Below are 54,945 nucleotides of genomic sequence, written 5' to 3'. Positions count from 1 at the left end.
CGCGACCTACCCCGCCGACGTCGCGGACGTCGTGATGCACCAGCTCCTGGGCTGGCGGTCCATGCACAGCCAGGGCCGGGCGCTGTTCTCCCTGATGATGCGCCACCTCGGGGACGACATCGACACCTACGACCTGCGCGAGGCCGAGTTCTCCTGCAACTCGATCGTCGCCTTCAACTTCGGTGACGGGCACCTGCACAACGAGCACCTGATCGCCGCGATCCAGCGGCGCTGCAACTTCGCGCCCGGCGAGTTCGTCGTCGCCTGGATCGAGTCCCAGCCGATCCACAAGGGCACCCAGGAGTACAAGGTGATCGACGCGGCCCTCGGCGTGATCGAACGCGGCACCTACAGGGTCGCCGACGCCGTCGCCGAGCAGCCCTGGTTGCCCAACGGGCCCATCCCGTTCGACGTGCAGTGGACAATGGACCGCGAGGGCGCCCACCGGGCGGCCGCACAGCGGGAGGTCACAGCGTGAGTACGGCGGTCGTGGTCGGTAGCGGACCCAACGGGCTCGCTGCCGCCGTCCACCTCGCCCGCAGCGGCGTGGACGTCCAGGTTCTCGAGGCAGCCGACGAGATCGGTGGCGGCACCCGCTCCGGCGAGCTCACCGTCCCCGGCCTGGTCCACGACCACTGCTCCGCCTTCCACCCCATGGGTGCCGGCTCCCCCTACCTGCAGACCCTCGGCCTCGATCGCTACGGGCTGCGGTGGCGGTGGCCGGAGATCGACTGCGCCCATCCGCTCGACGGGGGCGAGGCCGCCCTGCTGCACCGCTCCCTCGACGTCACCGCGGCCGGCCTCAGCGAGGACGGCCCGCGGTGGCGGCGGATGTTCGCCGACCTCGCATCCGGGTTCGACGGGCTCGCCGCGGACCTGATGCGGCCGGTGCTCAACGTCCCGCGGCACCCGCTGCGGCTGGCGGCGTTCGGACCGCGGGCACTGCTGCCCGCCACGGCCTCGGCCCGCTGGTTCCGCACCCCCAAGGGACGTGCCCTGTTCGGCGGGGTCGCCGCCCACGCCTATCACCGGCTGGACCGGCCCGCCACGTCCGCCGTGGGTCTGATGATCACCGCCGCCGGCCATCGCTACGGGTGGCCGGTGGCGGAGGGCGGCTCCGCCGCGATCGCGCGGGCGTTGACCGCGCAGCTCGCGGAGCACGGCGGCAAGGTGCACACCGGGGTCCGGGTCCGCCGTGCCGCGGACCTGCAGCCCGCGGACGTCGTGCTCCTCGACGTCGCCCCCGAGGCCGCCCTCGGCATCCTGGGCGACGCGGTACCGGCGCGGATCGCCAAGGCCTACCGCAGGTTCCGCCACGCGCCCGGCGCCTTCAAGGTCGACTTCGCGATCGACGGTCCCGTTCCGTGGGCCGATCCGAACTGCGGGAAGGCCGGCACCGTCCACCTCGGCGGCGAGTTCGCCGAGATCGCCCGGGCCGAACGGGACGTCGCGACGGGACGCATGCCGGAGCGGCCGTTCGTGCTGCTCGGCCAGCAGTACGTCGCCGACCCGACCCGCTCCCACGGCTCCGTGCATCCGCTCTACGCGTACGCCCACGTCCCGGCCGGCTACACCGGCGACGCGACGGACGCGATCGTCGCCCAGATCGAGCGGTTCGCCCCGGGGTTCCGGGACCGCATCGTCGCCACCGTGGTCACCGCGCCCGCCGACCTCGCGCGACAGAACCCCAACCAGGTCGGCGGTGACATCATCGGCGGCGCCAACGCCGACCTGCAGGTGGTGTTCCGGCCGCGAATTGCGCTGGACCCCTACAGCACCGGGGTGCCCGGGGTCTACCTGTGCTCGGCCTCGACCCCGCCCGGGGCGGGCGCGCACGGGATGTGCGGCTACAACGCCGCGGAGTCGGCGCTGCGGCACCTGCGGAGCGCCGGCCGTGGCTGAGCCGGTGGTCTCGGGGCGGTCGACGGGTGCACCGTCGGCCGCCGACGAGGTTCAGCGCGTCGTCGCCGAGGTCGCGCGCCGGTTCGACGCTCGCCAGCGGGAGATCAGCCGTTCCATGACCGCGATGATGGCGCGGGAGATCGCTCACCTCGACGAGGATCCGCATCTCGTCGAGCTGCTCGAGGCGAGTGTGCACGGCAACATCGCGACGATCATCCACGTGCTCACCAACGAGATCCCCGCCGAACACCTCCAACCCACCACGGCGGCAGTGGAATATGCGTTGCGGCTCGCGCAGCGCGACGTGCCGTCGCACTCGCTCGTCCGTGCGTACCACATGGGACAGAACGACCTCATGCGGCTGTGCTTCGACGAGGTGCGGTCGATGAACCTCCCGCCGCAGGTGACACTCGACGTCATCGAGCACATCTCCGCGGTGGTCTACCGGTACATCGACTGGATCACCCTGTACGTGTTCGACGCGTACGAGAAGGAACGGCGCCGGTGGTCGGCGGTGCGCGGCAACGTGCACTCCGCCCTCATCCACGGCCTCGTCGACGGATCCGAAACCGACGTCGCGGCGTTCGAGGCGGAGACCCGGTACCGGCTCGACCGCTGTCATGTCGGGGTGATCGTCTGGACGACAACCGAATCCGCGGACGGCGCGATCAATCCCCTGGACCGGCTGGTGCGCGCGGTGGCGGTGCACCTCGGGTCGGATGCCCCGCCGATCCTCACCGCCATCGACCGGCGCACGGTGTGGGCGTGGCTGCCGTTCGATCGGCACCGGCCGACGATCGACACGGTAGCACTCGATTCCGTCGTCCGATCCCATCCTGCCGGCCGCCTCGCTCTGGGCCTGCCCGGTTCCGGCCTCGCCGGTTTCCGGCGCTCGCACGAACAGGCCGAGGCCGCGTATTCGATTGCGGTGGCGCAGGCCACGTGCACCCGACGGGTCATCGGGTTCGGGGATCGCGGCGTCGCGGTGGTGTCGCTGCTCGCCCGCAACCTCGACGCCGCGCGGGCGTGGGTGGGCGAGATCCTCGGCCCGCTCGCCGACGACACCGAGCAGGCCGCGATGCTGCGGGTCACGCTCGGCACCTACTTCGCCACCGGTGAGAGCCACCTGCACACCGCCGAACGGCTGAACCTGCACCGCAACACCGTCAAGTACCGGATCAACAAGGCCCTCGCCGACCCGACCCGCGCGCCCGCGGTGCACGACAAGCTGGACATCGCGCTGGCGTTGCAGGCGTGCGAGTTTCTCGGGGAGGCGGTGTTGCGCTGACGCGCCGGGTATCCCGATTGTGACAACATCGGCACGGTCGGTCGATTCCAGGAGGCACCGTATGAGCATGCCCGGCGTGAAGGCACTCGTCTTCGACGTATTCGGCAGTGTGGTGGATTGGCGCACCAGCATCGCGCGCGCGGCGGCACCGTTCCTGGCTCGTCACGGGAGCAGTGTCGAACCGGCGGAATTCGCGGATGCCTGGCGCGCGCGCTACCAACCGGCCATGCAGGCGGTACGCGAGGGCAGGCGGCCCTTCGTGCGTCTCGACGTGCTGCACCGGGAGAACCTGGACGACGCCCTGCGCCGCTTCGGCATCGACCCGGCGGGCATACCGGGGCACGAACTCGATCAGCTCAACCGTGCGTGGCACGAACTGGATCCGTGGCCGGACGCCGTCGAGGGGCTCACGCGGCTGAAGCAGCGCTTCGTCGTCGCGCCGCTGTCGAACGGCAATGTCAGCATGATGGTCGATATCGCCAAGCGCGCGGGTCTGCCCTGGGACGCCATCCTCGGTGCGGAGGTCGCCCAGGCCTACAAACCCATGCCCGAGGCCTATCTGCGCACGGCCGACATCCTGGGCCTGGAGCCGGGTGAGGTGTGCATGTGCGCCGCTCACAACGAGGACCTGGCGGCCGCGCGCGCCTGCGGCCTGAAGACCGCGTTCTTCGCGCGACCCACCGAACACGGCCCGGCCCAGACCACGGACCTGCACGCCGAACACGGCTGGGACGTGATCGCCGACGACCTCGTCGACCTCGCGCGCTCCCTGGGCGCCTGACGGCGCCGGTGCGTCCTTTGGGCGGTGGGAGCCGCCCAAAGGACGCACCGGCCGCGTAGCGGCCCTATGCCCCGATCAGACCACCGGACTTCCAGGCCGCGACGACGGCCGGGCGCGGCTGGGCGGTGCCACCGTCGGGCCAGTGCGACGACGGGGCGTCCCACGTGGCGTCGTCGGTCTCGCCCGGGTGCTGCACGCACACCACGACGCGGTTCTCCTGCACGATCGGCCCGCACGTCTCCGCGCCGACGGGGACGGTGAGGAACTGCCGGGTCTCGCCCCGGCGCGGACCGTCGAGCACGACGCTGAACAGTCCGTCGTTGGACTTCAGCGCGTTGCCGTCGGTGGAGATCCACAGGTTGCCGTGCGGGTCGAACGCCAGGTTGTCCGGGCACGAGATCGGGCTGACCGTAGCCTTGTCGAAGCCGCCGAAGTAGGTGTCGGCGGCCTCCGGGTCGCCGCAGACCAGCAGCAGGTTCCACGTGAACGACGTGCCCGCGTGGTCGTCGTCGATCTCGAGCACCTGCCCGTTCTTGTTGTTGTTGCGGGGGTTCGCCACGTCGGCCGCGGCCTTGCCCTCCTCGCCGCGCTTGGAGTTGTTGGTCAGCGCCACGTAGATCTTGCCGGTCACCGGGTTCGGTTCGAAGTCCTCGGGCCGGTCCATCTTGGTGGCCCCGACCTTGTCCCCGGCCAGGCGGGTGAACACGGCGACCTCCTCGGCGGTCATGCCGTCGACCAGGGACTCGCCGCGGCCGTCCTCGGCGGTGCGCAGCAGCGGGATCCACTCCCCCGTGCCGGTGAACGTGCCGGAGGTGGGAAGCGCACCGCTGCCGTCGATCTCATCCGGCGAATCGCCGGTCAGCTTGGCCACGTACAGGGTTCCGGCGTCGAGCAGCGTCATGTTGTGCCGCATCGCGGCCTGCGACGTGCCGCTCTGCATCGTGCGGGAGGAGACGAACTTGTACATGTAGTCGAAGCGTTCGTCGTCGCCGCTGTAGGAGACGACGGTGCCGTCGCCGGTGACGTGGATCGTCGCGGCCTCGTGCTTGAACCGGCCGAGCGCGGTGTGCTTGACCGGCACGGACGTCGCGTCCCACGGGTTCACCTCGACGACCCAGCCGAACCGGTTGACCTCGTTGGGGGTAGCGACGATGTCGAAACGCGGGTCGAAGCGCTCCCACAGCCGTTCCGAGGCGCCGCCCTCGAGGCCGTACCGGGCCAGTCGCTCGGCGGCCACGGGATCGGTGACGTTCTCGGCGTTCGCGAAGTACTGGTTGAAGTTCTCCTCGCCGGAGAGCACGGTGCCCCACGGGGTGAGGCCGCCGGCGCAGTTGTTCAGGGTGCCCAGGACGCGGGTTCCGGTCGGGTCGGCGGCGGTCTTGACCAGGTCGCTTCCGGCGGCGGGACCGGTGAGGGCGAACTCGGTCAGGCCGGTGATCCGGCGGTTGTACGGGCCGAATTCGGGTGTGAGGCGCCCGGATCCGGCCTCGCCCTTGACCTGCACGACGGACAGCCCGTGGTTGGCCCAGCCGATGCGCACCTGCTCCTCGGTGGGGTTCTCGGCGTCGTAGCCGGCGAACATGAACGGCTCGGACGTGTATTCGTGGTTGACCACCAGCAGGTAGGTGTTCGGCACGCCGTCGACGGGCAGCAGCCCGGCGAAGTCGTTGTTGTAACCGAACTGCTTCTCCTGCGCGGCCGCGGTCTGGTTACCGATGTCGAAGGCCGGCGCGTCGGGCAGCACCGGGTCACCCCAGCGGATCACGACGGCCTGGTCGTAGCCCTCGGGAACGGTCACGGCGTCGTCGGTGTTCGGCGCGACGGCGGTGAAGTCGGTGCCGGTGGGCACGGGGCCGAGGTCCGCCGAGCCCGACGTCGTGGCGCCGGTGCTGCCCGCGTCGTCGGAACACGCGGCGAGCACGCCGCCCGCACCGACCGCGAGAACCGCCATCGCCCCGCCGCGCAGCACGCCGCGCCGGGACAGGGCGGTGCGCACGATGTCGCCGAAGTATTCGCCCCCGGAGGTGTTGGGCACCGCGTGGGAACACGCGTTGCCGCACTTGTAGCGGCAGGTGACGGCGGCGCGCGACGATGTGCCGTCGTGCGTGACGATCAGCGGCAGGGGCTTCGGACTCACAGGTACTCCCTCGTCGAATCGGTTCAACGCGGGCACCGTAGGAGACCGAAACCAGGTAAAGGGAACGAGAAGGTGAACGGGCGGTGAGCCCGCTGCCTCGGCACATCCGCGCCCCGCCCGGTCAGCCGCGACCTCGGATTGCTGTCGCGACTGACCGGGAATCGTGCGGATGCGGAACCCCCACCGAGGAGCGATCAGTCGTCGGCGATTCCGGTTCCGCTGAGCGCGGGGACGGTCTGCTCGGGGCGGCGCAGCGACAGTGCGGCCGTCTTGAACTGGGCCAGCTTGTCGACGACGGTCTGCCCCTCGGGGGTGTGGCCCCAGATGCTGATGCCGCGGTGCGTGGTCGGCTCCCAGGTGGATTCGTCGACCACGATGGGGTTCCAGCCGACCTCCCACTCGAACCCGGACGGTGTGCGAGCGTAGTAGGACAGCTCGCGATCGTTTGTATGCTGGCCGACGCCGAGGGCCATGTCGAAACCGAGTTCCTTGACACGCTGGTAGGACCGGGTCATGTCGTCGAGCTCGGTGACCTGGATGTTCAGGTGCTGGATCCGGGTGCGGACCGGGTCGACGGGAAGACCGCGCACCGCGGCGATCGCCACCGAGTGGTGGCGTTCGTTGACGCGCAGGAAGCGGATCTTGAGTTTGGCACCGCTGATGGTTTCGTCGATGTAGTCGGACAGCCGGGCGTCGAAGACGGTGCCGTAGTAGCCGTGCAGCGTGTGCGGCTGGGTCGAGGTGATCGCGACGTGTCCCATTCCCGATGCGCCGGTGACGAATCCGGCGTTGCTCATCGCCAGCGGCGTGGTGGTGGTGCGGGCGCGGGTGAAGATCTCCTGGTCGATGTCCTTCGGCCCGGGGAAGCGCAGCAGGCGTTCGACGCCGCGCAGGGCCGCGTCCTCGTCGGTGCCTTCGGTGACCGGGACGCCGCGGTCGCGCACCCGGGAGACGATCCGGTCGAACGATCCGTGATCGTCGATCTCCCAGCCCAGGGCGGTGACGTCCTCCGCGTCGCCGCGTTGCAGCAGGAACCGGCATTCGTGGTCGTCGAGCCGAAATCGCATGGCCTGGGCGGAAAGCCGGTCGGCGTGCAGGCCGATCGCGTCGCGGCCGAAGCGGTGCCAGTCGGCGAACTTGTTCGTCTCGATGACGACGTAACCGAGGTGGACGGAGCCGAACAGCGAGTCCGTGGTGGTCATCGGGCGCTCCCGGTGAGGAAGGCCGTGGTGACGGCGTTGAAGAAGTCGGCGCGTTCCCACTGCACCCAGTGGCCGGTGTTCGCGGCGAGCAACAGGTCGCAGTTGGGCATGGTGTTAGCCAGCATGCGGCCACCACTCGGACGGTTGACCTTGTCGTCGGCGCCCCAGATCACCAGCGTGGGGGTGGCGAGCCGGCGCAGTCGCCGGTCGCGGGTGAAGTCCATGCCCCACAGCGTGCGCAGGGCGCCGGGCCCGGAGGGACGGCGAAGCGGCGGATCGGCCACCACGGCCGGATCGATGCTCGACCGGTAGCGTTCGTCGATCACCTCGTCGGGTACGGTGGCCCCGTCGAAGACCAGGTACTTGCGAATGAAGCTTTCGAGCTTGTCGCGTGAGGGACCGTCGCCGGTGTAGTACGACAGCAGCGATTGCAGGCCGGGAGTGGGCAGCGCGCGCGTGGTGCCGATGCCACCGGGGCCCATGAGCACCATCTTCTCGACCCGTTCCGGGGTGTCGAGAGCCAGGCGGAGGGCGCAGGCACCGCCGTAGGAGTTGCCGACCAGGTGGGCACGGCCGAGGTTCAGGGCGTCGAGCAGTCCGCGGATGTTGTCGGCGAGGTAGCCGAACGGATCGGACCGGTCGACACCCTTGCTCGAGCGCCCGTATCCGGGCAGGTCCGGCACGATCACCCGGAACTTCCGGGCGAGTTCGTCGATGTTGCGGGAATAGTTGGACACCCCGGAGGCGCCGGGCCCGCCGCCGTGCAGCAGCAGTACCGCCGGCCCTTCTCCGGTTTCGGCGAAGAAGATGTCCTTGCCGGCGACGGTTACGGTGCGTTCGGTCAGCGCTGTGCGGGTCATGCGAGGGTCTCCGTTTCCTCGGAAAGGCGAATGGATGGGGCTGCTTTCATTCCCGGCGGGGGCGGCGCCAGGTTGGTGTCGGGTCCGGCGGCGGCGTAGACGACCCCGTCCGGCCGCAGGGCCAGGACAGTGGCACCCTTGGCGCGCATCCACCGGATCAGGGTGCCGTTCGTGTCGACGACGGTGTCGGCGGCCGGGGCGGCGCCGGGACCGGCCAGGCGCACGGTCGGTACGCCGGCGGTGCGCCAGCCGGGCCACGAGTCCGGCGCGCCGACATGCAGGATCGTCCATCGCCCACCGAGCACGTCGTCGAGGCGTTCGAGGCTGCCCTTCTCGTCCAGCACCCACGGCTGCGGTACGAGCCATCCCACCGCCGCCGACGTGACCGCCTTCGGGCCGGCCAGCAGACCTCGGAGATAGAAGGCGTCCGGGATCCACCGATTGTCCCGTAGCCATTCGGGAATCCCCGGTACCCGCATGGCAATCCGGAAGAACCGATCACGCACGGCCGCGAGTACAGGGTGCCGCTGGGTGATGAGCCGGCCCACCTTGACTGCGCGGTCGGTCACCTCCCGCACATGGGGCAGGCGTTCCAGTTGATAGCTGTCGAGGATCGATTCGGGCAGGGTGCCGTCGAGCACTGCGGCGAGTTTCCAGCACAGGTTTGCCACGTCGCGCACCCCGGCGGACATGCCCTGGCCGATCCACGGCGGCATCGCGTGGGCGGCGTCGCCGGCGAGGAAGACCCGGCCGACGCGCCAACGGTCGGCGAAGCGCACGTGGTGGCTGTAGACGACTGCGCGGAGAATCTTCACCTGCGTGTCGGTGACGCCCTGGTTGTTGAGCACGCGCCAGATCGCTGCGTCGGTGACCAGTTCGTTCTCGTCCTCGTCGTCGCGGACCGGGAATTCCCACCGGTGGTGTCCGAGCGGTGTGGGGCAGTCCACGGTCGGACGGTCGGGGTTGCAGTGGAACCGGAGCCGATCGTGGCCCGGCCACTCCTGCAGCACCTTCGTATCGATGACCACCCACCGTTCGGCATAGGTCCGGCCCTCGTAGCCGATCCCGAGCTGAGCACGCGTGGGGCTCGCGCCACCGTCGGCGGCGATCACGTAAGACGCACGAACCCGTTCGAAGACGTCGTCCCGTAGGTCGGCCAGCATCAGCTCGACCCCGGTCGCGTCCTGGAGGACCCGCAGGCACTCGTGCTCGAGCAGGACATCCACGTTGGGGAATCGTTCGACCCCGCCGCGCAGCACCTTCTCGAGTGCGGGCTGGTAGATGAACTGCTGAGGCGGGTGACCGGATCCGTGGGACACCGGTGCGATCTCCGTGAACGGTGCGCCGTTCGCGTCGACGAAGGTAGCGGCGTTGCCGGCGAGCATGTCCTCCTGCAGGCGGTCCGCCAGGCCGACCTGCTGCCATATTCGCAGCACCTCCTCGTCGGTGGAGATTGCCCTCGCCCTGCCGTAGATATCCGGATTGCGCTCGATCACAAGCACTTTCAATCCGATCTGGCCGAGGATGTTCGCGGCGGTCACACCGGTGGGGCCGTAGCCGATGACGGCGACGTCGTAGTGCGGGATGTCGGTCACGTCGAGACCTCTCGTCGAGCGGGGAAGGGTGTCGATCGGCGGGGTGGAATCCGGCCGCCGAAGATCAGGGATTGTTCCTGTAGTGGTCACTACAGTAAGCTGGCGTGCAGTGTGAGTCAATACACACCGTCACAACTCGAGGAGCGCTCGTGGACGAGCAGAAGAGGACCCGGCAGCGCCGCGCGAACGGCGAGGAGTCCCGTCGCCGGATTCTGGACGCCGCCGTGGAGGTCGCCGCCGAGCGCGGCTACGAGGGCACCAGCATTGCGCTGGTGAGCAAGACGTGCGGCCTGCCCGCGAGCTCGATCTACTGGCATTTCAAGGACAAGGACGAGCTGATCGCCGCGGTGATCGAACGCAGCTTCGACACCTGGCTGTCCGGGTGGACCGTTCCGGACGGCGACAACCCACGCGAGCGCATCGCGGCCCTGGCGATGCAGGTCGCGAAGACGCTGGTGGATTCACCGGACTTCCTGCGGCTGGGACTGATGCTCACCCTCGAGCGGCGCCCGGTCGAACCGAGCGCCCGCACGATGTTCCTGCAGGTGCGCGAGCAAGCACGCCTTCGCCTCGTCGACGCAATCCGCGACCTCGCGCCCGGCCTGTCGGACGGCTCGGTCGCCCTACTGACCACGTACGCGATGGCCGGCGCCGACGGTCTGTTCATCGCCAAGGAGATCGGCGGCGACAGCGTCGATCTCGTCGCCCTGTTCGAACTACACGCCCATTCGCTCTACGACGCGGCGCAGCGGTTGAGCACTTCCGAAGGAGGCTGACCTCGCGCACCGCCGGTGCGTCCTTTGGGCGGCTGGGGCAACCCAAAGGACGCACCGGCCGCGGAGCGGCCTACAGCACCTGCGACAGGAACTGCTGCAGTCGTTCGGTCTTCGGGGCGTCGAACAGTTCGTCGGGTGGACCGGTTTCCACGACCGCGCCGTGGTCCATGAACACCACCGTGTCCGACACCGAGCGGGCGAAGCCCATCTCGTGGGTGACGACCACCATCGTCATGCCGCCGGACGCGAGATCGGCCATCAGGGCGAGCACCCCCTTGACCAGCTCCGGGTCGAGCGCCGAGGTGGCCTCGTCGAAGAACATCACCTGCGGGGCCATCGCGAGGGCGCGGGCGATCGCGACGCGCTGCTGCTGCCCGCCGGACAGGTTGCCGGGACGGGAGTCGGCCTTGTGCTTCAGGCCGACGAGATCGAGTTGTTCGAGGGCGAGCGCGCGGGCTTGCTCCTTCGACAGCCCCTTGAGCTTGCGGGGGCCGAGCGCGATGTTCTCGGCCACCGTCTTGTGCGGGAAGAGGTTGAAGTGCTGGAACACCATCCCGATCCGCTGCCGCAGCTCGTCGGGGTTGTCCTTCAGCACCGAGCGGTCGTCGAGGAGGATGTCGCCGGCGTCGGGTTCGTGTAGCCGGTTGAGCACGCGCAGCAGGGTCGACTTGCCCGAGCCGGACGGGCCGATGACGGTGACTGTCTTGCCGGCGTCGACGTGGATGTCCACGCCGCGCAGCACCTTGTTGGCGCCGAAGGCCAGGTGCAGCCCGGTCCCGGTGAGGGACACGCTGTCCCGGATGGTGGTCGGCATCGGTCAGCCCCTCTCCACGACGAGTTCCTGCTCGAGCGGGTCGAGGGTGGCCTCGGGCCGGCCGGTGCGCAGGCGGTGGTCGATGTAGTTCACGAGATGAGTCAACGGCACGGTGAGGATCAGGTAGAACAGGCCCGCCGCGACGAGCGGCGAGAGGTTGCCGGTCTGCGCGTTCAGGTCGCGGCCGACGGCGAACAGTTCGCGCTGGGTGGCCAGCAGACCGAGGAAGTAGATGAGCGACGAGTCCTTGATGAGCGAGATGAACTGGTTCATCAGCGCGGGCAGCACGCGCCGCACGCCCTGCGGGATCACCACCAGTGTCAGCGCCCGGCGGTAGCTGAAGCCCAGGGCCCGTGCCGCCTCCATCTGCCCCGGTTCGACCGACTGGATGCCGGAGCGGAAGATCTCCCCGATGTATGCGGCCGCGAGCAGCGCCAGCGCCGCCGCGCCCAGCCAGTACGGGTTGTTGCCCGTGGCGCCCTGCACCACCGGGCCCAGGCCGAGGCCGACGAGCAGGATGATCACCACCGCGGGCAGGCCGCGGAAGATGTCGGTGTAGACGCGGGCGGGCCAGCGCAGCCAGCGGGTGCGCGATATCCCCGCCATGGCGAGCAGCATGCCGAGGACCGTGCCGGCGAGCCCGGAGGTCAGCGCCAGGATCAGGGTGTTCGGCAGACCGGTCTTCAACAGCTCCGGGAAGGCGTGCCGGTACAGCTCCCACGAGAAGAACGTCTCGCGCAGCTGTTCGAGCGTGGACTTCGGGGCCGTGGCCGCCGGTTCCTCGCCGCTGCCGGTGTTTTCGGCGGCCAGCGCCGCGAAGTCCGGCAGGTCGGGTTCCGGCGCGGCCTTGCTGCCAGGCTTCCAGCCCTCGGGCAGTTCCCGGGGGACCCATTCGGTGTAGAGCTCGGCCCAGGTGCCGTCGGCGATCACGGCGTCGAGCCCGGAGTTGAGCGCGTCGATCAGCGGCTGGTTCTCCCGGGACACGGCCCAGCCGACGTAGTTGTTGAGGCTGAACGTGTTCTGCACGATCGACGTCGGATCGCCCGGCGCGATCGCGCCCTCGGCCTGCTGCGACGGCGCCACCCACGCGTCGATCTGGCCGGTCTTCAGGTTCGCGTACGCGGTGTTGTAGTCCGGGAACTTCACCGGATCGAGACCGAGGGTGTTGACGACGTAGTCGTCCTGGACGGTTCCCTGCACGACCCCGATGCGGGTGGACGCGTTCAGGTCGCCGAAGCCGCGGATGGGACTGCCGTTCTGCACGACCAGCGAGAAGTAGCCGAAGTCGTAGCCGTTGGTGAAGCCGACCAGCCGGCGACGTTCGTCCGTGGTGGTGATCGACGACGAGCCGACGTCGAAGCGCCGGCCGGCCACCTGGGCGAGCAGGCCCGCGAACTCGGTGCCGACGAACTCCACGCGGAGACCGAGTTTCTCGGCGATGGCCTTCAGCAGTTCGTTGTCGTAGCCGGTGAACTCGCCCTGGGAGTTCACGCAGATGCTGGGTGGCGCGTCGGAGAGCGTGCCTACGGTGAGCACTCCGGGGGTGATGAGGTTCAGCGCGGAAACGTCGATCGACTCGAGCGGCACCACGCCCGGGGTGGTGTAGCGGTCCTCCGCGGCGGCGGCCGACGTGTCGAGATTGGTCGGTGCGGCGGAGGCCCCGCCGACTCCGGGCGGGGAACACAGGTCCTGGGGAGCCGACGGTCGACCACCGCCCGAGGAGCAGGCCGTCGCAGTCAGCGCCAGGAGCACCGCCAGGAGCAGCGCCGCCACGGTGCTCCGTCTCGCCATCACGGATTCGGGCATGGTGGGAGCCTAATCCGAATCGAGCCGTCCGACGGGCGTGCCGGGGCGGGTCAGCCGCCGGTGGGTTCGATCGCGACCGTGGAGGCCCGCAGTCGCTCCCTGCAGTGACTGCACGTCAGTGCGGGTGTGAAGGTGTGGCCGCAGTGACGGTGACGCAGGACGATCGCCGGTCCCTCCGGTGCGCGGAACCAGCGCAGCCCCCAGTCGATCATGCAGGCGACCACGGGGAAGAACGCCCGCCCCTTGTCGGTGAGGTGGTAGGTCACCCACGCCGGGCGGTCGGGATTGGGCAGTTCCTGCAGGACGCCCAGTTCGGTGAAGCGCCGGAGCCGGTCGGCCACCACCGTCGGAGGTGCACCCATGCGCTCGGCGAACTGCCCGTAGCGGGTGGCGCCCAGGAACGCCGCCCCGAGCAGCGCCGCCGACCACCGGTCGCCGAGCAGTTCCATCGTGTGCGGCAGGATCTCCGGCGAGCGAGCCCGGCCGGACCGTCGGCGACCGGTCGCGGCCGGCACGCTGCGCGGCCACTGTCCGCTGGGGCCGAGCTGCGCCTCCACGTCGGGTGCGCCGGCGGGCCGGTCGCAGTGGCCGCAGACGAGCACCGGTGTGAACCGGGCGCCGCAGACCGCGTGCCGCCTGGCCGGGAGCTGTCCTCGGTGATCGGGCGCCCACTGCTGCTCCCACGCCCACATGGTGAGCAGAACCGGCCACACGCCGTGGCCGCGGACCGTCAACCGGTACTCGTGTCGAGCCGGGCGCTCCTGGTACTGCACCCGCTCGAGGAGTTCCGCATCGGTGAGGCGGGCCAGGCGCGCGGTCAGCACCGCGTTGGAGATCTCCCCCCGCTCGATCCAGTCCCGGTATCGGCGGTCGCCCTGCAACGCGTACCGCAGAATCCACAGGTTCCACTCGTCGCCGAGGATGCCGAGGGTGACCGCGATCGCGTTGTCACCGCCCGGCTCGAGTTCGGTGACCGTGCCGGAACCTGCCATCGACAGCTGATCATAGGTTCAGGACGTCGCCTGCCCGGTCCGCGTCCCGCCACCCCGGGAGGTCCGAACCCGCCGCCCAGGTCGAGTGGGTGCCGCTCGAGACCCGTTCGGGGAGTCCGATCCGCGCGAGCGGTCCGTCCCCCGGTTGCCGCGCGTCGAAGACCAGGCATTCGGACCGGTCCCGGTTCATGTCGGTGGTGATCGTGATCAGGTAGCCGTCGTCCTCGGCGGCCGACCCGGTGCGGGGCGCCATCACGGTCTCGCTGCCGAAGACGCCCTCGCCGAACGAGTAGTGCTCCTCCGCCCCGGTCTGCACGTCGTGTTTGACGAGGCCGTCGAAGAGGAACCAGCCCGGCACCCCCGTCGCGGCGTAGGTGTAGCGGTGGCGGACGCCGCCGTGATGCGGATTGATCATCCCGAATTCGGTGACGGACTCGGACAGCCGCTCCTCGGTGAGCGAGCCGGTGCGCAGGTTCAGCCGCCAGCGGTGCAGGTGGGTGCCCATGCGGTCGAGCGCCAGCGAACGGAACAGCCGCCGGTAGATCGGTCCGGTGCCGTCGTCCGGCGGTTCCGGTGTCTCCTGATGGAATCCCTCGAGCACGATCTCGTCGCCGTCTTCGTAGGCGTTGGTCCAGTGCAGCACGTAGGTCGGGTCGGCGTCGAACCAGGTGATCTGGTCCGGACGGCCGCGCCGGGGAATCACGCCGAGCCGCATCGGCAGGTCGGGGTGGTAGCGCGGCACGTACTTGCCGCGCGCGAGGGCCTCAGGGATCCAGAACAGGGGGCAGTCGTTGAGGATCGCGTAGTTCTCGGTGAACGCCATGTCGTGGGGCAGGCGGGGCCCGGGCAGGGGGATGTCGACGTAGTGCACCAGCCGATCGTCGGCGTCGACCACGCCGTAGTGCAGGTACGGGGCGTCGGTGCCGTAGTTGAAGAACAGCAGCTCGCCGGTGCGGGCGTCGGCCTTGGGATGCGCGGAAACGCCCCAGTCGGAGGGGAATCGGCCGTCCCACGTCGCCTTGCCGAGGGTCTCGAGCGTGGTCGGGTCGAGGCGGTAGAGGTCCCCGCACTGCCAGAAACTGGTCAGGGCGACGCCACGATGCACGGTGACGTCCGTACTGGAGGCATCCTTCATGCGGCCGCGGGCGCCCCAGCCGTCCTGGCGGATCGAGTTCTGCGGCCGTTCGGCGATGCCCGCCCACAACGGGCCACCGGCCTCCTGTTCGGCCAGGAAGCCCTCGGTCTTCACGAATCTGTTGCGGTAGAAAGCTTTTCCGTCGCGAAATCCGACGACGTGAATCATGCCGTCCCCGTCGAAGGGATGATAGAGACCTTCGAGTGCCGGGTGCGCCGGGTTCTCGGTGTTGCGCAGGTACACGCCGTCGAGGTCGGCCGGCAGGTCGCCGATCACCTCGAGGTCGTCGGCGCGACGCTCCGTGTGCTGCGGGCGCCACGGACCGGTGCGGTACGGGTGGTCGTCGTCCGCGGGCAGGGTGGACAGTGCCCGTCCCAGAATCTCGAGTTCCATGGATGTCCTTTCAGCCGACGACGAAACTGACCGTGGTGGTCGTACTTCCGCCGATGTTCAGGGTCGCGGCTCGCGTGGCGCCGGGGACCTGGTATTCGCCGGCGCGGCCGGTGATCTGGCGGTGGCAGTCCAGCAGCATCCGGACTCCGGTGGCGCCGACCGGATGCCCGCCGCCGAGAAGCCCCCCGCTGGGGTTCATGGGGATGCGGCCGCCGATCTCGAGGTCGCCGTTCTCGATCGCCTGCCAGCTCCGGCCGGGGGCGGTGATCCCGAAGTGGTCGACGGCCAGGTACTCGCTGACGGTGAAGCAGTCATGTGTTTCGATCAGGTCGAGGTCCCGGACGCCGCCGATGCCGCTCCGCTCGAACGCGTCGACGATCGTGGCGCGCACGTGCGGCATGACGAGGGGATCGTCGCCGTCGCGGGCGAGCTTGCCGGACAAGGACAGTCCGACCGTGCGGTGGCCCCAGCCGAGGATGCGGGTCATATCGTCGACGGTGCGTGGGTGCCGGCTCAGGTAGCGGTTGCTCAGCAGCACCACGCCCGCGGCGCCGTCCGTCAGCGGACTGCAGTCGGTCCTGCGGAGGCGTCCCTCGACCACCGGATTGGCGGTCTCGTCCGGGCCGAAACTGCCGGGTCCGTAGGTCCGGTTGCGGGTCTGCGCATTCGGATTGGCGCGCGCGTTGCGGATGTTCAGTTCCGCGATCGCCCTCAGGTGCTCGTCGTCGAGGCCGTAGCGGCGGTCGTACTCGTCGGCGATCTTGTCGAACATGTACGGCCACATGTACTTCGCGTCGGCGCCTTCCTGTCCCACCCAGGCCGCGGCGTTCATGACCCGGGTGCCGGCGTCGCCGGGGACGCACCGTTCGAGTTCGACGCCGAGCACGAGGGCGCAGTCGTAGCGCCCGGCCTCGAGATCGGCCATCGCGGCGAGCACGGCAAGGGAGCCGGACGCGCAGGCCCCCTCGTGCCGGGTGGCCGGGATCCCCCACAGTTCGGGCAGCACGGAGGCCGGCATGCCGCCGAGGTGTCCCTGACCGGTGTAGAGCTGTCCGAAGGCATTGCCGACGTGGATCACCCCGACGTCGGCGACGTCGATGCGGGCGTCGCGCAGCGTTTCCGTCACCGTCTCCGCGACGAGGTCCGCGATGTTCCGGTCCTCCCGGGTCAGGTTCCGCGCAAAGTCGGACTGGTATCCACCGGCGATCCACACGCCTTCAGGGTTCACGCCGCTCACCGCCTTCCGCGGGGGTCGACCATACGTCGTTGCAACTACAATAAACAGAGTGACCAGGCGGACGCAACGACAATGTGCGCGCGGGCAGCCGAGAACCGGACCGCCCGGTTGCCGCGTCCCCGGCCCTGGGGCCGCCCGGTCAGGCCAGCCCGGACAGCGGCGGTGCGGAGTTCTCGTCCCGCCACCCGATCGCCTCGAGGAGGCCGGCCGGGTCGTAGTCGGGACCGCCGACACCGACGGTGAACAGGGTGACGCCCGCGTCGACGAAGGCGGCCGCGTGTTCGGTTCCGGGCCACGGCACGGACCGCTCGACCTCGTTCGGTGAGCGGCCGGCGTCGGCGCAACGCGCCGCGAGGATCTCCGCCTTCTCCTTGTGGGTGTCGAGGTCCCCGAAGCTGTGCCAGATGTCGGCGTACTGCGCCACCAGTGGGATGGTCTTGCGGGGTCCGCCGCCGCCGATGAGCAGCGGGATGTGCCGGGTCGGCTGCGGATTGAGCTTCGCGAGCCGCGCGGTGATCCGGGGCAGGTACTCGCCGAGCAGTTTCAGCCGGGAACCCTTGGTGCCGAAGTCGTAGCCGTACTCGACGTAGTCCTTCTCGAACCAGCCCGCGCCGATGCCGAGGATGAGCCGGCCGCCGCTGATGTGGTCGACGGTGCGGGCCATGTCGGCGAGCAGATCGGGATTGCGGTAGCCGCCGCCGGTGACGAGCGCTCCGATCTCGACGCGCTCGGTCTGTTCCGCCCACGCGCCGAGCATCGTCCAGCATTCGAAGTGGGCGCCCTCCGGGTCCCCGGAGAGGGGATAGAAGTGGTCCCAGTTGAAGACGATGTCGGCGCCGGCGTCCTCGGCGCGGAGCACGGTGTCGCGGATCTTCCCGTAGTCGGGCTGATGCTGGGGCTGGAGTTGAAGACCGATGCGAATGGGACGGTGCATGAGTCAACGGTAGGGCCGTCGCGCCGGTCCCGCAGCCGATCCGTGTGGGCGTCCCGGTGGTGCGGCGGACGGATCGGGCGCACAGTGAAGGAATGCGCATCACCGAGCCTGCCGCACCACCGACCGGACTGCGCCGCCGATTCCTGCGCGCTCCGATCCACCTCTACCGGATCGGGCTGGGACGGATGCTGGGCCGCCGGTTCCTGCTGCTGCACCACGTCGGCCGGCGCAGCGGACGGCCGCGGCAGACGGTGCTCGAGGTGGTGAACCATGAGGACACGTCCGGCGGATTCGTCGTGGCCGTCGGCTTCGGGAAGCAGACCGACTGGTACCGCAACCTGCGGGCGCATCCCGCGGCGCGGATCGAGTCGGGCCGCGAACGGGTCGCGGTGGCCGCGGAGTTCCTCGATCCGGAGGAGGCGGCGGAGTTCATGGCGCGGTACGGGCGCCGGCACCCTAAGGTCGCGCCGCGGTTGTGCGCGGCGATGGGCTTCGACGTCGACGGCAGCGAGGCCGACTACCGGGCGGCGGGCCGGCATCTGCGGTTCGTGCGTTTGCGCCGTACCTGAGACCGGTCAGCGGTCCGCGCCGGTGAGGCTCGCGAACCGCTGCGCCAGGCCCTGCAGGAACGACTCGAGCGCCAGCTCGAAGCCGTCGCGGTCGATCTCGTCCGCGTGCTCGCGCAGCCGGTGTGCCTGGGACAGATGGGGATAGCGCTCCCGGTAGATGGTGAGGTCGTCGAGGAAGCCGCCCGAGAACGAGGCGATGGCCGAGCCGACGACGATGTACTTGATCGACGCGCCGATCAGGGTCGCGGTCCGTGGCGGCCACCCGGCCCGGGTCAGACCGCCGTGCACGGCGTTGGCCTGATCGAGGGCGACCTCGCGCCGGCCCGGGCTGCGCGCGAGGAACGGTACGAGGTTCGGGTGCTCGGCGAGGGCGGCACGGTAGGACCTCGCCCAGCCGCGCAGCGCCTCCTGCCAGTCGTCGGTGTCGAACCCGCTGACGTCGACGGACTCGCCGACCTGGTCGGCAATGTCGTCGAGCAGCTCGTCCTTGTTCGAATAGTGGCTGTACAGGGATGGCGCGCTGACATGGAGCTCGGCGGCGATCTTGCGCATGGACAGTTCGTCGAGTCCGTGCGCGTCGACGAGGCGCAGGGCGGTCTCGCGGATGAGCGGGCGGCTGAGCAGCGGGGTACGAGGTCGTGCCATCGGCGCTCCTTCCTCGGCGTCGGTCCGGGGGCGGTCCTGGGGTCGGCCTGGACAACCTAACAGTGTCAAGTTACAGTACCGGTGTACGCAGCACCAGGGTGAACGAGCCCCCATCCCAGCGCGAATCATGCAGCGTGAAAACGGGATCGGGCCGTGGTCCCATGCTGCGCTCGCACAGGCACAACCGTGACGGAAGGCCCCCATGAACCTGAAGCTCACCGACGAAGAGCTCGCGTTCCGCGACGAACTGCGCACGTTCTTCACCACCGAGTTCCCCGCCGAGCTCCGAGAGAAAGTGGCTGCCGGCCGGCACCTGGACCGCGACGAGGTCGTCCGGAGTCAGCAGATCCTCAACGCCAAGGGTCTGGCGGTGCCGAACTGGCCCGTCGAGTGGGGCGGCAAGGACTGGACCCCCGTGCAGCGAAACATCTGGCTCAACGAGATGCAGCTCGCCTCGGTGCCCGATCCGCTGCCGTTCAACGCGTCCATGATCGGTCCCGTGATCGCGCAGTTCGGCTCGCAGGAGATGAAGGAGCGCTTCCTGCCCGCCACCGCGAACCTCGACATCTGGTGGTGCCAGGGATTTTCGGAGCCCGAGGCCGGCTCCGACCTGGCCTCCCTCAAGACCCGCGCGGTGCGCGACGGCGACGACTACATCGTCAACGGCCAGAAGACGTGGACCACCCTCGCCCAGCACGCCGACTGGATCTTCTGCCTGGTGCGCACCGACCCGGATGCGCCGAAGAAGCAGGCCGGCATCTCGATGCTGCTCATCGACATGACCACGCCCGGCGTGACCGTCCGCCCGATCAAGCTCGTCGACGGCAGCTACGAGGTCAACGAGGTCTTCTTCGAGAACGTGCGGGTCCCCGCCGAGAACCTGGTCGGCGAGGAGAACGCGGGCTGGAGCTACGCGAAGTTCCTGCTCGGCAACGAACGCACCGGCATCGCCCGCGTCGGCGCCACCAAGGTGCGGCTCGCCCGCGCCAAGCAGCTCGCCGCGCAGACCCGGACCGGATCCGGCACCCTGCTCGACGATCCGCTGTTCGCCGCGCGCCTCGCCGAGCTCGAGAACGAACTGCTCACGCTCGAGCTCACGCAGCTGCGGGTGGTCGCCGGGTCCGCCGACGGCAAGCCCAATCCGGCGTCGTCGCTGCTGAAACTGCGCGGCTCGGAGCTGCAGCAGGCGGTCACCGAACTGCTCACCGACATCGCCGGACCCGACTCGCTGCCCGTCGGCGCCGCGGGCATCGACTCGCCGGAGTGGGCGCAGCACACCGCCCCGACCTACCTGAACTACCGCAAGGTGTCCATCTACGGCGGGTCGAGCGAGGTGCAGCGCTCGATCATTGCCTCCTCCATCCTCGGATTGTGAGCCACTGTCATGAACTTCGAACTCGATACCGAACAGGACCTGCTCCGCAAGACCGTCCGCGACGTGCTCTCGGGCACCTACGACACCGAGACCCGTAACAAGGTCGCCGACACCGACCGCGGCTGGAGCGACGAGGTGTGGCGCCAGCTCGCCGAACTCGGCGTGCTCGGCCTGCCGTTCGCCGAGGAGCACGGCGGAATGGGCGCCGGACCGGTGGAGATCATGGCCGTCATGGGCGAGATCGGCCGAGCGCTGGCTCCCGAACCGCTGCTGAACGCGGTGTTCCTGCCGGGCGGCCTCGTCGCCGAGGTCGGCACCGACGAGCAGCGCGCGGACCTCCTGCCGCGGCTGTCCGAGGGCGCGCTGCTGCTCGCGTTCGCCCACGACGAGCCCGGCAGCCGGTGGCCCGCCACCGAGGTCGCCACGAGCGCCGCCCGCACCGGCGACACCTGGGCCCTCACCGGCCGCAAAAACCCTGTGCTGCACGGAGATTGCGCCGAGACATTCGTCGTGTCCGCCCGCCTTCCCGACGGCGGTGTCGGGCTGTTCCTCGTCGACGCCGACGCGGCCGGCGTCACCCGCACCGCGTACCGCACCCACGACGAGCGCCGCGCCGCGCAACTCGTCCTCGACTCGGCCGCCGCCGTGCCGCTCGGCGAGGCCGTGGACGCCACGGCGGCGATCACCGCCGCCCAGGTACGGGCCCAGGCGGCCCTGTGCGCGGAGGCGGTCGGTGCGCTGGCCGAGACCCTGCGCCTGACGACCGATTACCTCAAGCAGCGCAAGCAGTTCGGTGCCCCCCTCGCCCGCTTCCAGGCCCTGACTCACCGCGCGGCCGACATGTACGTGCTGCTCGAACTGGCGTCGAGCATGAGCCTGTACGCCACCATGGCCCTCGCCGACGGCATCGTCGACCCGACCATCGCGTCGCGGGCCAAGCTGCAGGTGGGCCGGTCGGCACGGAAGGTCGGGCAGGAGGCGATCCAGATGCACGGCGGCATCGGCATCACCGCCGAATACCCGGTCGGCCACTACGTGAGCCGGCTGACCGCGATCGAGCACACGCTCGGCACCGTGGAGGATCACGTGCGGATCCTCGCCGGGGCCGTCGCGGACCACGACCGCATCGAGGTCGCCGGCATGTGAGCGGCGCGGGCTCACTCCCGGGGCAGCAGCGTCCCCAGCGGTCCGAGGTCGATGTTGAGATCCTCGGGGGTGAGCCCGAAGTGGTCACGCAACTCCCCCATGCGTTCCTCGAGCAGCATGAGGGTGGTGCCGATGCGCTCGATCTGCTCGTCGCTCAGGTCCCCCTCGTCCACGCGCCGCAGCGCCTGCCGCTCCATCAGCTGCCGCAGCAGCTCCACGAGGGTGAGGACGAGCGTGACCAGCCCACGCTCGACCGACTCGGGATCCGAGTCGATACGCGGTGAAATGCCGTCGAATTCACTCATCCGGCGCCTCCAGGGCGTCGCGGGGGACGGGCGGTTCGATCCCGGTGGCCGACAGCGTACTGATGGACGAGATCAGGGCACGCAGCGAGATCTGCACCAGGTCGACGTCCGCGATGGACAGCTTGATGTCGCCGGTGATGACGACCCCGCCGGCGAGCACCCGGTCCAGCAGGTCGATGAGGGCGATGCGGCGCTCGCCGTCGGCGCTCTCGCTGACGTGATTCATGTGGAGGTCCGCTCCACACCGGCGAACGAATACGGCGGCCACGGCCCGGTCAGCTCGAGCCGGATCCCGGGATACTCCTTGCCGAGTTCCTCGACCGTCGCCGCGAACTCGTCCGCGCGGTCGTCGTCCACCAGGTAGGTGCCGTTGAGCACCATCCAGTCCCGCCGGCCGCTCAGCGCCGGATCCGTCGCGGCCTGACGCCGGCCCGCGGCGGCCTGCCGCACCAACCGGGAGTGGATCTCGTCGGCGCGGGCCGTGGCGTTGCGCTCGACGGACTCCTGCGCGGACAGCTGGGCGCGGCGACGGAGCAGATAGGCGGTGCCGGATCCCTTGGTGCTGCCCGCGATCTGCGCCTCCGCCACCGCGTCGGCGAGGGCCTGCCGGTCGCCGTACGCCTTGACACCCCACTCCGTGCGGCCGGTCACCAGGGCCAGCGCCGACTCGAAGTCCGCACGCCGCTCGTCCAGCAGTTCGCGCACGCGGGCGTCGTCGAGATAGACGGTGGCCAGGCGCAGCGGAATCGCCGCACCCCGTCGCACGAGGGCGGACACCACGGCGTCGTGCGCCCGGGCCGTCGCCTCGAGCCACTGCAGGTCCTCGAGGTTGTGCCGCAACGGCTCCTCCCCGAACACCTCGAGCGGTACCGAACCCACGACGGCGGCGTGGCCCCCGGCGGTCACGGCGCGCACCGCTTCCCCTGCGACGCCGGTGAGCCCGCCGAGGTCCTCCTCGGCGAGCCCGTCGTCCGTCACGGCGTACAACCACACTCCGGTTCCGTCAGTCACGATCCTCCTCTTCCACGCGAGCGCTCTCGACGGCTTCGCGGCGGCCCTGCCCGGACTCGAGTTCGGCGATCCGCTCGCGCAGCCGCCGGTTCTCGAGTTCCAGCTTGTCGTCCTCCCGATCGATCTCGCGGTTGCGGGCCTTGCTGCTGAGCCACGGATCCGACTCCCACCAGTCGATGCCCACGGCCTTGGCCGTCTCGAGCGAGGCGATCACCAACCGCAGCTTGATGGTGAGCAACTCGATGTCGAGCAGATTCACCTGGATGTCGCCGGCGATCACCAGCCCCTTGTCGAGCACCCGCTCGAGGATGTCGCCGAGGTTCGTCGACTGGTGACCGCCCCCGTACGGCTGCGGCGACGAGCTGCCGCCCCCCACCGTCATTTCCGGTCCCTTCCGCCGATGTCGCTGCTGCCGCGGCCGTAGCGCTTGGTCCGGCGGTATGCCAGCAGGTTTCCGTCCAGGTCGATCTCCACCTCGTAGAGGGCCAGCATGTCCGCCGACGACGGGATGCGCCGATCCTCGAGCACCTCGACCTCCACGGTCCAGCCGTGATCGGCCGGCTCCACCGAAGTGGCCCCCTGGGGCTCCTTCGAGGTCAGCTCCACGAGGTGCTCGAGGGCGGCCGCGGCGGCCTCGCCTGCCGTCAGGGGCGGCGGCTGGCCCGCGTCCTCGTCGTGGACGTCGTCGGAATCCTCGGGCGTCGCCTTGCCGCTCACAGGTTCTCACTCCCCCCGGCGGCGGGTGTCGTGCCGCCGCCAGGCCGGATCATGCGATCCAGGACCGCCTGCTGCGCCTCCTCCTTCTCCTCCTCCGACAGTCGACCGGCCGCCGCCGCCTCGTCGATCTCCTCGAGTTCCCTCCGGATGGTCGCCGGGTCGTGGAGTGTCTGCTCGACCTGGTCCTGGATGACTTCGCCGAGCCAGAGCACGCCTTTGACCGGCGCGAGCGGCAACAAGAGGATGGACGAGATCAGTCCCATGCGTCAGCCCTCCGGTTCCCGCTTCATCACGAAGTCGTACGCCGCCATCGGGCCCAGCAGCGTCATCTCGACCCGGCCGCCCCACTCGTGCGCGAGCGAACCCACCGCCTCCTCGAGCTCGCCCTGACGGTCGAGCTCGACGAGGACGGCGACGTGGGCCGCGTCCTCCTCGTGGGTGGGTTGGCGCTCGTTGACCATCGGTTCGAGGGCTTCGAGGGCGTCGATCACCCGGCGGGTGTCCTCGGCGCGTTTGGTCTCGATCGCCTGGCTGATGATCTCCCCGAGGGCCATGCGGGCGTCGCGGGTGGCGTCCTCCGACTTGTCGCGGATCTCGTCGCGCAGCCGGGCGGCCTCGGAGTTCTCGTCGAGTACCTCGCGCAGGACGGCATTCTCGACGTAACGGCCCTTGATCACGAACTGCGCACGCCCCTCGAGTTCGTCCAGAGCTGCCTTCAGCTCGTCGTGGTTCTCCTCGAGCAGCTCCCTCTCCACCGCCTCCGCATCCGTCATCACCGCTCCGAATCGCAGCGGCAGCACGGGTGCGACGGCCGCGGAACCGTCCAACAGTTCCGCGTGCGCCTTCAGATCGTCGGGCGTGCCGAGCGGCCGGTCGACCGAGATCTCGCTGACCAGCGCGGCGATGTCGCCGTGGCGCACCACCGCAACGTCGCTCTGGGGCTTCCCCACGCCCTTCGCGTGCTCCTCGGGCTCCACGTCGGCCGGCACGATGCCGTACACGTACATCGCGGTGCTCTGCCCGCCTTCGCTCTCGGGTGCCTCTGCGGCCTGATCGGTGGACATCAATCCCCCCTTCTCTTCGGTCGGCTGGCCGTCTGCCGCTTGTCCTCCACGTCGCCGAGGAAGTCCATGACCTTCTCGCCCGCGGCCTCGAGCGCGCCCTTGGTCTTGTGCTTCGCACCGCCCTCGGTGATGTCACCGACGAGGTCGGGCAGGCCCTTCGGTTCGTTCTGCGAGATCTCGAGCCGGTTCACCGCTTCGGCGAACCGCAGGTAGGTGTCGACACTGGCCACCACGATGCGTGCGTCGATGGTCAGCAGTTCGATGCCTACCAGCGACACCCGCACGAACGCGTCGATGACGAGTCCCTTGTCCAGGATGGTGTCGATGACATCGGCCAGGCCCGACGAGTTCGGACGGGCCATGGTGCCGCCGCCACCTCCGCCGCCCCCGCCGCCGGCGGGTTGGATGGTCATGCGCGTGCTCCTCGCCTGGCACCCTTGCGGGTGCTTGTGCCCGCGCGCCGTCGACGTGAGGGTGCCGGTTCCTCCTCGGGCTCCTCGTCTTCCTCCTCCGGCTCCTCGTCTTCCTCGTCCTGCAGGCCTTCGTCTTCCTCGTCCTGATCCTCGGGGAGCTCCTCCTCGTCCTCTTCTTCGGAGAGCTCGTCTTCGGGGAGTTCGTCCTCGGTCTCGTCCTCGTCCTCGGGAAGTTCGTCCTCCGCGCCTTCGTCCCCGACGTCCTGCTCCTGGTCCTCCTGCTCCTGTTCTTCCTCCTCGCGCCGGGCGGTCTCGTCGTCCTTGACGACCTCGCTGTCGCGGATCTCGCCGTGCCAGCCCTGGATGTCCTCGGCGTGCAGGACGGCCTCGGTCATCACATGGCGTTCGAAGTGCTTGAGCTCCAGCCGTGCTCGTCGTCCCACGGCCCGCCACAGGTTGGCCGTCCTCTCGAACAGCCCCTTGGGGTGGTACTCGAGCACCATGATGACGCGGGTCAGATTGTCGGTGATCTCGTGGAAGGTCACCGCGCCGTCGATGTAGCCCTTGGCTCCCTTCGAGCGCCACACGATCCGGTCGAAGGGAACCTGCTCGAGGATCGTCGACTCCCAGTTGCGCCGGGACCAGAAAACCTTGCCGGTCCACTGCAGCTTCTCGTCCGAGGCCTGCTCGACCTGCTCGACCTTCTTCATGAACTTCGGCCAGTCCGCGAACAGGGTCCACTGGTCGTAGGCGAGCCGGATCGGGACGCCGACGTCGATCTGCTCGACGATGTTGGTGAGCTTGATCTTCTTGCCGCCGCCGCCCTTACCCTTGCCGCCTCCGCCGAGGGATTCCTTCACATCCTCGAACTTGTCCTTGGCGGTCTGCTTGATGTTCTCCAAGCCGCTGCTCATGGCGGACTTGACCGACGACTCGCCCTCCGCGGACTTCTGGCCGCCGGTCAGGGCGCTCATCAGGTTGCCGCCCCCGCCCTCGGCATAGTCGTTGAGGCGCCCGGCAGTCCCGGTCACCTTGTCGGAGACCGTCGACAGGGCACGCTCGGCAAACGTCCCGGCCAGACCCTGCAGTGACTTCTGCAGGTGCTTGGTGGGTGAGAGGTCCTGCACCGCCTTGCCGGCGCTTCCGGCCGCCCCGGTGGCCGTCTTACCGGCCTGTCCCGCGGTGCCGGCGGCGGTCTTGCCGGCCTTGCCGACGGTCTCCGTGGCGGTCTTGCCCAGCCGGCGGGTGGCGTCTCCGAGTGATCGCGTCATCGGACTCACTTCCTCGTGCGCCGGACCGGAGCGCGTCCGGTGGCGGGTGTCTCAGCACGGGTGCTGCGTCGCCGGGGCTTCGACGGCTCCTCGCCCTCGTCGCCGGACTCCTCCGGTTCCTGTGGCTTCGACTTGGCCCGGGATGCCTTGGGACGGCTCGCGGATTCCGAGGTGCGCCGTCGGGCGGCCGGTCGCCGCCGCGCGGGCTTCGGGGCCTCCTCCTCGGCTTCCTCGGCCTCTTCCGGAGCGCCCTCTTCCTCCTCCGGGGCTTCCTCCTCTTCGGCTTCCTCCTCCGGGTACTCCTCCTCTTCGGCGGACTCCTCGCCCGGCTCCTCCTCGTATTCGCCTTCGGCGTACTCGTCTTCGGGCTCCTCGCCGGCGTACTCCTCCTCCTCCGGCTCCTCCTCGGCAGCCTTGGAACGTCCGGCGGCGCGCTGCTGGAGCCGATCGTTGAGCGAATCGATCCGGTTGCTCGCGGCGGTGACCGCGGCCGCGCGGGCGGCGCTCATCAGTTCGCCACGAACCGAATCGGTGATCTTGACGAGTTCCGGGGAGGACCCCACCATCGAGGCTCCCCGCTTGAGGATGTCCTGCGGGTTGCTGGGCAGGCGTCCCGTCAGGCCTGCCCCCGCGAGCATCAACGCCAGCCGCATCTTGTGCGTGCGACCGAGGAAGTACCCGATACTCACCCCGGCGGCGACTCGTGCCCCACCTTTCATGACCATTCTCCTTCGCCTGCAAGTGGCCGCGATGCGGGCAGGTTCTCGGCTGCGCACGATGTCTGGTCCGGTGCGTCGGGCCCGCGGTGCGGTTCGAATGTGGTGTAGCCCACACTACGCATTTCAAACATCGGTTCGCTGACGATCAACAGGAATGCGCATCCGTCACAACCCGGGTGTGGTAAAGGACCGATCGGTATGTCCCGGAGGTGTTTCCCGGTGGCACCGCGGGGGTATCGCCAGTCTCGACGGGGCGCGGCTCCGTCCCCGCAGGAATGCTAAGGAGGGCACCATGGCTCACCTCGCCAACAAGGTGATGCACAAGGCCGAGGAAGTGGTCGGCAAGACCCGGTACAACCTGGGCAAGCGGACCGGAAACAAGAACCTGCAGAGCGTGGGCAGGCGCGGCCAGGTTTCCGGGCGCGTCAAGCAGTTCGGCGACAATCTCACCCACGCGGTACGGAATGCCCAAGGGCGATTCAAGAACAGGTCACATCGTTCCGATCTCCGCTGAGCCTCCCGGCGCGCCGCCCGCGGGCGTCACTCGCAGGCGGCGAAGCCGCAGGCGCGCAGGGCGAACGCCGCCTCGGGCCCGATGATCTCGCCGACCAGGGTCAGGAACCGGTCGACGAACGCGGGCCCGTGCGGCGGCTCCGCCGGATCGTCCGGATCGAACGCATCCAGATGGTGCGCCAGCTCGTGCAGCACCACCAGTTCGCGGAACGCCCACGCGGTGTTCGCGCGGTGCTCCGGGAGCGCGATTGTGGCGCAATCGCTTTCGTAGTGAGCGGCGGCATTGCCGGCGCGTGCCCGGATGCGCACCCGTACCGACGCCCGCGGCCAGCGGGCCCGCACCCAGTTCAGCGACAGCACCGAGTCCACGTACGCCTGGACGGAATCGATGGAGGCGAAGCGCCGCTCCACCGGCAGGGTCACCTGCGACCCGGCCAGCTCCACCACCCGGAGTCCGCGCTCGTCGGCGCGGTCGAACATCTTGCGCACCAAGGACTCCGCCTCGTAGACGGCGGTCCTCTGGGTGTCGCGCAGCCGAGTCACCGCGGCAACCTCCGGGCCGGGGCCGGCAGTTCCGGGGCCGTACCCAGGCGCGCCTGCCGTCCCGCCCGGTCCCCCGCGCGACGGGCGTCGGACGAATGCCCCACCCCCGCCCCGGGTCCGCGCCAGCTGCCGCGCGCCTCGGACGTGCTGCGGTAGAAGTCTCGCAGCTCGATCTGTTTGTCCCGCAATACCAGGGCCGTGCCCGGTGTGGTGGCCGCCGCCTCCTGTTCCGCGTCCTCCTTCGCCTCCGCCAGCCGTCGGCCGATCCGCGCCGCGAACGCCGACTGGAAGTTCAGCCGCGCGGTGACGGCCGCGACGGGCCGGCGCGCCCGGGTCCGCACCCGCCGTCCCCCGCGGGTCTCGACCACCGTGCGCACCGTCGTCTCCTCCTTGTAGGTGCCCGAGCGCAGGTACGCGTCGGAGGCGCGGACCATCTGCACCAGCAGCGAGGAGTACAGCGCCTCGCACACGTCGATGTCGGAGGCGAAGCCGTAGGCGTAGATCACCGTCGACGTCGTGGTGATGTCGCACTGGACGTCGTTGGCGGCGGCGATCGCCAGGAACAGCTGCGCGTACGTCCGCAACCCCTTCCGGCCGGCCTCGCCGATGGTGATCAGGCGCTGGACGGGGGTGGCCCGGCGCTCCCGGCCCGCCGTGTGGGCACGCGCCACCGCCAGATCCACCGACGCCGCCGTGGCCAGCCGCTGTGCGGCGGCGAGGAACGCGTCGGCCTCGTGGGGGTTGTCGGTGGATTCCGCCTGACGGAGCAGGCCACCGATGCGGGTCAGCATCTTCTCCGAACTCACCCAGGCAGGCTACGCCGTGGTGTCCTTTCGGACCTGTGGTGATCCGAAAGGACACCACGGCGGCGGGGTCGCCTATTCTCCTGCCATGGCCCCAGTGACCTTCGACCACGCGACCTGTCTGTTCCCCGGGTCGACCACGCCTGCCGTCGACGCGTTGAACCTGGAGATCGAGGACGGCGAGTTCCTCGTCCTGGTCGGCCCGTCCGGCTGCGGCAAGTCCACCTCCCTGCGGATGCTCGCGGGACTCGAACAGGTGCACAGCGGACGCATCCTCATCGGCGGCCGCGACGTCACGGCGCAGGAGCCCAAGGACCGGGACATCGCGATGGTGTTCCAGAACTACGCGCTCTACCCGCACATGTCCGTCGCCGAGAACATGGGCTTCGCCCTCAAGCTCGCCAAGACACCGAAGGCGGAGATCCGCGCGCGGGTCGAGGAGGTCGCGAAGATGCTCGACCTCGAGCAGTACCTCGACCGCAAGCCCAAGGCGCTGTCCGGTGGGCAGCGGCAGCGTGTCGCGATGGGCCGCGCCATCGTCCGCCAGCCGCAGGTGTTCCTGATGGACGAGCCGCTGTCCAACCTCGACGCGAAGCTGCGCGTGCAGACCCGCACCCAGATCGCGCAGCTGCAGCGCCGCCTCGGCACCACCACCGTCTACGTCACGCACGATCAGGTGGAGGCCATGACGATGGGCGACCGCGTCGCCGTGCTCGACAAGGGGATTCTGCAGCAGTGCGCGTCGCCCCGCGTGCTCTACAACAAGCCCGCCAACGTGTTCGTCGCCGGATTCATGGGCTCGCCGGCGATGAACCTGTTCAGGCTGCCGGTCTTCGACCGCGGGGTGATGCTCGGCGACACCGCCGTGCAGGTGCCGCGCGACGTCGTCGGCCAGGTCACCGAGTCGGAGGTGGTGGTCGGCATCCGTCCCGAGCATTTCGAGATCGCGCCCGACGGCCTGGGGATGGACGTCGACGTCGTCGAGGAACTCGGCTCCGACGCCTACATCTACGGCCGCGCTCAGATCGCCGGCCGTCCGCAGCAGGTCGTCGCGCGCGGGGACTGGCGCAATCCGCCCCACAAGGGCGAGCGGGTGCACCTGCGGTTCGACCCGGACCAGGTGCACGTCTTCACCACGTCCGACGGCCGTCGCCTGGGCTGAGCCGAGCGGCAGGGCACGACACGGAACCGATCAAGGTCGCGTGGAATCCCTGCACTCCGGTGCCCTCCATGCCAGAGTAAGGGCCGATGTCGGTGGCCGGGTGCCGCCGACGAGGCTTTTCTCACGATCTCAACGGGGAGTCATTCATGATTCTGAACTCGAAGGCGATGCGTCGCGCGGCGGTCGCGGCGTCCGCCGCGTCGCTGCTGGTGCTCACGGCCTGTTCCTCCGACGGCGGCTCGGACTCGGGCAGCGAAGGGGGCACCGCCGCCGGCGGTGAGGGCCGCGGACCCATCACGATCGTCGAGGGTCAGGATCCGCTGAACACGGCGCTCGAGAGCATCATCGCCGACTGGAACGCGGAGCACCCGGACGAGCAGGTCACCTTCAAGCCGCTGGGCAAGGAAGCGGACCAGCAGCGCGACGACATCACCCAGCGCATGCAGGCCCAGAGCGACGAGTACGACCTCATCGCCGTGGACGTCACCAACACCGCCGAGTTCGCGGCCAACGGCTGGCTGCGGCCGCTCGAGGGTGACTACGCGATCGAGACCGACGGCCTGCTGCCCGCCACGGTCGACTCCGCCACCTACAACGGCACCCTGTACGCGGCGCCGAAGAACACCAACGGCGCGTTCCTGTACTACCGCACCGACCTGGTCGACAAGGCCCCCGCCACGTGGGCGGAGCTGAAGGAGCAGTGCCCGAAGGCACAGGAGGCGGGCATCGACTGCTACGTCGGGCAGTTCAAGAACTACGAGGGCCTGACGGTCAACGTCTCCGAGATCGTCAACGCCTACGGTGGCAGCTTCGTCGCCGAGGACGGCACCACCCCGGCCATCGACGACAAGACCGCCGAGGGACTGCAGTTCATCGTCGACTCGTTCAAGGACGGGACCATCCCCGAGGCCGCGCAGACGTACACCGAGGGCGAGTCGCAGAACGCCTTCGGCGAGGGCCGCGCCCTGTTCATGCGCACCTGGCCGGGCTTCTTCACCGACGGTGAGTCCTCGTCGGTCGCCGGCCGCTACGGCATCGCGGTGCTGCCGGGCGTGGACGGCCCCGGCGCCTCCACCCTGGGCGGCTACAACGTCGGCATCAGCGCGTTCTCCGATGCGCCGGCGACCGCCCGCGACTTCCTCGAGTTCATGCAGACGCGCAAGTCGCAGACCTACTACGCCGAGGCCGGTGGCGCGCCGGTCCTCGAGGAGGTCTACGACGACCCGCAGATCCTCGAGCAGTACCCGTACTTCGCGACGCTGAAGGAATCCCTGGCCAACGCGCAGCCGCGTCCGGTCACCCCGTACTACTCGCAGGTCTCCAAGGCCATCCGCGACAACGCCTACGCGGCGATCCGCGGTGAGAAGACGGTGGATCAGGCGCTCGCGGACACCAAGGCCGGCATCGAGACCGCCGGCAACTGATGCAGGAGTAGTACATGGCGAAGCCGCAGGTCGAGCCCGCGGACCAGTCGCCCACCACCACGGTCGGGACCGCAGTGATCGGTCCCGACCGTGGCCGTGGAGGCGGCCGGCACCGGGCTCCCGAGCCCCCCGAGCCGCCGGCCGCGGCAGCGAAGGCGCGCCGGCGGATACCCGTGTGGGCGTTCGTCGCGCCGACACTGGTCGTGCTGGCCGTCGTCATCCTGTATCCGCTCGGCCGGGCGGTGTGGATGTCGTTCCACGGCGACGCGAAGAAGCTCGATCCCGAGACGGGCCGGTTCGTCACCGGCGGCTTCGTCGGAGTCGAGAACTACGTCCGCTGGATCACGCAGAGCTGCGGCACCGCGACGGGCTCGATCCCGTGCCCGCCGGGCACCCTCGGCTCGCAGTTCTGGGGTTCGGTGGGCAACACCTTCTTCTTCACCGTGGTGACGGTGGCGCTCGAGACGGTCATCGGGTTCGCGATGGCGCTGGTGATGGCGAAGTCGTTCCGCGGTCGTGGCCTGCTGCGCGCGTCGGTGCTGGTGCCGTGGGCGATCCCCACCGCGGTCACCGCGAAGCTGTGGTTCTTCATCTTCGCCAACGACGGCATTGCCAACCAGATCCTCGGCACCGAGATCCTGTGGACGGCCGACCCGTGGCCCGCGCGGTTCGCGATCATCGTCGCCGACGTGTGGAAGACCGCGCCGTTCATGGCGCTGCTCATCCTGGCCGGGCTGCAGATGATCCCGTCGGACGTGTACGAGGCCGCCAAGGTCGACGGCGCGTCCGCCTGGCAGCGGTTCACCCAGATCACGCTGCCGCTGGTGAAGCCGGCGCTCATGGTCGCGATCCTGTTCCGCACGATGGACGCGCTGCGCATGTACGACCTGCCCGCCATCATGATGGGCTCCAACCCGGCCACCTCCACCATCTCGGTGCTGGTGGTCGACCAGATGCGCCAGGGCGCGAACTCCGCGTCGGCCCTGTCGACGATCACGTTCCTCATCATCTTCGCGGTGGCGTTCGTCCTGGTCCGGTTCCTCGGCGCCAACGCGGTGCGCACGCAGGAAGAACAGCGGAAGGGGACCCCGGCATGAGCCGACCGGGCACCGGCAAGGCCCTGCGCGGCAGCATCGGCACCTACGCCGGCGTCGCACTCATCGTCGTGTGGGGCCTGGCCCCGTGCTACTGGATGATCGTCACCGCGCTGCGCGACCCGGCGGACACCTTCAGCACCACGCCGTGGCCGACGAATCCGACGCTGCAGAACTTCGCGGATGCCCTGGACCCGTCCGCGAAGGTCAACTTCTCCCGGGCACTGTTCAACAGCGTGATCATCGCCGGGGCCACCACCGCGATCGCGCTGCTGGTCGGTGTCTTCACCGCCTACGCGCTGTCCCGGTTCGACTTCCGCGGCAAGTACTTCGTCACCGGCATCATCCTCGGCGCGTCGATGTTCCCCGTCGTCGCGCTGGTGACGCCGCTGTTCCAGCTGTTCACCGACATCGGCTGGATCGGCAGCTACAAGGCCCTGATCATCCCGAACATCTCGTTCGTGCTGCCGCTGACGATCTACACGCTGACCTCGTTCTTCTCCGAGCTGCCCTGGGAGCTCGAGGAGGCCGCCCGCATGGACGGCGCCAGCCGGGGTCAGGCGTTCCGGATGATCATGCTGCCGCTCGCGGCGCCGGCGCTGTTCACCACCGCGATCCTCGCGTTCATCGCGACCGTCAACGAGTTCCTGCTCATGTCGCAGCTGTCGAGCGAGAAGACCGCCCCGGTGACGGTGGCGATGGCCCGGTTCACCGGGACCGACCCGTATGTGACGCCGTATGCGTCGATCATGGCGGGCGGCACCCTGGTGATGGTGCCGCTGGTGGTGATGGTGCTGATCTTCCAGCGTCGCATCATCGCGGGCCTGACCGCCGGCGGCGTCAAGTCGTGAGCCGCCGGCCGTCGCGCCGGCAGCGGCTCGAGCTGCTGCTCGGGTTCCTGACCATGGTCACGCTGCTGGCGCTGGTCGGTGCGGTCGCCGAGCTGCTGTCCGCCTCGCCCGGGGTGGTCCCGTCGCTGGTCCTGCTCGGGTGCGTGGCGGCGTGGGGGCTGACGTTCCGGGCCTGGCGGCGCGCGGGATCCTGAGGGTGCCGTATAGCCGCAGCTCGGAGGCGGTTTTTCCGCCGGGGCGCGCGGTCCGGGCGGTGTCCGCGCGGCCTGCGGTACCCGTCACATCGGGACGGAACTCCGTACCATGCGATCGAGAGGGTGCGATCATTCGTCGGACCCGGATCTTTCCGAGAAAGTGGTACGTGTGAGTTCTACGACCCCGTCGAACCCCCAGCACAGGAAACCCACCGCCGCTGCGAAAGCGCGGCGGTGGCGCATCGTCGGCAACGTCGCGCTCGCCGTGGTGGCCGTTCTGGTGCTCGTGCCGGCGCTCGCGTTCGCGGTGGCGTACATGTCGACGGACGTGCCCCGCCCGTCGGACATGAGGACCAACCAGGTCGCGACGGTCTACGCCGCGGACGGTACCACCGAGCTGAGCCGGATCGTGCCACCCGAGGGCAACCGTGTCGAGGTCGACCTCGCGGAGATCCCCGAGCACGTGCGCAACGCCGTGCTCTCGGCCGAGGACCGCAACTTCTACAGCAACCCGGGCTTCTCGGTGAGCGGCTTCGCCCGCGCGGCCCGCGACAACGTGCTCGGCAAGGAAACCGCCGGCGGCGGGTCCACCATCACCCAGCAGTACGTCAAGAACGTGCTCGTCGGCGCCGACCGGACCGTCACCCGCAAGATGCGGGAGCTGGTGATCTCGACGAAGATGGCCAGGCAGTGGTCCAAGGACGAGATCCTGCAGGCGTACCTGAACACCATCTACTTCGGCCGCGGCGCCTACGGCATCGCCGCCGCCGCGCAGGCGTACTTCGGCAAGCCGGTCGGGGAGCTGTCGGTGGCCGAGGGCGCTGTGCTCGCCGGGGTGATCCAGACACCGTCGGCGCTCGACCCCGAGTTCAACCGGCCGGCGATCGAGGCGCGCTGGAACTACGTCCTCGACGGCATGGTCGAGATGGGCGAGCTCGACACCGCCGAGCGCGACGCCCGGGAGTTCCCCCCGACGGTGCCGGCCGCGCAGGCGACGCAGGCCAACGAGGCCGGCGGGCCGGAGGGACTGCTGCGCACCCAGGTGATCCGCGAGCTCGAGGCGGCGGGCATCAGCGGCCAGGTACTCAGCACCGAGGGCCTGCAGATCACGACGACGATCGATCCGCGGGCGCAGCAGGCGGCGATCGACTCGGCTCGCGAGACCCTCGAGGGCGAACCGGCGAACCTGCGCACGGCCGTCGTGTCGATCGATCCGCGCACCGGCGCGGTCCGGGCGTACTACGGCGGCGAGGAGGGTGCCGGGTTCGACTTCGCGCAGGCACCCGTGCAGACCGGCTCGGCGTTCAAGGTGTTCGGCCTCGTCGCGGCGCTGAAGGACGGCATCGGCCTGAACGCCCGGTTCAGCAGCGCTCCGCTGACCGTCGGCAATCTCGAGATCGGCAACGTCGAGGGCGAGTCGTGCGGCGTGTGCACCATCGCCGAGGCGCTGAAGCGGTCGCTGAACACCAGCTTCTACCGGCTGATGCTGGCCATGGAGGACGGGCCGCAGAAGATCGCCGACGCCGCCCACGAGGCCGGCATCCCGCTCGAGATCCCCGGCATCGAGGGCCCCACACTCAGCCACAACGGCGGCGCGCCGGAGGGTGGCATCGTGCTGGGCCAGTACCAGTCGCGGGTGATCGACATGGCGTCGGCGTACGCCACGCTCGCCGCGTCGGGGACCTACCACCAGCCGTACTTCGTGCAGCGGGTCGTCAACGCGGAGGGCGAGGTGCTGCTGGACCGGCCCGCGTCCCCGGGCGAGCAGCGCCTCGACCCGGCCGTCGCGGACAACGTCACGCAGGCGATGCAGCCGATCGCGGCGTACTCGCGCGGACACGCGCTCGCGGGCGGGCGGCCGTCGGCGGCGAAGACCGGGACCACCCAGCTTGGTGACACCGGCCTGAACAAGGACGCCTGGATGGTCGGGTACACCCCGTCGCTGGCGACCGCGGTGTGGGTCGGCACGCCGGACGGCACCGCGATCACGAACAGCTGGGGCGGGTCGATCTACGGTTCGATGCTGCCGTCGGACATCTGGAAGGGCACGATGGACGGCGCCCTCGAGGGCACCGAGGTCGAGAGCTTCCCGTGGCCCGAGCCGATCGGCGGGCAGGCGGGCGTGCCCGTCGACACCGGGGTGACGGCCCCGTCGAACAACGCCCCGGCGCCCGTGCAGCTGCCCCAGCTGCAGCTGCCGGAGCTGCCGCCGATCACGATCCCGGCGCCGCCGGTGGAGCTGCCGCCGGAGATCCAGGTGCCGCAGCAGATCGAGGTCCTGCCGGGCGTGACGATCCAGATCCCCGGATAGGTGGTGGCGCCGCCGTGGGGGTGAGCGGCACCGCCGCCGGCCCCTCGGGTCGGACCGGCCCGGGGTCCGAGAGACGCCACGGCCGCGCCGCGGCCTCGAACGTGGCGAACGCCTGCGCGGCCGTCAGCTCGCCCGCGGCGACAGGACCGAACAGGCCGACGATCCCCCACGCGAGGAACCGCACCGCCGGATCGCACTCCGTCTCCTCCGCCTCGCGCTGTTCGCGCAGGTGGCCGGCGAGGACCTCGTGGACCATGTGGGCGGTGGCGCGCACGAGCACGGCGTCGCTGCGCCGGCCGGCCAGCGCCTCGTACAACCGCGGGTGCTGCTCGCACAGGTCGAACACGGTGCGCACCGGTCCCCACGGCGTCTGCCGTCCCCGAGCGCGTTCCTCGACGGCTCGCTGCACGTATTCGGTGCAGCTGACCACCAGCAGGTCGTCCTTGTCGCGGAAGTGGTGGTAGAACGTGGAGCGGCCGACGTCGGCGCGATCGAGGATGTCGCGGACGGAGACGCGGTCGTATCCCTTTTCGGTGAGCAACTCGATCAGCGCTCGGTGCAGTTCGTTGCGGGTCCGTCGGACGCGGCGGTCCTCGGTGGGCGGCACGGGTTCTCCTGCGGTCGTCGGCGTTACCGCACATTGTGCGCCCGAGTGTCCGGAACCGGACACTTTCCGGTGTTTCGCTCCTGGCGTCGCGCGGCGACCGTCGTAACCATGGAGCCATGAGACACAACGACTTCCAGCGACAGTCCACCGTCCACGACGACGGACCGGGGGTGCTGATCACCCGGGTCCGTGGTTACGCCGCCTTCAACACGATCTTCTTCGCCGGTCGGCGGTCGCGGGTCGACGCCGCGGCGGCGGACCTGCTCGGCCTCCAGCGTGGGCAGGCGGTTCTCGACATCGGTTGCGGACCGGGGGCATTCGCTCGCGTTCTGGCCGAGCGGGTCGGTCCCACGGGGCACGTGGTGGGGGTGGACCCGTCGCGGCAGATGATCGACCACGCGACCGCACGGGCGCGAAGGCTGCCCCACTGCGAGTTCCGCGTCGGTACGGCGCAGGAGCTCGACGACCCCGACGAGTCGTTCGATGCGGTGACCGCGACGTTCTCGATGCACCACATCCCCGAAGGCCGGCGCGACGACGCGCTGACCCAGTTCTTCCGGGTGCTCCGTCCGGGCGGCCGGTTGCTGCTCGCCGACATGTACCCCACCGACCGGATCCGCCCGATCGCGGTGCGGGTCCTGACCCGTGCGATGCGCCACCGTCACGACGAGGCCGGCACCTCGGACGTCGCCCGGGCGGTCGACCCGATCGCCGCCGTCGACGTCCGCAACTACGCCGGCGCACTGCGGAGGGCCGGATTCGACGAGCCGGCCTTCCACGAGATCCGGCCGTCGACCGGCTGCCTGGTGGCGGTCAGACCCGGCCCTCGCGGATGAGCCGGACGGCATGGTCGACGACGTCGTCGACCGACACGGACGGCTCGGCGGTCCGGTCGATCGAGAGCGATTCGACCATCGCCCACCAGCCCCGCAACCGCATGATCGTCCATGCGTCGCCCTCGGTGCCGAGCGCTGTCAGGGTCCGTTCGACCATCGTGCCCCGCATGGCCTCGCGGATCTCCCGGATCTGTGGGTCGGCGCCGAAGCCGCCGTGGAACAGCGCCTGATAGTTCTGCCCGTGCCGGTCGATGAACGACACGAAGGCATACACGACGGCGCGCAACGGATCGGTGTCGTCGGGATCCGGGACCGCGGCCCGCAGCAGGCGCCGCGCGGCCGCGGCCACGACGGCGACGTAGAAGTCCTGTTTGGTGGGGAAGTAGCGGAACAGCAGACCCCGGGAGATCCCGGCGATCTCGGCGACCCGGTCGACGGACAACGCATGGATGGGCCGGGCGGCCAGTTCCTGCAGGCCGATGGCGACGAGCTGGCGCTTGCGTTCCTCCGGAGGCAGGCGCCGCCGCTTCTCGGTGCTCACGGATGGGCCCTCCCTCTTGATGGTGTGCTGCGCGCCCGGCTAGTCTAACTAAGCATTGCTCAGTTAGAGCCACGGAGGCCTCATGGATTTCGGTCAATCGGAACGCTCGCGCGAGTATCTCGAGCGGCTGCGCAGCTTCGTCGCCACCGAGGTGGTGCCCGTGGAGGAGAGGCTGCGCCGGGAGCGGGTCACCCCCTTCGCGGCGCGCGGCGACAGCTCGGGTGCCGCGACGTGGTCGGTGCCCGACGAGTTCCGCGAACTGCAGCGCAAGGCCCGCGCCCAGGGCCTGTGGAACCTCTTCCTCCCCGATTCCGAACTCGGTGCGGGCCTGTCGAACGTCGAATACGCCCCCCTGGCGGAGGAGATGGGCCGCTCCCCGTTCCGGTCGTCGATCTTCAACTGCGACGCCCCGGACACCGGCAACATGGAGGTGCTCTACCACTACGGCAGCCCTGAACAGAAGGAACGCTGGCTGCGTCCCCTCCTCGACGGCGAGATCCGCTCGGCGTTCTGCATGACCGAGCCCGGGGTCGCCTCGTCGGACGCGACGAACATGGCGGCCACCGCCGTCGTCGAGGGTGACGAGGTGGTGCTCAACGGAAGCAAGTGGTGGAGCACGGGCATCGGCAGCCCCGACTGCAAGATCCTCATCTTCATGGGCCTCACCGACCCGCAGGCACCCAAGCACCAGCAGCACTCGATGGTGCTGGTGCCGATCGACACCCCCGGGGTGAAGGTCGAGCGGATGCTGTCCGCCATGGGCTTCTACGACGAGCCCGGCGGCCACGGCGAGGTGTCGTTCACCGACGTGCGCCTGCCGCTCGACGCGATCATCGCCGGCCCCGGCCGCGGATTCGAGATCGCCCAGGGCCGCCTCGGTCCCGGCCGCGTCCACCACTGCATGCGGCTGATCGGGCTCGCCGAGCACGCCCTCGAACTCGCCTGCCGCCGGGGCCTCGACCGCGTCGCGTTCGGCAAGCCCCTGGTCAACCTCGGCGGCAACCGCGAGCGCATCGCCGACGCCCGCATCGCGATCAATCAGCTGCGGCTGCTCGTGCTGCACACCGCCTGGCTGCTCGACACCCAGGGCCTGTCCGGCGCGCGTTCCGCCGTCTCCGAGATCAAGGTCGCCACCCCGCGCGTGGTGCAGCAGGTGATCGACTTCGCCATCCAGATCCATGGCGGCGCAGGTCTTTCGGACGACTTCCCGCTCGCCGGTGCCTGGACGGCCGCGCGGGCGCTGCGCCTGGCCGACGGCCCCGACGAGGTACACCAGGGCATGGTGGCCCGCTTCGAACTCGGCAAGTACAACAACCCGGAGGGGCGCAAGTGACGATTCCCGACAACGCCCGTGCCGTCCGCGACGAGGACGCTTTCGACGTCGCGGCCGTCGCGGCCTGGCTCGGCGAGCACGCCGGCATCGCCGGAACCCCCGAGGTCCACCAGTTCTCCGGTGGCGCTTCGAATCTCACCTATCTGTTGCGCTATCCCGACCGGGATCTCGTACTGCGCCGGCCGCCGGTGGGGGCCAAGCCGTCCTCCGGTCACGACATGGTCCGCGAGTACCGCATCCAGTCGCTGCTCGCGCCCGCCTACCGGTACGTGCCGCGCATGGTCGGCCTGTGCACCGACCACAGCGTGCTCGGCAGCGACTTCTACGTGATGGAGCGGGTACCGGGGACCATCCTGCGGGCGAACCCGCCGGCCGAGCTCGACCTGACACCCGAGCGCACCCGCACGCTGTGCCTGCGGATCGTCGACCTGCTCGTCGAACTGCACGGCGTCGACCCCGCGTCCACGGGGCTGAGCGAATTCAGTCGCGGCTCCGGGTACGTCGCGCGCCAGGTCGCGGGATGGACCGCGCGCTACGAGAAGGCGCGCACCGAGAACGTTCCGGACTTCGCGCGGGTCACCAAGTGGCTGGACGAGACCCAGCCCGCCGACGTGGCGTCGGCGGTCATCCACGGGGACTTCCGGCTCGACAACGTGGTGCTCGACGAGAACGACCCGCTGCAGCCCGTCGCGGTGCTGGACTGGGAACTGGCCACCGTCGGCGATCCGCTCATGGACCTCGGCTCGTCCCTCGCCTACTGGGTGCAGGCGGACGACGATCCGATGCTGGTCGCCACCAAGCGGCAGCCGTCGGACCTGCCGGGCATGCTCACCCGCCGCGAGATCGTCGACTACTACTCGCAGAAGACCGGCCTCGCCGTGGACAACTGGGGCTTCTACGAGGTCTTCGGGCTCTTCCGGCTCGCGGTGATCGCCCAGCAGATCTACTACCGCTACCACCACGGGCAGACCACCAACCCGGCGTTCAAGGACTTCTGGGTGATCGTCGGCTACCTGGACTCGCGGTGCAACACGCTGATCGACGAGATCGACGGGGGACGCGCATGAGCACGCGGAGGAACATCCTGATCACCGGCGCGAGCTCCGGCCTCGGCGCCGGGATGGCCCGCGAATTCGCCGCGCGGGGCCGCAACCTCGCCCTCGCGGCGCGACGGATCGAGCGGCTCGAGGAGTTGCGCGACGAACTGCTCGCGAAGCACCCGGGCATCACCGTCGCGGTGCGGCGGCTCGACGTGGACCGGCACGAGGACGTGTTCACGGTTTTCCGGGAGTTCGACGAGGAACTCGGCGGCCTCGACCGGGTGATCGTCAACGCGGGCCTGGGCAAGGGACAGCCGCTGGGCACGGGCTACTTCCGCGCCAATGCGCAGACGGCGAACACCAATTTCCTGGGCGCGCTGGCGCAGAGCGAGGCCGCCCTCGAGCTCATGCGCCCCCGCAACGCCGGTCACGTGGTGCTGATCTCGTCGGTGAGTGCGGTGCGCGGGATGCCGCGCAATCTCACGACGTACGCGGCGTCGAAGGCCGCCGTCGCGGCGCTCGGCGAGGGCATGCGTGCGGACCTGGCCCGCACGGGCATCCGGGTGAGCACGATCTTCCCGGGGTTCATCCGCTCGGAGATCAACGAGAAGGTCGAGAACGTGCCGTTCATCGTCGACACCGAGACCGGGTGCCGCGCGCTGGCGGCCGCGATCGAGAAGGAACCGCACAAGGCGTACGTCCCGAACTGGCCGTGGACGCCGCTCGCCTATGCGATGAAGGTGCTGCCGCTGTCCGTCGTCAGCCGGATGGTGTGAGTTCCCGCCCCGACGCGAAGTGGCCGAATGTCACATTCCTTCAGTTGGATCGAAGGAATGTGACATTCGGCCACAGAGGCGGTGGAAGCCGCGGATCAGGCGTCGGCGCCGATGATGAAGGCCTCGAGCTCGGCGCGAGCCTTGTCGTCGGCCATCTGGACCGGCGGGGACTTCATCAGGTAGGCGGAGGCCGGCAGCACGGGGCCACCGATGCCGCGGTCCTTGGCGATCTTCGCGGCGCGGAGGGCGTCGATGATGATGCCGGCCGAGTTGGGCGAGTCCCACACCTCGAGCTTGTACTCGAGGTTCAGCGGCACGTCGCCGAAGGCGCGGCCCTCGAGGCGGACGTACGCCCACTTGCGGTCGTCGAGCCAGCCGACGTGGTCGGACGGGCCGATGTGGACGTCGTTGGCGCCCATCTCCTTCTTGAGGTTGGAGGTGACGGCCTGGGTCTTGGAGATCTTCTTCGACTCGAGGCGCTCGCGCTCGAGCATGTTCTTGAAGTCCATGTTGCCGCCGACGTTGAGCTGCATGGTGCGGTCGAGCTGCACGCCGCGGTCCTCGAACAGCTTCGCCATCACGCGGTGGGTGATGGTGGCGCCGACCTGCGACTTGATGTCGTCGCCGACGATCGGGACGCCGGCCTCGGTGAACTTGGCGGCCCACTCCGGGTCGGAGGCGATGAACACGGGCAGCGCGTTGACGAAGGCGACGCCGGCGTCGATGCAGCACTGGGCGTAGAACTTGTCGGCCTCTTCGGAACCGACGGGCAGGTAGGACACGAGCACGTCGACCTTCGCGTCCTTCAGCGCCTGCACGACGTCCACAGGCTGGGCCTCGGAGAGCTCGATGGTCTCGGCGTAGTACTTGCCGATGCCGTCGAGGGTGTGGCCGCGCTGGACGGTGACGCCGCTCGGCGGCACGTCGGCGATCTTGATGGTGTTGTTCTCGCTGGCGAAGATCGCCTCGGAGAGGTCGAAGCCGACCTTCTTCGCGTCCACGTCGAACGCGGCGACGAACTGGACGTCGCGCACGTGGTACCGGCCGAACTCGACATGCATCAGGCCCGGAACGGTGGTGCCCGGCTCCGCGTCCTTGTAGTACTCGACGCCCTGGACCAGGGACGAGGCACAGTTCCCCACGCCTACAATGGCCACGCGCACCGAGGTGCTGTTCTCACCCATGGTCGGGTTCTCCTTCTGTGTTGCGTTGTGCTGTCGACTGCTCGGCGGCGATCAATTCGTTGAGCCAGCGGACCTCGCGCTCGCTGGACTCGAGTCCGAGCTGATGAAGCTGACGGGTGTAGCGGTCCAAGGTGCCGCTCGCCCGCCCGATTGCGTCGCGGAGCCCTTCTCTGCGCTCCTCGACCTGGCGGCGCCTGCCCTCGAGGATCCGCATCCGCGCCTCGGCGGGGGTGCGGCTGAAGAAGGCGAGGTGCACGCCGAAACCGTCGTCGGTGTAGTTCTGCGGCCCGGTGTCGGCCACCAGCTCGGAGAAGCGCTGACGGCCCTCCGGGGTGAGCTGGTACACGCGACGGGCTCGTCGCTTGACGGTGCCGGGTGCTCCCGAGTCCTCCTCGATGAGTCCGTCGGCCTGCATACGTCGCAGCGTCGGATAGAGGGAACCGTAGGAAAAGGCGCGGAACGCGCCGAGCAGTCCGGTCAGTCGTTTGCGGAGCTCGTAGCCGTGCATGGGCGACTCGAGGAGCAGCCCGAGGATTGCCAGCTCGAGCAAAGGGCCTCCTCCACCGTGTCGATGAACTTATCCGAGTGATGCGATTGTCGATTATATCGCACCGATATATAGGACGATACTGGAGCGGAGTGCATGTAACAACGAGTAGCGGTAAATCGGTCAGGGTTCGTACGGGAACACCGCGATCGGCGTGCCGTCGAACGCGAAGACGAGATGCCCGCCCTGATCGGTGCCGGGACGCTGCGCGTGGACCGCGACCGTGGCCCGGCCCTCGTCGTCGACGTCGAAGCCGACCTGCTCCACCCGGCCGTCGGGCACCCGCAGCGTCGCGGGGGCACCGAGGATCATCTCCGACACCGCGACCAGGTCCAGGCCCGCCAGATCGAAGGCCACCGCATCCGACGGCCGGGTACTCGGACTGCTCCACGAGTCGAACCCGCCGTCGAAGGTGTACGAGAGGTACCGGTGCGGATCGCCGGCCACCGCCCGGTCGAACGACGCATGCGCCGGGAACAGGGTCAGGTCGTCGACCAGCGTGTCGCCGAACTCGGCCCGATAGTCCTCGACGAACCGGGCCAGCCCCTGCGGCGACGTCAGGTCCGGCAGCGGCTCCGGCCCGTCCGCCGCGTTCCCGACGAGCCCCGCCAGCGCGCCCGTCACGGCCCCCACCGCGACGGTCGTCGCCGCGATCACCACACGCCGGGTCCTCACCGGGTCCCCCGGTTCTCGAACCGATGCAGTTCGATCAGTTCGCCCTGCGGCGTTACCTCGAGGAATCCGGTCTCGCCCGCCGCGTTGCTCACGAAGATGCGCACCGACGGCTGGTCGTACGAGAAGCCGACGGAGATGTGGCCGACCGTGCCGTCCGGCACGCCGACGCTCTGCGGCGCCCCCGCGACGTAGCGGGCGATCTCGTCGACATCCAGCGTCGCCAGGTCGGCCACCGGGGTGTCCACGGCGCGGGTCCGGGGCGCATCGTCCGGGTCGAAACCGCCGCGGTAGGTGTACGACACCATGCGGTCCGGGACGTCGGGAACGGAGCGGGTGATGCTCGCGTGCTGCTCGAAGAAGTCCACCTTGTCGACGAGCGTGTCCCCGAACGACGCCAGGTGGTCGGCCCGGTACTGCTCGAGGCCCGCCCGGGTCACCAGGCTCGGCGTCGGCACCACGACCGGCCGCAGCGCCGCCGGATCGAGGTACAGCGCCTGCTGCGCCTCGGCGGGTGGCGGGTCCGCGCGCACCCAGCGGAACGTCGCCACCCCCGCCACCATCGCCGCCGCCACCACGGCCCCGGCGAACACCCGGGGACCCCAGGCACGGACCCGTGCCGCCGCGGCGGCGCCCGGGCTCGCCTGCAGGTCGGCGACCAGTTCGTCGAGCTCGCCGAGCGTGTCGGCCGCGCCGGCACGCGCATCCCGGACCTCGTGCTCGGCGCCCGAGAGCTGGCCGTCCGCATACGCCGCGTCGAGGCGCGCCCGGACCGCAGCCCGATCGGCGTCGCGTGCCCTGGTGGAAGGCGAATGACGGCCGATCATGCGGGAGATCGTAACGACGCAGCTCAGAACACGCGCAGCACGGTGCCGTCGAACAGAATCCTTACGTACCGCGTGCCGTCGCCGGACTCGACGTAGATGTTCACCGCCGGGGTGCCGTCGTGGGCGAACGACACGTGCGAGACCGCGCCGTCGGGCAGGCCGACCAGCGCGGGTGCCTCGGCGATCCGGGCGGTCACGGCCCCCGCGTCGACCGCGCCGAGGTCGAAGTCCTGGTAGCCGGGGAAGCGCTGCACCGTCACCGGTTGGGCCCGCAGCGCCCCACCCGCGTAGGTGTACGTCGCGATCCGGCCCGGCTCGTCCGGTAGCGCCCGTTCGATGTGGGCCCGCTCCGGACGAAGGACCAGCCGGTACACGACCGTGTCGCCGAAGCGGTCCCGCACCGACGCGAGAACCGCCTCGAACCCGCCGGGCTCGAGCGGCCGGACCGGGGTCACCACGATCGGGTCGACACCGTCGTCTGGGACCGCCACCGGCGCGGCGGGCTGCTCCCGCACCGCCGCGGGTCCCGCCGCCGGGCCGTCCCGATCCGACAGCATCACCGCCGCGCCGGCGACCGCAGCCGCCACCGCGATCGTCACGGCGACGGCCCTGCGCAGACCGGGCCGTCGGCCCGGCGGCGGCGCCGCCAAGTCCCCGGGATCCTCCGGTGGCTGCAGGTCGCGGACCAGGTCCGCGAGCTCGCCCAGCGTCTTTGCGGACATCGCCCGGGCCGTCCGATCCCGGTGCTCCCCGAAATCGAGCTGGCCGTCGGTGTAGGCGGTGTCGAGACGGCCGCAGACCAGTGCCCGGTCGATGTCGCGTGCCCGCGTTCGCGGCGTGTGTCGGCTCACCACCCGGGCAGCCTAGAACGCCCGATATGGGCGCGTCGCGCAGTCGCGCGCCCCACACCCTGCCCACCCACGTGCCGTCCGCACGTACTCTGGACCCGTGCGGATACAGCGGCAGGTGGTGGACTACGCGCTGCAGCGCAGGTCGCTGCTCGCCCAGGTCTACTCCGGGCGGACCGGCGTCTCAGAGGTGTGCGACGCCAGCCCCTACCTGCTCCGCGCCGCCAAGTTCCACGGTCGGGGCAGTGACGTGGTCTGCCCGATCTGCCGCAAGGAGCAGCTGACACTCGTGTCGTGGGTGTTCGGCGACAAGCTCGGCCCGGTGTCCGGGTCGGCCCGCACCGCGGAGGAACTGGTCCGCCTGGCCGCCAGCCAGGAGGAGTTCTCCGTCCACGTGGTCGAGGTGTGCCGCACGTGCAGCTGGAACCACCTTGTCCAGTCCTATGTCCTGGGGGCGGAACCCGCGCCCAAGCGGCCCCGCCGCAGGTCGACCGGCCAGAGCCGCCGCACCGCGAGCGAGTGAGCCGTGCGCGACCCCTGCTGAACCGCCCCGTCCCCGGTGACCCCGTCCCCTGTGACACTGCACTGCCCGAAGAACACTGCACTGCCCGAACGCGCGCTGCCCGACGAGACCGAAGTCTGCAGACGTGAAACGAGGACGCGTGCCACCGCGTCCGCGCTACCGGTTGGAGATGAGTACGTGAGTTCCCCCCACAACGATCCGCAGGGCGAACGGCCGAGGCCGCCGCACGGGAACGGACCGGCAGGTCCCCCGCCGCCGCGGCGACCGGGACCCGTGGGGGGACCCCCGCCCGGACGCGCACCCGGGGGTGTGCCGCCCATGGATCGGCGGACGCCGCCGCCGGGACGCCCCTATCCGCCGCAGCCGCGCCCCCAGCAGGGTGGGCCGCAGCCGTACCCGCCGCAGCAGTTCGCCGCGGGGAACCCACAAGCGCCGCGACCGCAGCAGCCGCCGCAGGACCGCACCCGGCAACTGCCGCCCCAGAACCGGCCCCCGGTGCCGAACCAGAACCGTCAGCAGCCGCCACGCCCGCCGGCCGGCGGTCCGCCCGGGCGGCCCCCCACGCCTCCGCCCACCGCGCGCGGTGGTGGCGACGAGCCGCCCCGCGGTGGTGGTGAGCCCAAGTCGACGCGCTGGCGCACCGTGCGGCGCGTCGGCTACGTGGCCGTGGCGCTGGCTCTGGTACTGCCCATCCTCGCGTTCATGCTGGCCTACGTCGTCCAGGAGGTCCCGCGACCCGGTGACCTGAAGACCAACCAGGTGGCCACCGTCTACGCGGCCGACGGCTCGACCGTCATCACCAAGGTGGTGCCGCCCGAAGGCAACCGCACCGAGGTGGGGCTCGACGAGATTCCCGAGCACGTCCGCAACGCCGTGCTCGCCGCCGAGGACCGCGACTTCTACAGCAATCCGGGATTCTCGGTCAGCGGCTTCGCCCGCGCGGCCCGCGACAACATCCTCGGCCGGGAGAGCGCCGGCGGTGGTTCGACCATCACCCAGCAGTACGTGAAGACGGCGCTGGTCGGCTCCGAGCGCACCCTCACCCGCAAGATGAAGGAACTCGTCCTCGCGTCCAAGATGGCCAACCAGTGGTCCAAGGACGACATCCTCGCCGCCTACCTGAACACCATCTACTTCGGGCGCGGTGCGTACGGCATCGCCGCCGCCTCCACGGCGTACTTCGGCAAGCCGGTCGGCGAGCTCAGCGTCGAGGAGGGCGCGGTGCTCGCCTCCTCCATCCAGCTGCCGTCGCTGCTGGACCCGGAGACCAACCCCGAGGGCGCCCAGGCGCGCTGGAACTACGTCCTCGACGGGATGGTGTCCGCCGGCACCCTGAACGCGGCCGACCGGGCGTCGATGCAGTACCCGCGGTACGTGCCGCTGGCCGAGGTCGACAACGGCGGCCAGAGCAACGGGCCGGAGGGCCTGCTGCGCAACCAGGTGCTCCGGGAGCTCTCCGAGGAGGGTATCGACGAGACCCTGCTCAACACCGAGGGGCTCCAGATCACCACCACGATCGACCCGCAGGCGCAGGAGGCTGCGCTCGACGCCGTCCGCACGAACATGGAGGGCGAGCCGGAGGAACTGCGCACCGCCGTCGTGTCCGTCGATCCGCGCAGCGGCGCCGTCCGCGCCTACTACGGCGGCGACAACGGGGGCGGCTTCGACTTCGCCCAGTCCGGTCTGCAGACCGGATCGTCGTTCAAGGTGTTCGGCCTGGCCGCCAACCTCGACCAGGGCAACCCGTTGTCCGCCATGTACGACAGCGGCCCGCTCACCGTCAACGGCATCTCGATCGGCAACGTCGAAGGCGAGAACTGCGGCACCTGCACCATCGCCGAGGCACTGAAGCGGTCGCTCAACACCAGCTTCTACCGGATGATGCTCGAGATGGACAACGGCCCGCAGGCCATCGCCGACATGGCGCACCAGCTCGGCATCCCCCAGGAGATCCCCGGTGTCGGCGAGACCCTCACCGAGCCGGGCGGCGTCGGCCCCAACTACGGCATCGTGCTCGGGCAGTACCAGTCCCGCGTGATCGACATGGCGTCGGCGTATGCGACGCTCGCCGCGTCCGGCACCTACCACGAGCCCTACTTCGTGCAGAAGGTCGTCACCGCCGACGGCACGGTGCTGCTCGACCGCGGCACCCCGGCCGGGGAGCAGCGGGTCGACGAGGCCGTCGCCGACAACACCACCGCGGCGATGATGCCGATCGCCGCGTACTCCAACGGGCACGCCCTCGCCGGCGGCCGCCCGTCCGCCTCCAAGACCGGCACCGCCCAGCTCGGCGACACCGGCTCGAACAAGGACGCCTGGATGGTCGGCTACACGCCGTCGCTGTCCACGGCCGTGTGGGTCGGCACCGAACAGGGCCTGCCCCTGGAGAACAGCTGGGGCGGCATGATCTACGGCTCCGGCCTGCCGTCGGACATCTGGAAGGACACGATGGACGGCGCCCTCGACGGCACCGACGTCGAGAAGTTCCCGACGCCCGAACCGATCGCCGGACAGGCCGGCGTGCCGGCGTACTCCGCGCCGGCGCCGCCGAAGACCACGACGCCGACTCCCACGACGACCGAGCGGACGACGCCGGAGCTGCCCACGCCGCCGGAGATCACGACCCGCAACGTCGAGATCCTCCCGGGCGTGACCATCCCCATGCCGGGGGTGGCGCCGCAGACCACCACGCAGCGGGTGCCCACGCCGACTCCCACCACGGAGGAGGACACGCCGGGCTTCGGGACACAGGACGACTCGACCGGCACCGGCGCAGACCAGCAGTCCGGCAACAGCCGGTTCCAGGAGGACCCCGTCGGCGCCACACCCGGCGGGTAGCCTCGCGGGGTGACCGAGAAGAGAGAGCTCGCGTCGCCGGGTCCGCTCGCCCCCGACCGCCGATCCGCGGACTGGCGCGACGCACCCGGATGGACCGACCCGACGGTGTCGCGCCTGTCCACCGTCATCGGCGGTCCCGTCGGGCGGTACGCCCTGCTCGGACGCGCTCGCTTCTTCACGCCGCTGCGCGCGATGCTGCTCCTCGCGGTGGTGTTCCTCGCCCTCGGCTGGTTCACCAAGGCCGCCTGCATCCAGCAGGGACCGGTCGGCGAGGGCGGCGCACTCGGACTGGACTGGAGCGACAACCGGCAGTACGTCGCCATGTGCTACTCCGACGTCGTGCCGCTCTACGGCGCCGAACGCCTGAGTACCGGCGCCTTCCCGTACAAGACGTCGTGGGAGGAGCCCGGCCCGGACGGGCAGACCCAGGTCCGGTACATGGAGTATCCGGTCCTCGCCGGCCTCTACCAGTACGTTTCGATGCGGGCCGCGAAGGCCTGGGACGCCACGTCGTGGCTTCCGGGCGGCCTGCAGGTGGCGATCTACTTCGACATCGTCGCCGTCGGTCTCGCCATGGCCTGGCTGGCCACCGTGTGGGCCACCGCCCTCTCCGCCGGCCGTCGCATCTGGGACGCGGCGCTCGTCGCCGCCTCGCCGCTGGTCGTCGTGCACGCCTTCACCAACTTCGACGCCCTCGCCACCGCCTTCGCGGCCGGCGGGTTGCTGGCCTGGGCGCGGCGACGGCCGGTGCTCGCCGGGGTGCTGCTCGGACTCGGTGCCGCCACCAAGCTGTATCCGCTGCTGCTGTTCGGCCCGCTGCTGCTGCTGTGCCTGCGCACCGGGAAGCTGCGGGCACTCGGGCAGGCGGCGGGTGCCGCGGCCGTCGCGTGGCTCGTGGTGAACCTGCCGATCATGGTCCTCTACCCGCGCGGCTGGGCCGAGTTCTTCCGGCTCAACACCGACCGCGGCGCGGACCCCGATTCGATCTACAACGTCGTGCGGTCGCTGACCGGCTGGTCCGGCTGGGACACCTCCACGCTGAACTCGGTGTCGCTGCTGCTGTTCGCCGTGGCCTGCGCCGGCATCGCGTGGCTCGCGTGGACGGCTCCGCGCCGCCCCCGCCTCGCCCAGCTGTGCTTCCTCGTGGTTGCCGCGTTCCTGCTCACCAACAAGGTGTGGAGCCCCCAGTACTCGCTGTGGCTGGTGCCGCTCGCCGTGCTGGCCCTGCCGCACCGGCGGATCCTGCTGGCGTGGATGACGATCGACGCCCTCGTCTGGGTGCCGCGCATGTACTTCTATCTCGGCGCCGAGAACAAGGGCCTGCCCGAGCAGTGGTTCACGACCACCGTCCTGCTGCGCGACCTCGCGGTCGTGGCGCTGTGCGCGCTCGTCGTCCGGCAGATTCTCCGGCCGGCCGAAGATCTCGTGCGCTACGGCTTCGTAGACGACCCCGTGGGTGGCGTGCTCGACCACGCCCCCGACGCTCCCCCGCGCCGGCTCCCGGGCCGTCTCCGGCCCGGCATCCGGCGGACATCACCTCCCGAATCGGCCGAGCGGCAGACACCCGCGACGAGCACCGTCCCGTAGCCCCGGCCCGAGCCGCGCGCGACGGGTGCTGACTGCGCGCGTAAAAACTTGCGCGGGAAGAATTTTCGCGCGCAAGTGCTCGTCCGCGACAAGCGCCGTCTACACGCGGAGCGCGTTGAAGGGCGCGACGGGGAGGTTACGGACGACGAACCAGCCCAGCACGACCCACAGCACGAGCTGCGGCGCCCACCGCCACTGGTACCACTGGGCGATCCGGTGGCCACGGACCCGGCCGGCCGTCCACACGGCGAAGGACCACCCCAGGAGAAGCACGGCGAGCACCCCGAGGGCGTTGTACCGCAGGGCGGCCGGAACATCGAGATGCAGCAGCGAATACAGCATCCGCGACGAACCGCACCCGGGGCACCAGATGCCGAACAGGACGCGGGTCGGGCACGGCGGGATCGGGCCGCCCGGCGTCGTCGGGTCGGCCCACGCGACGGCCGCGCACACGCACGCCGACACGGCCGCCACCCCGACGGGTGCGGCGAGCCGGGCGGCGAGCGTGTGCACGACCGGATGCCTCAGTAGCTCGACGACGAGACCGCCGCGGCGAGGACGACGATGTAGAAGACGACGATCACCACCCACACCGCCACGCTCGCCACCACCGACCAGATCGCCCACTTCTTCGCGTCGTCGGCCGCCCGGCGTGCGGCATCGAACTGGCCCTGCGCCCACAGGGAGTTGACCTGGCTCGCCTTGATGATCGAGACGACGCCGAGCGGCAGGCAGCACAGGATCGTCGTGAGAATCCCCCACACCAGGTTGTTCTCGGGCGGCGGCCCGAACTGCGGCCCGGGGTAGTACCCGTATCCGCCCGGCGGGGGATAACCGCCCGGATTGTTCGGCGGGTACTGCGGATAGTCGCTCATCGTCGTCCTCGATCACCCCATCGGGATCCCAGCCTGTTCCGGGGTCCCCCCGCGCGGAAGGGTAGACCAGCCGCAGTCACCTGGCGAGGCGGTCGGCCACCCGCGCCTCGAGACCCACCCGGGCGGCCGGCCAGTCGTCGTCGGTCATCGCGAACAGCGCGGTGGTGCGCCAGCTGCCGTCGCGGCGCCGCCGATGCTTGCGCAGCAAGCCCTCGAACCCGGCTCCGAGCCGGGTGATCGCCGCGCGCGACTGCGCGTTGTGTTCGTCGGTGTGCCACTCCACGCGGACCGCGCCGAGATCGTCGAAGGCGCGGCGCAGCAACAGCAGTTTCGACTCGGGATTGGCGGCGCCGCCGTGCCCCGCGCGCGAGAGCCACGTGTGCCCGACCGCCAGCGTCCGGTGCCGGGGATCGATCAGGTAGTACGACGTGGTGCCGACGACGGCGCCAACGGACTTGTCGACGACCGCGTACGGCAGGCGGTCCGGATCGTCGAGCGCGGTACGGACGAACGCATTCGCGTCGTCGCGTGTACGGATGTCGGCGGACGTCCACCGGAAGATCGCGTCGGCATCGTCGACGGCCGCGAGCAGGGCGGGCGCGTGTCCCGCGGCCAGCGGTTCGAGGCGAATCCGCGTGCCGTCGAGCGCCGGCTGCTCGTACCAGGACGTGCTCATCCGGGTTTTCCGCTCATCGCCGGCATCCGGGGCCGCTCCTCGTCGGGTGGGGTCGGGTCGGGCCGGCGCAGCGGTGCGCCGGCGAACACGAAGAACAGTACGACGAGCAGCACGGCCCGGCCCCACACCCCGACGAGGGTGAGCAGCAGCGGGATCGTGGTGTCGCTCCGGGTCATGGTCGCGTCGAACCAGAGGAACACCCCGATGCCGATCGCGAGGTCCACGGTGAGGTACGAGACGATCAGCGGCCACCGCACCCGCAGCAGCACCAGGAACGGCAGCAACCACAGGGTGTACTGCGGCGAATGCACCTTGTGCAGCAGCAGGAATCCGCACAGCATCGCGGCGCCGACCGCCACCCACGGATAGCTGCCGTCGCGACGGTACCGCCGCCACCCCAGCCACAGCGCCAGCGCGAAGGCGGCGCAGATCAGCAACGGCGAGACGACGGAGACGATGTCGTTGTACTCGGCCGTGACCTCGGTGTCCTGGTAGCCGCCGACGAGGGGCCGCAGCCCCCAGTACCAGATCGAATTGCTCGTGGCGTCGGCCGCGCGGTTGCCCTGGAACTCGAACGATGCGCGCCACCCCGGATACCCGAGCAGCGCGAACGGCAGGTTCACGGCGATCACCGTCGCCGCCGCCGCGGCGCCCACCGCCACCGCGCCCCGCACGTCCCGCCGCGGCCCGGGCTCGTCACCGCCGGTGAGGACGTACGCGATCAGCGGCAGCACGAAGATGCCGGGATACACCTTGAGGCAGAACCCGACGGCGAGCAGGACGGCGGCGATCACCGCGCGGGTGCGCAGCGGCCAGCGGCGCACCCCGAGCACGGCGACGGCCCCGACGGTGGTCGCGACGACGGGCAGGTCCCAGTTCAGGAACGCGTACATCACGAGGGGTGGCGTGGCCGACCAGAGCAGCGCGGCCCACCCGGCCAGCCGGCCGAGATACCAGGCGACGAGCAGGCCGAACGGTGCCAGCAGCAGCGCGGAGTGCAGGAGGAACTCGGCGTCGGTGTCGGCGCGCAGGGCCCCCACCCACATGAGGATGCCGCTGAGCACCGGGTACTCGACGGTGCCGCCGGTGAGCACGCCGTCGCGGGTGATGCCGCCGTCGAGGAACGGGAACAGGTGCAGGTTGATGCCGCGACCGATCCACAATTGCTGGATGTCGGAGTAGCAGACCGTGGCGTCCTTGACCGCGTCGAAACGCACGCTGCGGCCCTGCGGGTCGAACGGCGGTGCGGCGCAGCGGGCCTTGTTCAGGTAGCCGAGCCACATGGCGAGCGCGCACGTCACGACGGCGACGAGCGCGGGCGTCCGGGAACTCGTGCGCATGTTCTTCACCCTAGGCGAATTTCGCTGGTCAAGGGCGCATCGTGTAGCCTGCATGGGTTGCTGACGCAACGACCCTCCTGTCACGGACCGTCCGTGACCGCCCATAGTCCATAGGAGGTGATGAGGTCTTATGCGTCATTACGAACTGATGGTCATTCTCGACCCCAGCCTGGACGAGCGCACTGTCGCCCCGTCGCTGGATACGTTCCTCAACGTCGTTCGCCAGGACGGCGGCAAGATCGACAAGGTCGACGTGTGGGGTAAGCGTCGTCTCGCGTACGAGATCGCCAAGCACAGCGAAGGCATCTACGCGGTGATCGACATCAGCGCTACGCCCGCCACGGTTGCGGAGCTGGATCGCCAGCTCGGCCTGAACGAGTCGGTGCTCCGCACCAAGGTTCTGCGCCACGGCAAGTGAGTCTGTCGGCGTCCGGCCGTAGGCTCGGGCGCATCAGGACTCCACACACAGCAGGAGGAACCACATGGCAGGCGACACCGTCATCACCGTCATCGGCAATCTGACGGCTGATCCCGAGCTGCGTTTCACCCCGGCGGGAGCTGCGGTCGCGAACTTCACCGTCGCGTCGACGCCCCGCATCTTCGACCGTCAGTCCAACGAGTGGAAAGACGGCGAGGCGCTGTTCCTGCGCTGCAACATCTGGCGCGAGGCGGCGGAGAACGTGGCCGAGAGCTTGACCCGGGGCTCGCGCGTGATCGTGCAGGGCCGCCTCAAGCAGCGCAGCTACGAGACGCGTGAAGGCGAGAAGCGCACTGTCGTGGAGCTCGAGGTCGACGAGATCGGCCCCTCGCTCCGCTACGCGACGGCCAAGGTCAACAAGGCCAGCCGTGGCGGTGGCGGGGGCGGCTTCGGTGGTTCCTCCGGAGGATCGGGTGGGGCTCGTGCCAGCGCGAGCACCGGCGGGGACGACCCGTGGGGCAGCGCGCCGGCGGCGGCGGGCTCCTTCGGCGGGGACGACGAACCCCCGTTCTGATCCGACCTTCGATCGGAACATTCGGAAAGTACGGAGAAAGACCATGCCTAAGGCGCCCGCGCGCGAAAAGGTTTTGAAGAAGAAGGTCTGCACCTTCTGCAAGGAAAAGAACGTGCAGATCGACTACAAGGACACGACGCTGCTGCGTAAGTACGTCAGCGATCGCGGCAAGATCCGCGCTCGCCGTGTCACGGGCAACTGCGTGCAGCACCAGCGCGACGTTGCCATCGCTGTGAAGAACTCGCGTGAGGTGGCCCTGCTTCCTTACGTCTCGACGGCTCGCTAAGGAAAGGGAGGGACACACGATGAAGCTCATTCTCACCGCTGACGTGGACAACCTCGGTGCGCCTGGCGACACCGTCGAGGTCAAGGACGGCTACGGCCGCAACTACCTGCTGCCCCGCGGCCTGGCGATCGTCGCCACCCGTGGTGCCCAGAAGCAGGTCGAGGGCATCCGCCGCGCCCAGGAGGCTCGTGCGGTGCGCGGCCTCGATCATGCCAAGGAGCTCAAGGCCGCCATCGAGGGCCTCGAGAACGTCTCCCTGGCCGTGAAGACCGCCGGGGACTCGGGCAAGCTGTTCGGCTCGGTCACCGCGGCCGACGTTGCCGGCGCCGTCAAGGCCGCCGGTGGCCCGGTCGTCGACAAGCGCATCATCGAGCTGCCCAAGGCGCACATCAAGTCGACCGGCAAGCACACGGTCGTCGTGAAGCTGCACCCGGACGTGACCGCGAAGTTCGACCTGAACGTCGTGGCTGCCTGATTCCGGCTCTCGAAGAGCCCTGCACACGGTGTGTGCAGGGCTCTTCGTCGTCTTTCCACAGGGGCTGTGGATAACCCCACAGGGGTACCGGTAGGTTTGTGATCCGCGGCACGGCATTCCGGGGCCGGGAGGGCGGAACACGCCCGGAAACACATCCGTG

General features: G+C 69.9%; 60 protein-coding genes (1 of these 60 only partly in view). 26 read left to right on the top strand and 34 right to left on the bottom strand.

What is annotated here, in order from left to right; genetic code table 11:
• From ACWPOB_RS01335 to ACWPOB_RS01320, 4 genes are all read left to right on the top strand, one after another.
• Positions 1-478, top strand: partial view of a DUF3556 domain-containing protein gene (locus tag ACWPOB_RS01335; protein WP_455399649.1) — the 3' portion only. Its footprint begins 1,322 nt before the window's first position; only the last 478 of its 1,800 coding nucleotides appear in the window; the start codon falls outside the window, past its left edge; it ends in the stop codon at positions 476-478.
• Positions 475-1,902, top strand: coding sequence for a phytoene desaturase family protein (locus ACWPOB_RS01330; protein ID WP_455399648.1), 1,428 nt, complete (start codon positions 475-477; stop codon positions 1,900-1,902). The genes ACWPOB_RS01335 and ACWPOB_RS01330 overlap by 4 nt, the downstream gene beginning before the upstream one ends.
• On the top strand, positions 1,895-3,190 hold the full coding sequence (locus ACWPOB_RS01325) for a PucR family transcriptional regulator (protein ID WP_455399647.1): 1,296 nt from the start codon (positions 1,895-1,897) through the stop codon (positions 3,188-3,190). The genes ACWPOB_RS01330 and ACWPOB_RS01325 overlap by 8 nt, the downstream gene beginning before the upstream one ends.
• 61 nt (positions 3,191-3,251) lie before the next feature.
• Positions 3,252-3,971 (top strand): haloacid dehalogenase type II, encoded by a 720-nt coding sequence (locus tag ACWPOB_RS01320; protein WP_455399646.1) that lies wholly within the window; start codon positions 3,252-3,254, stop codon positions 3,969-3,971.
• 64 nt (positions 3,972-4,035) lie between these two features.
• Here ACWPOB_RS01320 and ACWPOB_RS01315 read toward each other — a convergent pair whose 3' ends face one another.
• From ACWPOB_RS01315 to ACWPOB_RS01300, 4 genes are all read right to left on the bottom strand, one after another.
• Positions 4,036-6,108, bottom strand: coding sequence for a PhoX family protein (locus tag ACWPOB_RS01315; protein ID WP_455399645.1), 2,073 nt, complete (start codon positions 6,106-6,108; stop codon positions 4,036-4,038).
• 194 nt (positions 6,109-6,302) lie between these two features.
• Positions 6,303-7,310 (bottom strand): VOC family protein, encoded by a 1,008-nt coding sequence (locus ACWPOB_RS01310; RefSeq protein WP_455399644.1) that lies wholly within the window; start codon positions 7,308-7,310, stop codon positions 6,303-6,305.
• Positions 7,307-8,170 (bottom strand): alpha/beta fold hydrolase, encoded by an 864-nt coding sequence (locus ACWPOB_RS01305; protein ID WP_455399643.1) that lies wholly within the window; start codon positions 8,168-8,170, stop codon positions 7,307-7,309. Before ACWPOB_RS01305 ends, ACWPOB_RS01310 begins: the two co-directional genes overlap by 4 nt.
• Entirely contained in the window at positions 8,167-9,765 is a 1,599-nt protein-coding gene (locus tag ACWPOB_RS01300) for a bifunctional 3-(3-hydroxy-phenyl)propionate/3-hydroxycinnamic acid hydroxylase (protein WP_455399642.1), read from the bottom strand. The genes ACWPOB_RS01305 and ACWPOB_RS01300 overlap by 4 nt, the downstream gene beginning before the upstream one ends.
• A 149-nt stretch (positions 9,766-9,914) precedes the next feature.
• Here ACWPOB_RS01300 and ACWPOB_RS01295 point away from each other — a divergent pair, with 149 nt between their 5' ends.
• Positions 9,915-10,541, top strand: coding sequence for a TetR/AcrR family transcriptional regulator (locus ACWPOB_RS01295; RefSeq protein ID WP_100056263.1), 627 nt, complete (start codon positions 9,915-9,917; stop codon positions 10,539-10,541).
• Positions 10,542-10,611: 70 nt separating this feature from the next.
• Here ACWPOB_RS01295 and ACWPOB_RS01290 read toward each other — a convergent pair whose 3' ends face one another.
• From ACWPOB_RS01290 to ACWPOB_RS01265, 6 genes are all read right to left on the bottom strand, one after another.
• A complete protein-coding gene (locus tag ACWPOB_RS01290) occupies positions 10,612-11,355 on the bottom strand; it encodes an amino acid ABC transporter ATP-binding protein (RefSeq protein WP_100056262.1) in 744 nt (247 codons plus the stop codon).
• Between the two features lie 3 nt (positions 11,356-11,358).
• Positions 11,359-13,161 carry an ABC transporter substrate-binding protein/permease gene (locus ACWPOB_RS01285; protein ID WP_455399641.1) on the bottom strand — a complete coding sequence of 601 codons (1,803 nt, stop codon included), beginning with the start codon at positions 13,159-13,161 and terminating at the stop codon, positions 11,359-11,361.
• 50 nt (positions 13,162-13,211) lie between these two features.
• Positions 13,212-14,153, bottom strand: coding sequence for a winged helix-turn-helix transcriptional regulator (locus ACWPOB_RS01280; RefSeq protein ID WP_455399640.1), 942 nt, complete (start codon positions 14,151-14,153; stop codon positions 13,212-13,214).
• A 10-nt stretch (positions 14,154-14,163) separates the two neighbouring features.
• Positions 14,164-15,681, bottom strand: coding sequence for a carotenoid oxygenase family protein (locus ACWPOB_RS01275; RefSeq protein ID WP_100056259.1), 1,518 nt, complete (start codon positions 15,679-15,681; stop codon positions 14,164-14,166).
• Positions 15,682-15,691: 10 nt separating this feature from the next.
• Positions 15,692-16,918 (bottom strand): acetyl-CoA acetyltransferase, encoded by a 1,227-nt coding sequence (locus ACWPOB_RS01270; RefSeq protein ID WP_455399639.1) that lies wholly within the window; start codon positions 16,916-16,918, stop codon positions 15,692-15,694.
• A 139-nt stretch (positions 16,919-17,057) separates the two neighbouring features.
• A complete protein-coding gene (locus tag ACWPOB_RS01265) occupies positions 17,058-17,852 on the bottom strand; it encodes an LLM class F420-dependent oxidoreductase (RefSeq protein WP_100056257.1) in 795 nt (264 codons plus the stop codon).
• A 92-nt stretch (positions 17,853-17,944) separates the two neighbouring features.
• Between ACWPOB_RS01265 and ACWPOB_RS01260 the strand changes: the two genes are divergently transcribed.
• On the top strand, positions 17,945-18,421 hold the full coding sequence (locus ACWPOB_RS01260; RefSeq protein ID WP_100056256.1) for a nitroreductase family deazaflavin-dependent oxidoreductase: 477 nt from the start codon (positions 17,945-17,947) through the stop codon (positions 18,419-18,421).
• Between the two features lie 6 nt (positions 18,422-18,427).
• Here ACWPOB_RS01260 and ACWPOB_RS01255 read toward each other — a convergent pair whose 3' ends face one another.
• Positions 18,428-19,066 carry a TetR/AcrR family transcriptional regulator gene (locus ACWPOB_RS01255; RefSeq protein ID WP_100056255.1) on the bottom strand — a complete coding sequence of 213 codons (639 nt, stop codon included), beginning with the start codon at positions 19,064-19,066 and terminating at the stop codon, positions 18,428-18,430.
• A gap of 202 nt (positions 19,067-19,268) precedes the next feature.
• Between ACWPOB_RS01255 and ACWPOB_RS01250 the strand changes: the two genes are divergently transcribed.
• Positions 19,269-20,441, top strand: a complete 1,173-nt coding sequence (locus tag ACWPOB_RS01250; RefSeq protein ID WP_006932217.1) for an acyl-CoA dehydrogenase family protein — start codon at positions 19,269-19,271, stop codon at positions 20,439-20,441.
• A gap of 9 nt (positions 20,442-20,450) precedes the next feature.
• On the top strand, positions 20,451-21,587 hold the full coding sequence (locus tag ACWPOB_RS01245; protein ID WP_455399638.1) for an acyl-CoA dehydrogenase family protein: 1,137 nt from the start codon (positions 20,451-20,453) through the stop codon (positions 21,585-21,587).
• A gap of 11 nt (positions 21,588-21,598) precedes the next feature.
• On the opposite strand, the gene ACWPOB_RS01240 is transcribed toward ACWPOB_RS01245, so the two are convergent.
• The 10 genes from ACWPOB_RS01240 to ACWPOB_RS01195 are packed head-to-tail and all read right to left on the bottom strand — an operon-like array spanning position 21,599 to position 27,087.
• On the bottom strand, positions 21,599-21,892 hold the full coding sequence (locus ACWPOB_RS01240) for a gas vesicle protein K (RefSeq protein ID WP_072636705.1): 294 nt from the start codon (positions 21,890-21,892) through the stop codon (positions 21,599-21,601).
• A complete protein-coding gene (locus ACWPOB_RS01235) occupies positions 21,885-22,118 on the bottom strand; it encodes a gas vesicle protein (protein WP_168580418.1) in 234 nt (77 codons plus the stop codon). Before ACWPOB_RS01235 ends, ACWPOB_RS01240 begins: the two co-directional genes overlap by 8 nt.
• Positions 22,115-22,903 (bottom strand): GvpL/GvpF family gas vesicle protein, encoded by a 789-nt coding sequence (locus tag ACWPOB_RS01230; protein ID WP_455399637.1) that lies wholly within the window; start codon positions 22,901-22,903, stop codon positions 22,115-22,117. The genes ACWPOB_RS01235 and ACWPOB_RS01230 overlap by 4 nt, the downstream gene beginning before the upstream one ends.
• Positions 22,896-23,285: a gas vesicle protein gene (locus tag ACWPOB_RS01225; RefSeq protein WP_455399636.1), complete on the bottom strand. Its 390-nt coding sequence runs from the start codon at positions 23,283-23,285 to the stop codon at positions 22,896-22,898. Before ACWPOB_RS01225 ends, ACWPOB_RS01230 begins: the two co-directional genes overlap by 8 nt.
• Positions 23,282-23,620 carry a gas vesicle protein GvpO gene (locus tag ACWPOB_RS01220; protein WP_455399635.1) on the bottom strand — a complete coding sequence of 113 codons (339 nt, stop codon included), beginning with the start codon at positions 23,618-23,620 and terminating at the stop codon, positions 23,282-23,284. The genes ACWPOB_RS01225 and ACWPOB_RS01220 overlap by 4 nt, the downstream gene beginning before the upstream one ends.
• Entirely contained in the window at positions 23,617-23,883 is a 267-nt protein-coding gene (locus tag ACWPOB_RS01215) for a gas vesicle protein GvpG (RefSeq protein ID WP_100057713.1), read from the bottom strand. The genes ACWPOB_RS01220 and ACWPOB_RS01215 overlap by 4 nt, the downstream gene beginning before the upstream one ends.
• A 3-nt stretch (positions 23,884-23,886) precedes the next feature.
• Entirely contained in the window at positions 23,887-24,684 is a 798-nt protein-coding gene (locus ACWPOB_RS01210; protein ID WP_455399634.1) for a GvpL/GvpF family gas vesicle protein, read from the bottom strand.
• On the bottom strand, positions 24,684-25,097 hold the full coding sequence (gene gvpJ, locus ACWPOB_RS01205; RefSeq protein ID WP_455399633.1) for a gas vesicle protein GvpJ: 414 nt from the start codon (positions 25,095-25,097) through the stop codon (positions 24,684-24,686). The genes ACWPOB_RS01210 and gvpJ overlap by 1 nt, the downstream gene beginning before the upstream one ends.
• Positions 25,094-26,368 (bottom strand): SRPBCC family protein, encoded by a 1,275-nt coding sequence (locus ACWPOB_RS01200; RefSeq protein WP_455399632.1) that lies wholly within the window; start codon positions 26,366-26,368, stop codon positions 25,094-25,096. The genes gvpJ and ACWPOB_RS01200 overlap by 4 nt, the downstream gene beginning before the upstream one ends.
• 5 nt (positions 26,369-26,373) lie before the next feature.
• Positions 26,374-27,087, bottom strand: coding sequence for a hypothetical protein (locus tag ACWPOB_RS01195; protein ID WP_100057711.1), 714 nt, complete (start codon positions 27,085-27,087; stop codon positions 26,374-26,376).
• Between the two features lie 292 nt (positions 27,088-27,379).
• On the opposite strand from ACWPOB_RS01195, the gene ACWPOB_RS01190 reads away from it, so the two are divergent.
• The gene (locus ACWPOB_RS01190) at positions 27,380-27,601 is read left to right on the top strand and encodes a CsbD family protein (protein WP_029546723.1); all 222 of its coding nucleotides are present in this window, start codon (positions 27,380-27,382) and stop codon (positions 27,599-27,601) included.
• 26 nt (positions 27,602-27,627) lie between these two features.
• Here the strand turns inward: ACWPOB_RS01190 and ACWPOB_RS01185 are convergent, their stop codons facing one another.
• Entirely contained in the window at positions 27,628-28,143 is a 516-nt protein-coding gene (locus tag ACWPOB_RS01185; RefSeq protein WP_455399631.1) for a TIGR04338 family metallohydrolase, read from the bottom strand.
• Positions 28,140-28,949, bottom strand: a complete 810-nt coding sequence (locus ACWPOB_RS01180) for a DUF2786 domain-containing protein (RefSeq protein WP_455399630.1) — start codon at positions 28,947-28,949, stop codon at positions 28,140-28,142. Before ACWPOB_RS01180 ends, ACWPOB_RS01185 begins: the two co-directional genes overlap by 4 nt.
• Positions 28,950-29,034: 85 nt before the next feature.
• Here ACWPOB_RS01180 and ACWPOB_RS01175 point away from each other — a divergent pair, with 85 nt between their 5' ends.
• The 6 genes from ACWPOB_RS01175 to ACWPOB_RS01150 all read left to right on the top strand — a co-directional run bounded on the left by ACWPOB_RS01175 (position 29,035) and on the right by ACWPOB_RS01150 (position 35,982).
• On the top strand, positions 29,035-30,108 hold the full coding sequence (locus ACWPOB_RS01175) for an ABC transporter ATP-binding protein (RefSeq protein ID WP_072636697.1): 1,074 nt from the start codon (positions 29,035-29,037) through the stop codon (positions 30,106-30,108).
• A 146-nt stretch (positions 30,109-30,254) separates the two neighbouring features.
• Positions 30,255-31,532: an ABC transporter substrate-binding protein gene (locus ACWPOB_RS01170; RefSeq protein ID WP_455399629.1), complete on the top strand. Its 1,278-nt coding sequence runs from the start codon at positions 30,255-30,257 to the stop codon at positions 31,530-31,532.
• Positions 31,533-31,546: 14 nt separating this feature from the next.
• Positions 31,547-32,629, top strand: a complete 1,083-nt coding sequence (locus ACWPOB_RS01165) for a carbohydrate ABC transporter permease (protein ID WP_165039420.1) — start codon at positions 31,547-31,549, stop codon at positions 32,627-32,629.
• A complete protein-coding gene (locus ACWPOB_RS01160; RefSeq protein ID WP_100056494.1) occupies positions 32,626-33,477 on the top strand; it encodes a carbohydrate ABC transporter permease in 852 nt (283 codons plus the stop codon). Before ACWPOB_RS01165 ends, ACWPOB_RS01160 begins: the two co-directional genes overlap by 4 nt.
• Positions 33,474-33,671, top strand: a complete 198-nt coding sequence (locus tag ACWPOB_RS01155; protein WP_006932283.1) for a hypothetical protein — start codon at positions 33,474-33,476, stop codon at positions 33,669-33,671. The genes ACWPOB_RS01160 and ACWPOB_RS01155 overlap by 4 nt, the downstream gene beginning before the upstream one ends.
• Before the next feature lie 109 nt (positions 33,672-33,780).
• Complete coding sequence (locus ACWPOB_RS01150) at positions 33,781-35,982, top strand: transglycosylase domain-containing protein (protein WP_455399628.1); 2,202 nt, start codon at positions 33,781-33,783, stop codon at positions 35,980-35,982.
• Here ACWPOB_RS01150 and ACWPOB_RS01145 read toward each other — a convergent pair.
• A complete protein-coding gene (locus ACWPOB_RS01145) occupies positions 35,885-36,589 on the bottom strand; it encodes a TetR/AcrR family transcriptional regulator (RefSeq protein ID WP_455399627.1) in 705 nt (234 codons plus the stop codon). The two genes, ACWPOB_RS01150 and ACWPOB_RS01145, sit on opposite strands and share 98 nt — an antisense overlap.
• Before the next feature lie 116 nt (positions 36,590-36,705).
• On the opposite strand from ACWPOB_RS01145, the gene ACWPOB_RS01140 reads away from it, so the two are divergent.
• A complete protein-coding gene (locus tag ACWPOB_RS01140; RefSeq protein WP_455399626.1) occupies positions 36,706-37,425 on the top strand; it encodes a methyltransferase domain-containing protein in 720 nt (239 codons plus the stop codon).
• Here ACWPOB_RS01140 and ACWPOB_RS01135 read toward each other — a convergent pair.
• Positions 37,403-37,966: a TetR/AcrR family transcriptional regulator gene (locus tag ACWPOB_RS01135; RefSeq protein ID WP_455399625.1), complete on the bottom strand. Its 564-nt coding sequence runs from the start codon at positions 37,964-37,966 to the stop codon at positions 37,403-37,405. The genes ACWPOB_RS01140 and ACWPOB_RS01135 overlap by 23 nt on opposite strands.
• Positions 37,967-38,048: 82 nt before the next feature.
• On the opposite strand from ACWPOB_RS01135, the gene ACWPOB_RS01130 reads away from it, so the two are divergent.
• From ACWPOB_RS01130 to ACWPOB_RS01120, 3 genes are read left to right on the top strand one after another with little or no spacing between them, the layout of a single operon-like run.
• Positions 38,049-39,299, top strand: coding sequence for an acyl-CoA dehydrogenase family protein (locus ACWPOB_RS01130; RefSeq protein WP_455399624.1), 1,251 nt, complete (start codon positions 38,049-38,051; stop codon positions 39,297-39,299).
• Positions 39,296-40,366, top strand: a complete 1,071-nt coding sequence (locus tag ACWPOB_RS01125; protein WP_455399623.1) for a phosphotransferase family protein — start codon at positions 39,296-39,298, stop codon at positions 40,364-40,366. Before ACWPOB_RS01130 ends, ACWPOB_RS01125 begins: the two co-directional genes overlap by 4 nt.
• Positions 40,363-41,115, top strand: a complete 753-nt coding sequence (locus tag ACWPOB_RS01120; protein ID WP_455399622.1) for an SDR family oxidoreductase — start codon at positions 40,363-40,365, stop codon at positions 41,113-41,115. The genes ACWPOB_RS01125 and ACWPOB_RS01120 overlap by 4 nt, the downstream gene beginning before the upstream one ends.
• 95 nt (positions 41,116-41,210) lie before the next feature.
• Here ACWPOB_RS01120 and ACWPOB_RS01115 read toward each other — a convergent pair whose 3' ends face one another.
• From ACWPOB_RS01115 to ACWPOB_RS01095, 5 genes are all read right to left on the bottom strand, one after another.
• A complete protein-coding gene (locus ACWPOB_RS01115) occupies positions 41,211-42,299 on the bottom strand; it encodes an inositol-3-phosphate synthase (RefSeq protein WP_455399621.1) in 1,089 nt (362 codons plus the stop codon).
• A complete protein-coding gene (locus tag ACWPOB_RS01110) occupies positions 42,292-42,849 on the bottom strand; it encodes a PadR family transcriptional regulator (RefSeq protein WP_100056501.1) in 558 nt (185 codons plus the stop codon). The genes ACWPOB_RS01115 and ACWPOB_RS01110 overlap by 8 nt, the downstream gene beginning before the upstream one ends.
• Positions 42,850-42,969: 120 nt before the next feature.
• A complete protein-coding gene (locus tag ACWPOB_RS01105; protein WP_455399620.1) occupies positions 42,970-43,521 on the bottom strand; it encodes a hypothetical protein in 552 nt (183 codons plus the stop codon).
• Positions 43,518-44,345 (bottom strand): DUF1707 SHOCT-like domain-containing protein, encoded by an 828-nt coding sequence (locus ACWPOB_RS01100; protein WP_455399619.1) that lies wholly within the window; start codon positions 44,343-44,345, stop codon positions 43,518-43,520. The genes ACWPOB_RS01105 and ACWPOB_RS01100 overlap by 4 nt, the downstream gene beginning before the upstream one ends.
• Positions 44,346-44,368: 23 nt before the next feature.
• Positions 44,369-45,199, bottom strand: a complete 831-nt coding sequence (locus ACWPOB_RS01095; RefSeq protein WP_455399618.1) for a DUF1707 SHOCT-like domain-containing protein — start codon at positions 45,197-45,199, stop codon at positions 44,369-44,371.
• A 94-nt stretch (positions 45,200-45,293) separates the two neighbouring features.
• On the opposite strand from ACWPOB_RS01095, the gene ACWPOB_RS01090 reads away from it, so the two are divergent.
• The 3 genes from ACWPOB_RS01090 (at position 45,294) to ACWPOB_RS01080 (ending at position 50,141) form a co-directional block, all read left to right on the top strand.
• Positions 45,294-45,716 (top strand): DUF5318 domain-containing protein, encoded by a 423-nt coding sequence (locus tag ACWPOB_RS01090; protein ID WP_048771266.1) that lies wholly within the window; start codon positions 45,294-45,296, stop codon positions 45,714-45,716.
• Positions 45,717-46,034: 318 nt separating this feature from the next.
• Entirely contained in the window at positions 46,035-48,554 is a 2,520-nt protein-coding gene (locus tag ACWPOB_RS01085) for a transglycosylase domain-containing protein (RefSeq protein WP_455399617.1), read from the top strand.
• Between the two features lie 9 nt (positions 48,555-48,563).
• Positions 48,564-50,141, top strand: coding sequence for a glycosyltransferase family 87 protein (locus ACWPOB_RS01080; protein WP_455399616.1), 1,578 nt, complete (start codon positions 48,564-48,566; stop codon positions 50,139-50,141).
• Between the two features lie 99 nt (positions 50,142-50,240).
• Here the strand turns inward: ACWPOB_RS01080 and ACWPOB_RS01075 are convergent, their stop codons facing one another.
• From ACWPOB_RS01075 to ACWPOB_RS01060, 4 genes are all read right to left on the bottom strand, one after another.
• Positions 50,241-50,654, bottom strand: coding sequence for a DUF2752 domain-containing protein (locus tag ACWPOB_RS01075; protein WP_100057960.1), 414 nt, complete (start codon positions 50,652-50,654; stop codon positions 50,241-50,243).
• 11 nt (positions 50,655-50,665) lie between these two features.
• Positions 50,666-51,016, bottom strand: coding sequence for a CD225/dispanin family protein (locus ACWPOB_RS01070; protein WP_006932305.1), 351 nt, complete (start codon positions 51,014-51,016; stop codon positions 50,666-50,668).
• Positions 51,017-51,092: 76 nt separating this feature from the next.
• On the bottom strand, positions 51,093-51,692 hold the full coding sequence (locus tag ACWPOB_RS01065; protein ID WP_100057958.1) for a GNAT family N-acetyltransferase: 600 nt from the start codon (positions 51,690-51,692) through the stop codon (positions 51,093-51,095).
• On the bottom strand, positions 51,689-53,032 hold the full coding sequence (locus ACWPOB_RS01060) for a glycosyltransferase 87 family protein (RefSeq protein ID WP_455399615.1): 1,344 nt from the start codon (positions 53,030-53,032) through the stop codon (positions 51,689-51,691). The genes ACWPOB_RS01065 and ACWPOB_RS01060 overlap by 4 nt, the downstream gene beginning before the upstream one ends.
• Positions 53,033-53,162: 130 nt before the next feature.
• Here ACWPOB_RS01060 and rpsF point away from each other — a divergent pair, with 130 nt between their 5' ends.
• The 4 genes from rpsF (at position 53,163) to rplI (ending at position 54,785) form a co-directional block, all read left to right on the top strand.
• The gene (gene rpsF, locus ACWPOB_RS01055; RefSeq protein WP_003938619.1) at positions 53,163-53,450 is read left to right on the top strand and encodes a 30S ribosomal protein S6; all 288 of its coding nucleotides are present in this window, start codon (positions 53,163-53,165) and stop codon (positions 53,448-53,450) included.
• Positions 53,451-53,514: 64 nt separating this feature from the next.
• Positions 53,515-54,024 (top strand): single-stranded DNA-binding protein, encoded by a 510-nt coding sequence (locus ACWPOB_RS01050; RefSeq protein ID WP_006932313.1) that lies wholly within the window; start codon positions 53,515-53,517, stop codon positions 54,022-54,024.
• 43 nt (positions 54,025-54,067) lie between these two features.
• Positions 54,068-54,310, top strand: a complete 243-nt coding sequence (gene rpsR, locus ACWPOB_RS01045) for a 30S ribosomal protein S18 (RefSeq protein ID WP_003938621.1) — start codon at positions 54,068-54,070, stop codon at positions 54,308-54,310.
• A gap of 19 nt (positions 54,311-54,329) precedes the next feature.
• Positions 54,330-54,785, top strand: a complete 456-nt coding sequence (rplI, locus tag ACWPOB_RS01040) for a 50S ribosomal protein L9 (RefSeq protein ID WP_029546704.1) — start codon at positions 54,330-54,332, stop codon at positions 54,783-54,785.
• The last annotated feature ends 160 nt before the right edge of the window (positions 54,786-54,945 follow it).

The sequence above is a fragment of the Rhodococcus sp. 2H158 genome, assembly GCF_053764755.1.
Note: the sequence above shows the minus strand (reverse complement) of the source record. Positions and strands in the feature narration are given on the sequence as shown.

Bases quoted from the DNA above. Each gene is read 5' to 3' on its own strand.
- ACWPOB_RS01320 (WP_455399646.1), top strand. From the start codon at position 3,252: ATGAGCATGCCCGGCGTGAAGGCACTCGTCTTCGACGTATTCGGCAGT.
- ACWPOB_RS01310 (WP_455399644.1), bottom strand. From the start codon at position 7,310: ATGACCACCACGGACTCGCTGTTCGGCTCCGTCCACCTCGGTTACGTC.
- ACWPOB_RS01305 (WP_455399643.1), bottom strand. From the start codon at position 8,170: ATGACCCGCACAGCGCTGACCGAACGCACCGTAACCGTCGCCGGCAAG.
- ACWPOB_RS01290 (WP_100056262.1), bottom strand. From the start codon at position 11,355: ATGCCGACCACCATCCGGGACAGCGTGTCCCTCACCGGGACCGGGCTG.
- ACWPOB_RS01285 (WP_455399641.1), bottom strand. From the start codon at position 13,161: ATGCCCGAATCCGTGATGGCGAGACGGAGCACCGTGGCGGCGCTGCTC.
- ACWPOB_RS01280 (WP_455399640.1), bottom strand. From the start codon at position 14,153: ATGGCAGGTTCCGGCACGGTCACCGAACTCGAGCCGGGCGGTGACAAC.
- ACWPOB_RS01275 (WP_100056259.1), bottom strand. From the start codon at position 15,681: ATGGAACTCGAGATTCTGGGACGGGCACTGTCCACCCTGCCCGCGGAC.
- ACWPOB_RS01265 (WP_100056257.1), bottom strand. From the start codon at position 17,852: ATGCACCGTCCCATTCGCATCGGTCTTCAACTCCAGCCCCAGCATCAG.
- ACWPOB_RS01260 (WP_100056256.1), top strand. From the start codon at position 17,945: ATGCGCATCACCGAGCCTGCCGCACCACCGACCGGACTGCGCCGCCGA.
- ACWPOB_RS01255 (WP_100056255.1), bottom strand. From the start codon at position 19,066: ATGGCACGACCTCGTACCCCGCTGCTCAGCCGCCCGCTCATCCGCGAG.
- ACWPOB_RS01250 (WP_006932217.1), top strand. From the start codon at position 19,269: ATGAACCTGAAGCTCACCGACGAAGAGCTCGCGTTCCGCGACGAACTG.
- ACWPOB_RS01245 (WP_455399638.1), top strand. From the start codon at position 20,451: ATGAACTTCGAACTCGATACCGAACAGGACCTGCTCCGCAAGACCGTC.
- ACWPOB_RS01240 (WP_072636705.1), bottom strand. From the start codon at position 21,892: ATGAGTGAATTCGACGGCATTTCACCGCGTATCGACTCGGATCCCGAG.
- ACWPOB_RS01235 (WP_168580418.1), bottom strand. From the start codon at position 22,118: ATGAATCACGTCAGCGAGAGCGCCGACGGCGAGCGCCGCATCGCCCTC.
- ACWPOB_RS01225 (WP_455399636.1), bottom strand. From the start codon at position 23,285: ATGACGGTGGGGGGCGGCAGCTCGTCGCCGCAGCCGTACGGGGGCGGT.
- ACWPOB_RS01215 (WP_100057713.1), bottom strand. From the start codon at position 23,883: ATGGGACTGATCTCGTCCATCCTCTTGTTGCCGCTCGCGCCGGTCAAA.
- ACWPOB_RS01210 (WP_455399634.1), bottom strand. From the start codon at position 24,684: ATGTCCACCGATCAGGCCGCAGAGGCACCCGAGAGCGAAGGCGGGCAG.
- gvpJ (WP_455399633.1), bottom strand. From the start codon at position 25,097: ATGACCATCCAACCCGCCGGCGGCGGGGGCGGCGGAGGTGGCGGCGGC.
- ACWPOB_RS01200 (WP_455399632.1), bottom strand. From the start codon at position 26,368: ATGACGCGATCACTCGGAGACGCCACCCGCCGGCTGGGCAAGACCGCC.
- ACWPOB_RS01195 (WP_100057711.1), bottom strand. From the start codon at position 27,087: ATGAAAGGTGGGGCACGAGTCGCCGCCGGGGTGAGTATCGGGTACTTC.
- ACWPOB_RS01190 (WP_029546723.1), top strand. From the start codon at position 27,380: ATGGCTCACCTCGCCAACAAGGTGATGCACAAGGCCGAGGAAGTGGTC.
- ACWPOB_RS01175 (WP_072636697.1), top strand. From the start codon at position 29,035: ATGGCCCCAGTGACCTTCGACCACGCGACCTGTCTGTTCCCCGGGTCG.
- ACWPOB_RS01170 (WP_455399629.1), top strand. From the start codon at position 30,255: ATGATTCTGAACTCGAAGGCGATGCGTCGCGCGGCGGTCGCGGCGTCC.
- ACWPOB_RS01165 (WP_165039420.1), top strand. From the start codon at position 31,547: ATGGCGAAGCCGCAGGTCGAGCCCGCGGACCAGTCGCCCACCACCACG.
- ACWPOB_RS01160 (WP_100056494.1), top strand. From the start codon at position 32,626: ATGAGCCGACCGGGCACCGGCAAGGCCCTGCGCGGCAGCATCGGCACC.
- ACWPOB_RS01150 (WP_455399628.1), top strand. From the start codon at position 33,781: ATGCGATCGAGAGGGTGCGATCATTCGTCGGACCCGGATCTTTCCGAG.
- ACWPOB_RS01140 (WP_455399626.1), top strand. From the start codon at position 36,706: ATGAGACACAACGACTTCCAGCGACAGTCCACCGTCCACGACGACGGA.
- ACWPOB_RS01130 (WP_455399624.1), top strand. From the start codon at position 38,049: ATGGATTTCGGTCAATCGGAACGCTCGCGCGAGTATCTCGAGCGGCTG.
- ACWPOB_RS01120 (WP_455399622.1), top strand. From the start codon at position 40,363: ATGAGCACGCGGAGGAACATCCTGATCACCGGCGCGAGCTCCGGCCTC.
- ACWPOB_RS01115 (WP_455399621.1), bottom strand. From the start codon at position 42,299: ATGGGTGAGAACAGCACCTCGGTGCGCGTGGCCATTGTAGGCGTGGGG.
- ACWPOB_RS01100 (WP_455399619.1), bottom strand. From the start codon at position 44,345: ATGATCGGCCGTCATTCGCCTTCCACCAGGGCACGCGACGCCGATCGG.
- ACWPOB_RS01085 (WP_455399617.1), top strand. From the start codon at position 46,035: ATGGATCGGCGGACGCCGCCGCCGGGACGCCCCTATCCGCCGCAGCCG.
- ACWPOB_RS01070 (WP_006932305.1), bottom strand. From the start codon at position 51,016: ATGAGCGACTATCCGCAGTACCCGCCGAACAATCCGGGCGGTTATCCC.
- ACWPOB_RS01065 (WP_100057958.1), bottom strand. From the start codon at position 51,692: ATGAGCACGTCCTGGTACGAGCAGCCGGCGCTCGACGGCACGCGGATT.
- ACWPOB_RS01060 (WP_455399615.1), bottom strand. From the start codon at position 53,032: ATGCGCACGAGTTCCCGGACGCCCGCGCTCGTCGCCGTCGTGACGTGC.
- rpsF (WP_003938619.1), top strand. From the start codon at position 53,163: ATGCGTCATTACGAACTGATGGTCATTCTCGACCCCAGCCTGGACGAG.
- ACWPOB_RS01050 (WP_006932313.1), top strand. From the start codon at position 53,515: ATGGCAGGCGACACCGTCATCACCGTCATCGGCAATCTGACGGCTGAT.
- rpsR (WP_003938621.1), top strand. From the start codon at position 54,068: ATGCCTAAGGCGCCCGCGCGCGAAAAGGTTTTGAAGAAGAAGGTCTGC.
- rplI (WP_029546704.1), top strand. From the start codon at position 54,330: ATGAAGCTCATTCTCACCGCTGACGTGGACAACCTCGGTGCGCCTGGC.